Source organism: Shewanella sp. MF05956, from assembly GCF_059758055.1.
On sequence record NZ_JCAYNV010000011.1, the window covers coordinates 57,672 to 115,342 of the forward strand.

At 43.7% G+C, this 57,671-nt stretch carries 44 protein-coding genes (1 of these 44 only partly in view); 23 read left to right on the forward strand and 21 right to left on the reverse strand.

What is annotated here, in order from left to right; genetic code table 11:
• Nucleotides 1-51: 51 nt before the first annotated feature.
• Nucleotides 52-780, forward strand: a complete 729-nt coding sequence (locus AC19MX_RS13330) for an NYN domain-containing protein (protein ID WP_498298664.1) — start codon at nt 52-54, stop codon at nt 778-780.
• Nucleotides 781-1,044: 264 nt separating this feature from the next.
• Here AC19MX_RS13330 and AC19MX_RS13335 read toward each other — a convergent pair whose 3' ends face one another.
• From AC19MX_RS13335 to AC19MX_RS13350, 4 genes are all read right to left on the reverse strand, one after another.
• Complete coding sequence (locus tag AC19MX_RS13335; protein WP_498298666.1) at nt 1,045-1,593, reverse strand: hypothetical protein; 549 nt, start codon at nt 1,591-1,593, stop codon at nt 1,045-1,047.
• Nucleotides 1,594-1,602: 9 nt separating this feature from the next.
• Nucleotides 1,603-2,691, reverse strand: a complete 1,089-nt coding sequence (locus AC19MX_RS13340; RefSeq protein WP_498298668.1) for a hypothetical protein — start codon at nt 2,689-2,691, stop codon at nt 1,603-1,605.
• A 359-nt stretch (nt 2,692-3,050) separates the two neighbouring features.
• Entirely contained in the window at nt 3,051-4,688 is a 1,638-nt protein-coding gene (gene groL, locus AC19MX_RS13345; RefSeq protein WP_498298669.1) for a chaperonin GroEL, read from the reverse strand.
• Nucleotides 4,689-4,745: 57 nt separating this feature from the next.
• A complete protein-coding gene (locus AC19MX_RS13350) occupies nt 4,746-5,036 on the reverse strand; it encodes a co-chaperone GroES (protein WP_011639076.1) in 291 nt (96 codons plus the stop codon).
• A 214-nt stretch (nt 5,037-5,250) separates the two neighbouring features.
• Here AC19MX_RS13350 and AC19MX_RS13355 point away from each other — a divergent pair, with 214 nt between their 5' ends.
• Nucleotides 5,251-6,717: an MATE family efflux transporter gene (locus AC19MX_RS13355; protein ID WP_498298671.1), complete on the forward strand. Its 1,467-nt coding sequence runs from the start codon at nt 5,251-5,253 to the stop codon at nt 6,715-6,717.
• A 93-nt stretch (nt 6,718-6,810) separates the two neighbouring features.
• Nucleotides 6,811-7,176, forward strand: coding sequence for a hypothetical protein (locus tag AC19MX_RS13360; RefSeq protein ID WP_498298673.1), 366 nt, complete (start codon nt 6,811-6,813; stop codon nt 7,174-7,176).
• A gap of 48 nt (nt 7,177-7,224) precedes the next feature.
• Here the strand turns inward: AC19MX_RS13360 and AC19MX_RS13365 are convergent, their stop codons facing one another.
• On the reverse strand, nt 7,225-7,809 hold the full coding sequence (locus AC19MX_RS13365) for an FxsA family protein (RefSeq protein ID WP_498298675.1): 585 nt from the start codon (nt 7,807-7,809) through the stop codon (nt 7,225-7,227).
• Nucleotides 7,810-8,054: 245 nt separating this feature from the next.
• On the opposite strand from AC19MX_RS13365, the gene cutA reads away from it, so the two are divergent.
• The 6 genes from cutA to AC19MX_RS13395 all read left to right on the forward strand — a co-directional run bounded on the left by cutA (nt 8,055) and on the right by AC19MX_RS13395 (nt 14,896).
• Entirely contained in the window at nt 8,055-8,381 is a 327-nt protein-coding gene (gene cutA / locus AC19MX_RS13370; RefSeq protein ID WP_432400987.1) for a divalent-cation tolerance protein CutA, read from the forward strand.
• The gene (locus AC19MX_RS13375; RefSeq protein WP_498298677.1) at nt 8,378-10,237 is read left to right on the forward strand and encodes a protein-disulfide reductase DsbD; all 1,860 of its coding nucleotides are present in this window, start codon (nt 8,378-8,380) and stop codon (nt 10,235-10,237) included. Before cutA ends, AC19MX_RS13375 begins: the two co-directional genes overlap by 4 nt.
• A 155-nt stretch (nt 10,238-10,392) precedes the next feature.
• Nucleotides 10,393-12,111, forward strand: coding sequence for a cation:proton antiporter domain-containing protein (locus AC19MX_RS13380; protein WP_498298679.1), 1,719 nt, complete (start codon nt 10,393-10,395; stop codon nt 12,109-12,111).
• Nucleotides 12,112-12,285: 174 nt separating this feature from the next.
• Nucleotides 12,286-13,428: a galactokinase gene (gene galK, locus AC19MX_RS13385; RefSeq protein WP_498298681.1), complete on the forward strand. Its 1,143-nt coding sequence runs from the start codon at nt 12,286-12,288 to the stop codon at nt 13,426-13,428.
• A 24-nt stretch (nt 13,429-13,452) separates the two neighbouring features.
• Nucleotides 13,453-14,493 carry an aldose epimerase family protein gene (locus tag AC19MX_RS13390; protein ID WP_498298683.1) on the forward strand — a complete coding sequence of 347 codons (1,041 nt, stop codon included), beginning with the start codon at nt 13,453-13,455 and terminating at the stop codon, nt 14,491-14,493.
• Nucleotides 14,483-14,896 carry a DUF2391 family protein gene (locus AC19MX_RS13395; protein WP_432400977.1) on the forward strand — a complete coding sequence of 138 codons (414 nt, stop codon included), beginning with the start codon at nt 14,483-14,485 and terminating at the stop codon, nt 14,894-14,896. The genes AC19MX_RS13390 and AC19MX_RS13395 overlap by 11 nt, the downstream gene beginning before the upstream one ends.
• 176 nt (nt 14,897-15,072) lie before the next feature.
• Here the strand turns inward: AC19MX_RS13395 and AC19MX_RS13400 are convergent, their stop codons facing one another.
• Together AC19MX_RS13400 and AC19MX_RS13405 are read right to left on the reverse strand one after the other, a co-directional pair.
• Nucleotides 15,073-15,513, reverse strand: coding sequence for a hypothetical protein (locus tag AC19MX_RS13400; protein ID WP_498298685.1), 441 nt, complete (start codon nt 15,511-15,513; stop codon nt 15,073-15,075).
• Between the two features lie 508 nt (nt 15,514-16,021).
• Nucleotides 16,022-17,026: an NAD(P)H-quinone oxidoreductase gene (locus AC19MX_RS13405; protein ID WP_498298687.1), complete on the reverse strand. Its 1,005-nt coding sequence runs from the start codon at nt 17,024-17,026 to the stop codon at nt 16,022-16,024.
• 195 nt (nt 17,027-17,221) lie between these two features.
• Between AC19MX_RS13405 and AC19MX_RS13410 the strand changes: the two genes are divergently transcribed.
• The 3 genes from AC19MX_RS13410 to AC19MX_RS13420 all read left to right on the forward strand — a co-directional run bounded on the left by AC19MX_RS13410 (nt 17,222) and on the right by AC19MX_RS13420 (nt 21,157).
• Nucleotides 17,222-18,016 (forward strand): substrate-binding periplasmic protein, encoded by a 795-nt coding sequence (locus AC19MX_RS13410; RefSeq protein WP_432400971.1) that lies wholly within the window; start codon nt 17,222-17,224, stop codon nt 18,014-18,016.
• Nucleotides 18,017-18,185: 169 nt separating this feature from the next.
• The gene (locus AC19MX_RS13415; RefSeq protein ID WP_498298689.1) at nt 18,186-20,642 is read left to right on the forward strand and encodes a M1 family metallopeptidase; all 2,457 of its coding nucleotides are present in this window, start codon (nt 18,186-18,188) and stop codon (nt 20,640-20,642) included.
• Nucleotides 20,639-21,157, forward strand: coding sequence for a DUF6702 family protein (locus AC19MX_RS13420; protein WP_498298691.1), 519 nt, complete (start codon nt 20,639-20,641; stop codon nt 21,155-21,157). The genes AC19MX_RS13415 and AC19MX_RS13420 overlap by 4 nt, the downstream gene beginning before the upstream one ends.
• Before the next feature lie 72 nt (nt 21,158-21,229).
• Here AC19MX_RS13420 and dauA read toward each other — a convergent pair whose 3' ends face one another.
• The 8 genes from dauA to AC19MX_RS13460 form a co-directional block, all read right to left on the reverse strand.
• Nucleotides 21,230-22,954 (reverse strand): C4-dicarboxylic acid transporter DauA, encoded by a 1,725-nt coding sequence (gene dauA, locus AC19MX_RS13425; protein WP_498298693.1) that lies wholly within the window; start codon nt 22,952-22,954, stop codon nt 21,230-21,232.
• 223 nt (nt 22,955-23,177) lie between these two features.
• A complete protein-coding gene (locus AC19MX_RS13430; protein WP_498298695.1) occupies nt 23,178-24,449 on the reverse strand; it encodes a sensor histidine kinase in 1,272 nt (423 codons plus the stop codon).
• Nucleotides 24,449-25,135: a response regulator transcription factor gene (locus tag AC19MX_RS13435; protein WP_498298697.1), complete on the reverse strand. Its 687-nt coding sequence runs from the start codon at nt 25,133-25,135 to the stop codon at nt 24,449-24,451. The genes AC19MX_RS13430 and AC19MX_RS13435 overlap by 1 nt, the downstream gene beginning before the upstream one ends.
• Nucleotides 25,136-25,153: 18 nt before the next feature.
• Entirely contained in the window at nt 25,154-28,327 is a 3,174-nt protein-coding gene (locus tag AC19MX_RS13440) for an efflux RND transporter permease subunit (protein WP_498298698.1), read from the reverse strand.
• A gap of 2 nt (nt 28,328-28,329) precedes the next feature.
• On the reverse strand, nt 28,330-29,535 hold the full coding sequence (locus AC19MX_RS13445) for an efflux RND transporter periplasmic adaptor subunit (RefSeq protein ID WP_498298700.1): 1,206 nt from the start codon (nt 29,533-29,535) through the stop codon (nt 28,330-28,332).
• Entirely contained in the window at nt 29,532-30,938 is a 1,407-nt protein-coding gene (locus AC19MX_RS13450) for a TolC family protein (protein WP_498298702.1), read from the reverse strand. The genes AC19MX_RS13445 and AC19MX_RS13450 overlap by 4 nt, the downstream gene beginning before the upstream one ends.
• 141 nt (nt 30,939-31,079) lie before the next feature.
• Complete coding sequence (locus AC19MX_RS13455) at nt 31,080-32,459, reverse strand: sigma-54-dependent transcriptional regulator (protein WP_498298704.1); 1,380 nt, start codon at nt 32,457-32,459, stop codon at nt 31,080-31,082.
• Between the two features lie 15 nt (nt 32,460-32,474).
• The gene (locus tag AC19MX_RS13460; protein ID WP_498298705.1) at nt 32,475-34,436 is read right to left on the reverse strand and encodes an ATP-binding protein; all 1,962 of its coding nucleotides are present in this window, start codon (nt 34,434-34,436) and stop codon (nt 32,475-32,477) included.
• 504 nt (nt 34,437-34,940) lie between these two features.
• Between AC19MX_RS13460 and AC19MX_RS13465 the strand changes: the two genes are divergently transcribed.
• Nucleotides 34,941-36,731 (forward strand): flavocytochrome c, encoded by a 1,791-nt coding sequence (locus tag AC19MX_RS13465; protein WP_498298707.1) that lies wholly within the window; start codon nt 34,941-34,943, stop codon nt 36,729-36,731.
• Between the two features lie 97 nt (nt 36,732-36,828).
• Here the strand turns inward: AC19MX_RS13465 and AC19MX_RS13470 are convergent, their stop codons facing one another.
• Nucleotides 36,829-37,398 carry a DUF7010 family protein gene (locus AC19MX_RS13470; RefSeq protein WP_498298709.1) on the reverse strand — a complete coding sequence of 190 codons (570 nt, stop codon included), beginning with the start codon at nt 37,396-37,398 and terminating at the stop codon, nt 36,829-36,831.
• Between the two features lie 189 nt (nt 37,399-37,587).
• Complete coding sequence (locus AC19MX_RS13475) at nt 37,588-38,337, reverse strand: DUF1499 domain-containing protein (RefSeq protein ID WP_498298711.1); 750 nt, start codon at nt 38,335-38,337, stop codon at nt 37,588-37,590.
• Between the two features lie 235 nt (nt 38,338-38,572).
• On the opposite strand from AC19MX_RS13475, the gene AC19MX_RS13480 reads away from it, so the two are divergent.
• The 3 genes from AC19MX_RS13480 (at nt 38,573) to AC19MX_RS13490 (ending at nt 40,231) form a co-directional block, all read left to right on the forward strand.
• Nucleotides 38,573-39,094: a type II secretion system protein gene (locus AC19MX_RS13480; RefSeq protein ID WP_432400932.1), complete on the forward strand. Its 522-nt coding sequence runs from the start codon at nt 38,573-38,575 to the stop codon at nt 39,092-39,094.
• Between the two features lie 298 nt (nt 39,095-39,392).
• Nucleotides 39,393-39,884, forward strand: coding sequence for a DUF2798 domain-containing protein (locus AC19MX_RS13485; RefSeq protein ID WP_498298713.1), 492 nt, complete (start codon nt 39,393-39,395; stop codon nt 39,882-39,884).
• 50 nt (nt 39,885-39,934) lie between these two features.
• On the forward strand, nt 39,935-40,231 hold the full coding sequence (locus AC19MX_RS13490) for a DUF3861 domain-containing protein (RefSeq protein WP_432400928.1): 297 nt from the start codon (nt 39,935-39,937) through the stop codon (nt 40,229-40,231).
• Nucleotides 40,232-40,284: 53 nt separating this feature from the next.
• On the opposite strand, the gene norR is transcribed toward AC19MX_RS13490, so the two are convergent.
• Nucleotides 40,285-41,865, reverse strand: a complete 1,581-nt coding sequence (gene norR, locus AC19MX_RS13495) for a nitric oxide reductase transcriptional regulator NorR (RefSeq protein WP_498298715.1) — start codon at nt 41,863-41,865, stop codon at nt 40,285-40,287.
• A gap of 184 nt (nt 41,866-42,049) precedes the next feature.
• Here norR and hmpA point away from each other — a divergent pair, with 184 nt between their 5' ends.
• Complete coding sequence (hmpA, locus tag AC19MX_RS13500; protein ID WP_498298717.1) at nt 42,050-43,231, forward strand: NO-inducible flavohemoprotein; 1,182 nt, start codon at nt 42,050-42,052, stop codon at nt 43,229-43,231.
• Nucleotides 43,232-43,329: 98 nt separating this feature from the next.
• On the opposite strand, the gene AC19MX_RS13505 is transcribed toward hmpA, so the two are convergent.
• Together AC19MX_RS13505 and AC19MX_RS13510 are read right to left on the reverse strand one after the other, a co-directional pair.
• Nucleotides 43,330-44,079: a single-stranded DNA-binding protein gene (locus AC19MX_RS13505; protein ID WP_432400922.1), complete on the reverse strand. Its 750-nt coding sequence runs from the start codon at nt 44,077-44,079 to the stop codon at nt 43,330-43,332.
• A 70-nt stretch (nt 44,080-44,149) separates the two neighbouring features.
• Nucleotides 44,150-45,526, reverse strand: coding sequence for an MFS transporter (locus AC19MX_RS13510; RefSeq protein WP_432400920.1), 1,377 nt, complete (start codon nt 45,524-45,526; stop codon nt 44,150-44,152).
• A gap of 246 nt (nt 45,527-45,772) precedes the next feature.
• On the opposite strand from AC19MX_RS13510, the gene uvrA reads away from it, so the two are divergent.
• The 3 genes from uvrA (at nt 45,773) to AC19MX_RS13525 (ending at nt 51,806) form a co-directional block, all read left to right on the forward strand.
• Nucleotides 45,773-48,637 (forward strand): excinuclease ABC subunit UvrA, encoded by a 2,865-nt coding sequence (gene uvrA, locus AC19MX_RS13515; RefSeq protein WP_498298718.1) that lies wholly within the window; start codon nt 45,773-45,775, stop codon nt 48,635-48,637.
• Nucleotides 48,638-48,687: 50 nt separating this feature from the next.
• Entirely contained in the window at nt 48,688-49,659 is a 972-nt protein-coding gene (locus tag AC19MX_RS13520; RefSeq protein WP_498298720.1) for a M28 family peptidase, read from the forward strand.
• Nucleotides 49,660-49,913: 254 nt separating this feature from the next.
• The gene (locus tag AC19MX_RS13525; RefSeq protein WP_498298722.1) at nt 49,914-51,806 is read left to right on the forward strand and encodes a DEAD/DEAH box helicase; all 1,893 of its coding nucleotides are present in this window, start codon (nt 49,914-49,916) and stop codon (nt 51,804-51,806) included.
• Between the two features lie 524 nt (nt 51,807-52,330).
• On the opposite strand, the gene AC19MX_RS13530 is transcribed toward AC19MX_RS13525, so the two are convergent.
• Nucleotides 52,331-53,299 carry a DMT family transporter gene (locus AC19MX_RS13530; protein WP_498298724.1) on the reverse strand — a complete coding sequence of 323 codons (969 nt, stop codon included), beginning with the start codon at nt 53,297-53,299 and terminating at the stop codon, nt 52,331-52,333.
• A gap of 208 nt (nt 53,300-53,507) precedes the next feature.
• Here AC19MX_RS13530 and AC19MX_RS13535 point away from each other — a divergent pair, with 208 nt between their 5' ends.
• The 3 genes from AC19MX_RS13535 to AC19MX_RS13545 form a co-directional block, all read left to right on the forward strand.
• Nucleotides 53,508-54,611 (forward strand): phosphoribosylaminoimidazolesuccinocarboxamide synthase, encoded by a 1,104-nt coding sequence (locus AC19MX_RS13535; RefSeq protein ID WP_432400910.1) that lies wholly within the window; start codon nt 53,508-53,510, stop codon nt 54,609-54,611.
• A gap of 228 nt (nt 54,612-54,839) precedes the next feature.
• Nucleotides 54,840-56,993 carry a TonB-dependent siderophore receptor gene (locus tag AC19MX_RS13540; protein ID WP_498298726.1) on the forward strand — a complete coding sequence of 718 codons (2,154 nt, stop codon included), beginning with the start codon at nt 54,840-54,842 and terminating at the stop codon, nt 56,991-56,993.
• A 97-nt stretch (nt 56,994-57,090) separates the two neighbouring features.
• Nucleotides 57,091-57,671, forward strand: partial view of a PepSY-associated TM helix domain-containing protein gene (locus tag AC19MX_RS13545; protein ID WP_498298728.1) — the 5' portion only. It continues 541 nt past the right edge of the window; the window shows 581 of its 1,122 coding nt (coding positions 1-581); its start codon is at nt 57,091-57,093; the stop codon falls past the right edge of the window.

Here is a 57,671-nt window from a genome sequence, read left to right on the forward strand (position 1 = left end):
AACTGCGAGTAAAAGCATAACCTGTAATATTTAGACTAGGACGTCAAAAACATGAAAGATAAAGATAGAATTGCTGTATTTATTGATGCCGATAATGCACCAGCAAAGAAAATTGATAAGGTTCTATCCGAGCTTGCTCGCTATGGTGTGGTAAATATACGTAAAGCTTATGGTAATTGGAAAAATACTAACCTCAAAGCCTGGGAAGATGTACTACATGAGTATGCAATTCAACCCATTCAACAATTCGATTTAACAAAAGGTAAAAACGCCACAGATATGGCACTGGTTATTGATGTTATGGACGTTTTATACACAAAGAATGTAGATATTATTTGTTTGGTCTCATCAGATTGCGATTTTACCCCCTTAGTCACTAGAGCGCTTGCCGATGGTAAAACCATCATAGGATTTGGAGAACGCAAAGCCCCGATGCCATTCGTTAATAGCTGTTCTCGCTTTTTATTTCTCGATGATGACCAAAGTGAAGAGGTTCCATTACCTACAGCCACTAAAAGCTTAAACAAAAATACAAAACTCATCAGTTTATTGAGGCAAGCTATTGAAGCTGTAGAGGAAGATGACGGATGGGCAATGTTAGGACCTATAGGTACTCATATTTCTAATCATGCCTCGTTTGATCAACGTAATTATGGCTTCAAGAAGCTGAGTGATTTATTCGCATCTATAGATCTTTTTGATATGAAAAAAACCAACAGCTCAGTCATTTGGGTAAAAGACAAAAAAAGGCATAAAACGGCAAACGGTAAGGGGAAATAACTATTATTGTCTCGAGATAATTTAGTAATAGTTTACAACGATAATTTCGTAAACGAATTGACGACTATGACAGGCTCACCATGACATTCACACACCGACACGCCGTAAACTCATCCATGAGGGCTCGAACATCCCGTCCATGAGATGGACGGTCGTCTCGCAAATATTCTTGGTTCATTTCTCAGCATCAACCTAACCGACTGCCTTTAACACTTATGCCCAAGATTTAACAATGGCTGCATAGTTAATTAAATGCTTTATTTTTCAGTTTTCTTTATCTTTTACTGAATCCATTTTAGGATTTAACCTTTGATTCATTTTTTGCTTTTTTTTCAAATTTCTCAACTTTACTATAAAATCCAGATTTGAAGCAAAAACGATGTACACAGCAAAAAGTTGTACGTAACCAATAATCAAAATTAAGAACAACCCGACACCACGAATTATTGATGGATAAACTTCGTACAAGTAACTGCTCTTTAAAATTGGCACGGCTATGGCTCCTATAATAAGACTGCACATAACCAATGCAGAAAGAGCAACTACGCCAACAATAAGTGTAATTCTAGCCTCATCCTCATTTGAAAACACAACCTCGATTCTGGAAGGCTGAGTAATTTTCATAATAGCATTAGGATAAAGATAAGCGATCCAGATACCCATTATAGTGAAGACCATAGCTGAAGTATTTTGCAGAATAGACAGAAATGGTGAGAGTTCAGTAAAACTCAAATCATCTCTAAACAAAATACTAATAGTCATAACTAACATGAGTACCATTAAATGCCAAAATACAGATTTTATATTATGCATGTCATTCACTTATGAAGCTGTAGCATAACTAACCGGAAGATCCGAAGTACCAAACGGAGCCAACAACCTTTGACGATTCAAATGCATTGCATTATATAATCGCACGGTACTGTAATGCCCTGATTCATCGCTACGACCACCTATATCACTTACAACTAAAACATTCTTTACAACAAACTTGTTTAGCCAACATATTCCGCCAACACCTTCCTTTTTAAATCCTAAGTTAGCCCATTCTTCAAGATCAGGATTATAGTTCTCATGATAAGTCTCCATCATTTCCCCAAGTTGTTCAGGAGTTGGAGACGCATCGACGATTACCTCTATTCGTCTTGTATCCCTATCACTTTCACTAGAGACAAATGGTAGTTGCCCACAAAGACGCCGCCATCCAGAGCTTTGCATTTCTGCCACACTAATCACTTCACGTTTAACAAAATGAGTGATTTCTGAAGCGATACTGGCTAAGTCAGCATTATTTGTAATTTTGGTATACTGTTGACTCGAAATTCTTAACCATAAATTATCCCCCTTAGATGATGGAAAGCATACGGAAGTATACATGCCAAGTTTCCCCTCTTTTTCTTCGGTAACTTTTGGCCTTACTGTACTGTGAAGCAGTACAAAGTCTTTTAAGTACCTATTCATTACTTGTGTATCAGATACCGAGCGAGGAAATTTAATTGAGGCAAAAACATTCATCTCAGGCACAAACCAATAATACAAAGGCTCCCCCCAAATAATACTATCATCAGGATTCACATCATCTGCGTCATATAGATGATCATCATTAAGAGGCGCGTCAGATCGCAGACCATAAACACCGTCACCATTGCCTATTGCTCTCCACAAAATAACTAGATAATCACCAGTTTCTTCATTCCGGTCAATCGACTTTAGATAAACTTTCTTCCTATTAGAATATCCAACCGTTTCATCATCCCACAACAAAGTATCAGCTAGAGATGTCCGAGTTCTATACCAAGTATTTAAATTATCAAGCACATAAGCCATATCTAATGGCTCACTATAGTCAGACCCTACTCGGTGAAAGCCAAATTCCTTGTACTTAAAAAATGTAACTAATCCCTCAGCCATACGACCTCCACGAAAATACAGCAAACAATAAAAATCAATAAGATAAAGTGTATCAGCAATTTTTAGAGTTTTACTAATAGTAAATAAGGCAAATAGCGATCAGAGTAAAAGCTCAAGACAACTAACCTATAAATTCAGAACTACCCTTTTCTAAATAACAGAAAGCCCCGATACCGTTAGGTATCGGGGCTTTCTCAATTCTTTTACAAGAAGTTTAGCTTTAAGCTTTTAGGCTTGAAACAACACTTGATCTAACGCAGGAAAAATCAGCTTAGAGCAAGGCTTTTTGTCACGAAGCGTAGTGTTTTTCTACGTGAGTGGCAAAGTAACGCCGCTATAACTGATTTTAACCAGTTAGATTACATCATGCCGCCCATACCGCCCATACCACCCATTCCGCCCATATCTGGCGCAGAATCTTGTGGTACTTCAGCTATCATCGCTTCAGTAGTAATCATTAAGCCAGCAATAGACGCTGCGAACTGTAATGCACTACGGGTTACTTTAGTTGGGTCTAGGATACCCATTTCTAACATGTCGCCGTAAGTGTCGTTGCCAGCGTTGTAACCGAAGTTACCTTCGCCGTTTTTAACAGTGTTAGCCACAACTGATGCTTCTTGACCTGCGTTAGTTGCGATTTGACGTAAAGGCGCTTCCATAGCACGTAGTGCGATTACCACACCGTGCTTTTGGTCTTCGTTCAATACTTCAACATCTTTAATTTTGCTTGCTACGCGAACAAGGGCTACACCGCCACCTGCTACTACGCCTTCTTCTACCGCAGCGCGGGTTGCATGTAATGCATCTTCTACGCGGGCTTTTTTCTCTTTCATTTCAACTTCAGTTGCTGCGCCAACTTTGATTACTGCAACACCGCCAGCTAGTTTAGCCATACGCTCTTGAAGCTTTTCTTTGTCGTAGTCAGATGTTGACTCTTCAACTTGTTGTTTGATTTGAGAAACGCGTGCTGCAATTTGCACTTGGTCGCCGTTACCATCAATGATGGTGGTGTTATCTTTAGTAATGATAACGCGCTTAGCTGTACCTAAATCTTCTAGTGTGGCTTTTTCAAGTTCTAGGCCGATTTCTTCAGCGATAACAGTACCGCCAGTTAGAATTGCCACGTCTTGTAACATTGCTTTACGACGGTCGCCAAAACCAGGTGCTTTAACAGCAGCCACTTTAACGATGCCGCGCATGTTGTTTACAACTAGCGTTGCTAATGCTTCGCCTTCAACGTCTTCTGCAACCATAAGCAATGGCTTACCTGTTTTCGCTAGACCTTCAAGGATTGGCAATAATTCACGAATGTTAGACACTTTTTTGTCTACTAACAAAATGAATGGGCTGTCTAGTTCAACGCTGCCAGTTTCTGGCTTGTTGATGAAGTATGGTGATAAGTAACCACGGTCAAATTGCATACCTTCAACAACGTCTAATTCGTTTTCAAGCGCTTGGCCTTCTTCAACGGTGATAACGCCTTCTTTACCGACTTTTTCCATTGCGGTAGCAATGATGTCGCCAATTGATTCGTCAGAGTTAGCAGAAATAGTACCCACTTGAGCAATGGCTTTAGTGTCTGAACATTCTTGAGAAAGTAGCTTAAGTTCAGCAACAGCTGCGATAACCGCTTTGTCGATACCGCGCTTAAGATCCATTGGGTTCATACCCGCAGCAACTGCTTTTAGGCCTTCAACAACAATAGCTTGTGCTAATACTGTTGCAGTAGTGGTACCGTCACCGGCTGCATCGTTGGCTTTAGAAGCAACTTCTTTCACCATTTGTGCGCCCATGTTTTCGAACTTATCTGTTAATTCGATTTCTTTTGCCACTGACACACCATCTTTGGTGATCATTGGCGAGCCAAAGCTTTTATCTAAAACAACATTACGACCTTTAGGGCCTAAGGTTACTTTAACTGCGTTGGCTAGGATGTTAACGCCTGCAAGCATTTTTACGCGTGCGTCGTTACCAAATAAGACTTCTTTTGCTGCCATTTTTTGATGTTCCTTTAAATTTAATGATTAATTGGAAAGTCGATTGATGCGTGAGGCTTAGCCTACTACTGCCATCAGGTCAGCTTCTGACAGGATCAAGACTTCTTCACCGTCAATTTTTTCTTTCTTAACGCCGTAACCTTCATTGAAGATCACAACGTCGCCCACTTTAACGTCAAGTGGAGTAACTGTGCCGTTTTCTGAAATGCGACCATTGCCTACAGCAAGGATTTTACCGCGAGTTGATTTTTCTGCTGCGCTGCCTGTAAGCACGATGCCGCCTGCAGATTTTGATTCAACTTCTAAACGTTTAACGATAACGCGGTCATGTAATGGACGAATATTCATCTATGAACTCTCCTAATGATGTGATGCCCAAAAAACGAGGCTATTAACTAACAAAAAAGGGTTTTCCCCTTGATGCATGTGATATGGGGGTGATTGATCACAGATCCAAGGGGAATTTTAAAAAAAACTACACTTTTTTTAAGTCTGTTTTATTAAAGCCCGATTAATCCTGATAGAATTCGACACCTTTAAAATCCCAAACGATAGAGAATAGATGAAAGACAGACACGGGTTGCTCAGCGCACCTATTGGCCGTGTACTATTTAATATGAGCTTGCCTAACCTGATTGGAATTATGACCATTCTGGGAGGCAGTCTTGTAGACATCTTTTTTATCAGCCAGTTGGGGACAGAAGCATTAGCGGCGGTGAGCTTTACCTTTCCGGTTACCTTAGTGATTTCAAGCATTGGCATTGGTATTGGGGCTGGGGTGTCGACTAACCTTGGGCGTTTAATTGGCTCTGGCCATGCGCCCGAATCTAAGGTGTTTTTGTTTGACGCCTTGTGCATGACTTTATTGATTATTTGGGGTTTATCGATACTCGGCTGTGTGTTTATTGAACCCATCTTTAGCCTGCTAGGTGCCAACGAAGCCAGCTTACCGTTAATTAATGACTATATGTGGTACTGGTATTTAGGCGCGCCAGCACTGGTGTTGTTGATGGTGGGTAATCAAGGATTACGTGCCACGGGCGACACTCGCTCCCCTGCAAAAATTATGATGTTGGCTGCAGTAGTGAATTTAATTCTCGACCCTCTGCTTATTTTTGGTATTGGCCCATTTCCGCGCTTAGAAATACAAGGTGCCGCCATTGCCACCACGCTGTCATGGGTTGTGGCAATGTCGTTAGCCGGTTATTTGATTGTGTTCAAACGTAAACTGGTTGAGTTTGTCAGTTTTGATATTGGCCGCTTTATTTTGCACTGGAAAGCCCTTGCGCACATTGCTCGCCCTGCGGCGTTAATGAATGTGATTAACCCTATTGCCAACGGTATCATTATGGCCATGCTAGCGCGCATTGATCATGCTGGTGTCGCTGCATTTGGAGCAGGTATTCGTCTGGAGTCGGTGTTATTGATTGTGGTGATGGCTTTATCATCAAGCTTAATGCCGTTTATCGCGCAAAATTTAGGAGCCGATCAACCAGAGCGTGCCAAAAAAGCCTTATTGATGTCGCTGCAATTTGTGTTTGTGTTTCAAACCCTGTTATTTATTCCGCTGTATTTTAATGCCACAGCCATTGCCCAACTGTTTACTAGCGACCCGTTAGTGATCGATTGGTTGAGTTTTTATGTCATGGTGCTGCCCGCAGCCTATGGCCCGTTAGGCATTGTGATTATTTTTGCGACCAGTTTAAATGCTTATCACAGACCACTGAGTTCACTGGTGATTAACCTATGTCGATTAATGTTAATCATGCTGCCATTAGCGGCGCTAGGCGCTTATATTGGTGGTGTTAAAGGTATTTTACTGGCATTGCCTATCACTAACACCTTAATGGGCATTGCTTGTTATTATCTGGCCACTCAAATTAGCGAACCCGAGCACATTAAGCACAGTGTACCGTGCGGCGATAAAACCAATGGGGCCAATAATGGTCAGCGTTATGATAACGACCACGACAGTAAATCTGAGCGTAATAAAGAACTGTTGCGCACTAATACTAATCCCTCAGATTAATTCGACATTAACCTTATGCCCAACGCTTGCCTTTAGCGGGCGTCAGTGAGTTAATATCATTCATTATTCTCCTTAACATTCAGCCGTATTATCATGAAAAAATCCCTCTATGCCGCATTATTGTCGGCCATTATTTGTCCTGGCAGTGGTCAGGTTTGGTTAGGTAAAAAATGGTTGGGCTGGGGGTTTATTAGCGTCAGTTTGCTGTGCGTGATGGTGTTAATGAAGCACATTATTGGCCGGGCGCAAGTGATTGCCGATCAGATTTTGGCCGGCAATATTGGCAACGATTTAAGTGCCATTTACGCCGAGGTGTCTAAAGCGGCGCTCGACACACAATCGGCTGACTTGTCTGCCATCACCTGGTTGTTTATTGCTAACTGGGTGATCAGTATTGCCAGCGCATTTTGGTTAGGAGCCAAACAAGATAAGCAGCGACAAACAAAAACAGCCGACTAAATCATAGGTAGTCGGCTGTTTTTGTTGATTGGGTACAGACTCATTGAGTTACTTTTTATCGTCTTTTGGATCTATTGGCTCAACATCAATAATGTCGTCGGCAGATTGCTTTTGCTCTATATGATGACTGCGTGGCTGCTCGTCTTTACGCTCAAAATCGCCATCAAACGTATTGCCGTTTTGGTCATCTGGGTTTTGTCCGCCAAATGGACCCGATTGACCAAATGGGTTTTGTCCTGCACTGAATCCACCTTTAAAGCCCCCATTAGCAACCACGCGTAATTGCATACGTTTATATAAAAACGCCGCAATGGGTGCTCGGGTAAATGGGGTTAATAAAATTAAGCCGATAAAGTCAGTCACAAAACCTGGGATAAGTAATAACACCCCTGCTGCGGCTAACATCATGCCTTCTACAATTTCTTGCCCTGGCGCTTCGCCACGCGCAAGCTTTTGCTGCACGCTCATTAAGGTGCTTAACCCCTGGCTACGTACAAGCGACACTCCGACAACGGCAGTAAATAACACTAAGCCCACCGTGGTCCATGAGCCAATGGAGCTTGCCACTTCAATCAACACATTGAGCTCTACAACCGGAATAAGTACAAATACTAACAATAAAATAAAAAACATATTGGCCTCTAATCATCGCTTTTTGTTACAGTTGGCGACGGGGTAAATAATATAGTAGCGACGTATAATTATACGCTAGCGACCTAAAAAATAATGCCGATGAAACTTAAATGGGGGTTATCGGGTCTGTTTTCAAGACAGGTCACGATTATCATCTGTGTTTAGTGAAAATTCCGCGAAATAAGCGTAATGTGATGACGCTTTTAGTATAACGCCTTTAACTTAAGTAAACTTTAAGACTATATATGTATAAACCCAAGCAACTCGTGATTTTAACCACGTGTCCAGATGCCGAAACAGCAAAAACTATTGCCACGGCACTCGTTGAAAACCAATTGGCTGCTTGTGTGCAAATAGGCCAAGCCATAGAGTCTGTTTACTGTTGGAACAATGAAATTTGCCAGTCACAAGAAGTGCCATTGCAGATAAAATGCATGGCAGAACAGTATAATGCCATTGAGCAACTTGTGATCCAAATGCACCCTTATGAAGTACCTGAATTCATTGCCACTCCGATTATCGGTGGTTTTGGCCCTTATCTACAATGGATAAAAGACAACTCATTATCATGAAAAAAATCGTCGTATTCTGCCTTACATCATTGCTATTGATGTCATCAATCATCCTCTCGCCAACGGTACACAGTGCCAATAGCACGAGTAACACATTTAGCTTTTTAAGCAATGAACCCAAGCTGATGCCAGTGAAAGAGGCATTTGCGTTTGATTATGAGCAACAAGGTAATCAACTCAAAATCAGCTTTGTGATTGCCGACGGTTACTACTTATATCGCGATAAGTTGCAGTTTTCTGCGAATGGCGCAGTGATTGGGGATATTGAATTACCTCGCGGTAAAAACCATCACGATGAATATTTTGGCGACCAGGAAGTCTATTACTCGTTTGTAGAGATCCCAGTTGCGCTTAAGCAAGCTGACGCTGACGCGCTATTACAGGTGACGTTTATGGGTTGTGCAGAAGGCACATTATGCTATCCGCCAACCAAAAACGACGTCAAATTAACGGCTGTTGCTGATAACGACGGTTACATCGCCACCAAAAAAGTCATTGGCGCGCCAGAAGCAACGCAATCAGTTGCTGACACCGAAACGACAAAAGCACCTATTACTCAACAAGACACGCTTAACCAGATGCTGCAAAACGACAGCCTACTATGGACCTTAGTGATCTTCTTTGGTTTAGGTATCGGTTTAGCGCTTACACCTTGTGTGTTTCCTATGTACCCTATTTTGTCGGGTATTATTGTTGGCCAAGGTAAAAAGCTGTCTACCGCTAAAGCCTTCACCTTATCAATGGCCTATGTGCAAGGCATGGCAATTACCTATTCTTTATTAGGATTAGTGGTTGCCTCTGCCGGACTTAAGTTTCAAGCGGCACTGCAGCACCCTGCCATTTTGATTTTCTTGGCAGTGATGTTTGTATTATTAAGCTTGTCGATGTTTGGCATGTACGATTTGAAACTGCCATCCAAGTGGCAAGAAAAAATGAATTCGATGTCGAACAACCAAAAAGGGGGCAACCTGATTGGTGTGTTCATGATGGGGGTGATTTCAGGCCTTGTCGCGTCACCTTGTACTACCGCGCCATTGTCAGGCGTACTGATTTATGTGGCGCAGTCTGGCGACTTGCTGCAAGGCTTTTTAGCATTGTACGTTCTCAGTATGGGCATGGGCTTGCCGTTATTAGTGATTGGTACTTCTGGTGGTAAAATCTTACCGCGTGCAGGTGCCTGGATGGACATCATTAAAACCATATTCGGTTTCTTACTGATTTCGGTCTCTATTGTGATGGTGGGTCGTATTTGGCCTGGCCTAGTATCAGACTTATTGTGGTCGATATGGGGCGTGGCGCTAACCGGCTACCTAATGCACCAAAATAAACTCAGTGAATTTAACTGGAAACAAACCACCCGTGGCGTATTACTGTTGCTGACATTGTTAGCCAGTTTCTCGTATGGTTTCCAGGCGCTTATGGCAGGTTTTGGCCATGAGACACCAAGCATTACTCAAGCGGGTATTGAGGGCAAAGGTAAAACCGAAGCGAATCACTTTATTCGCATTAAGTCGCTGGCTGATTTAAACCTCGAGCTCGATAAAGCCAGCATTAGCGGTAAAACCGTGATGTTAGATTTATACGCAGACTGGTGTGTTGCCTGTAAAGAGTTTGAGGCCATTACCTTTAAAGACAAAGAAGTGGCTAAACGTTTGGATCAAATGATTTTACTGCAAGCCGACGTTACCGCCAGTGATGACATTGATATTGAATTACTGGAACATTATGGCGTGCTGGGCTTACCCACGTTATTGATGTTTAACCAAGACGGCGAGCAACGTGAAGACTTACGCGTAACCGGGTTTATGGGCCCAAAAGACTTTGCCGCTCATCTTGATCTGTTATTAGCTAAATAAATTTTAAAATTAGCTAAATAGAATTTAAAAACTAATTAAAAACAGCATCTTTAATGACTAAAGATGCTGTTTTTTGTATTTACGACATTAAAGTCATCGAAAGTTACACTTTTTCTTATACAATGTGGTTTTGTATTCTTCATCCAAGGAGTTTTATGGAACCCGCTATTCTTATTATCACCTTATTGTGCGGCATGTTGGTGAGTCGAGTCGGTTTACCGCCACTCATTGGATATCTTGCCGCGGGCTTCGTATTATTCACTTTCGGCATAGAAGACAGCAGCTTACCTATTTTACAGCAACTCGCTGATTTGGGTGTCACCTTACTATTATTTTCGATTGGTCTTAAGCTCGATCTCAAAAGCCTGTTTAAAGCAGAAGTCTGGGCGGGCTCAAGCCTGCATTTAATCGGTTCTATCCTGTTTTTTGTGCCAATACTCAAACTATTGGGCTTTTTAGGCATAGAACAACTCGACGGATTTTCGATAAATCAACTGATGCTAGTGTCATTCGCACTGAGCTTTTCAAGTACCGTATTTGCGGTAAAAGTGCTTGAGGACAGCGGTGATATGCAGTCGCTTTATGGCCGTGTCGCAATTGGTATCTTGATTATGCAAGATATCTTTGCGGTGATATTTTTGACTATTTCCAAAGGTAATATCCCGTCAGTTTGGGCATTTGGCTTATTGTTATTGCCTCTTGCTCGCCCGTTAATTTATAAAGTTTTCGACCGAGTTGGTCACGGTGAAATGCTGGTGCTCTTTGGCTTAGTCATGGCATTAGTTGTGGGTGCTTGGTTGTTTGAAGCCGTCGGTTTAAAACCCGATTTAGGCGCGCTTATTATCGGTATTTTACTGGCAGGACATGCTAAATCATCAGAGTTAGCCAAGTCGATTTACTTCTTTAAAGAACTATTCTTAGTCGCCTTCTTCTTAACCATTGGTTTAAATGGCCTCCCAACCCTAGCTGATATTGGTTTAGCGGCTATTTTAGTTGCCCTAGTGCCCGTTAAAATTGTGATGTTTTTATACTTACTCACTCGCTTTAAGTTACGTTCGCGCACCTCGTTGCTGGCCTCGTTTAACTTAGGTAACTACAGTGAGTTTGGCTTAATTGTCGCGGCAGTGGCGGCACATAAAGGTTGGTTACCACCAGAATGGCTGATCATTATTGCGGTGGCATTGAGTATTAGCTTTTTATTTGCTGCGCCACTTAATAATAGCGTCAGCAACATTTACCAACGTTATCAAGCCAGACTTAGCAAGCTTGAACGCCACCCATTACACCCAGAAGACCGACAAATCCGCATTGGCAACCCACGTTTTTTGATTTTGGGTATGGGCCGAATTGGTTCGGGTGCATACGATGAGTTACGCGCTAAATATACCGGTGAAATTTTAGGGATTGAGCACAAGCAAGAATTGGTGGATTTTCATCGCAACGAAGGGCGTAACGTAGTGCAAGGCGACGCCAGCGACACCGACTTTTGGGAAAAGCTTGAACGCGCGCCGCATTTAGAATTGGTACTACTGGCAATGCCGCATCATGTGGGTAATTTATTTGCAGTAGAACAACTACAAAAAATGAACTACGAAGGTAAGATTAGCGCCATTGTGCAATATGCTGAAGATGGCAACGCGCTCAAAGAGTTGGGTGTGCACACAGTGTACAATTTATATGAGGCTGCGGGCGCCGGTTTTGTCGACCATGTGATCCATGAGCTATTGGATTCACCGCCAGAAATTGTGCCAGAATATGCCGCGGCTAATGTGGGCGAAAATGCAGTCGAAAATGTAGATGAAAATGTGGCTGAAAATACAGCCGCTATAGATGATGCAGAGATTGAAGCGCAACAGATTAAGTCGCCATCATAAAACTAATCAACCTCAGCTCGGAATAATAAACGCCTACAAATTATTGTAGGCGTTTTTTGTTTGCGACACAGTATTTTCATTTTTGCTTCAGATAAGAAAATCTAAGTTACAGACACCGTAAAGTCATGCTATAACTCAAGGGTTCTTGTCACTTTTTGTTGGATTTTTTGAAGTATGTCAAACCCTGCTCAACGCGCGACTAAATTATTTGTTCAAACATTCGGCACCAAGCCTGACGAGTTATATCAAGCGCCTGGGCGAGTGAATATTATGGGTGAGCATACCGATTATAATGAAGGGCTTGCGCTGCCCGCGGCCATTAACTTTCATACTGTAATTGCGGTTAAACACCGCGACGACAATTTATTCCGCGCCGTCACCACAGCCTTTCCTGGGCAAATTGAACAATGGCATTTTGGTGAAGAAGGCCCTGTTGCTGCCGCGGATGATTGGACACATTACTTAAAAAGTGTCACGGCAGCCATGAATCAATCTGGCTTACAAGCCAAAGGGCTAGACCTAGCCATTGTTGGCGATGTGCCACTTGGCGCTGGGTTGTCATCGTCTGCGGCGTTAGAGATTGCTTTTGGCACTGCCATTAGTTATGCCAGTCAATTGCATTTATCGCCGTTAGCCATTGCCCAATTAGCCCAACGCGGCGAAAGCCAATTTATGTGTTTAGACTGCGGCATGATGGACCAAATGATCAGCGCCCTGGCCGAACCAGACCACGCACTATTAATTGATTGCTTAGAACTTGAGAGCGAGCCGGTGTTATTACCCGAAGAGCTCAGCATGATTATTATCGACCTTAAACAAGGCCGACAAGCATTTGTCCAACAATTTGAACAACGTAAAAAAGAGTGTAGCCACATTACTCAATTGCTAGGGCTCGATTCGTTACGCGACTCTTCATTAAGTTTATTGAGCCAAAATAAAGATCTGCTCAGCGAGGAACAATTCCGCCGAGCGCGTCATATCATTACTGAAAATCAACGCACCAGTAATGCCGCTCGCGCTTTACAACAAAACAATATTGCTCGCTTTAGCCAGTTGATGGCGCAGTCTCAAGCATCAATGCGTGATGACTTTGAGATTATCACTCCCGAAATAGACGCCTTAGTTACCCTGATTTCTACCTTAATAGGTGAGCAAGGCGGTGTGCGCATGAGTGATGGCTGTGTACTGGCATTAGTGAACCATGACTTAAGCGACGATGTGATTAATTTAGTTGAGAATCAATTCTTTACTCAAACAGGAATTGAAGCAACCATTCACTTATGTTCAGCCAGTGGCGGTGCAGGACGCATCCGCTAAATTAACCAAAAGAGAGAGGCGTAAATGGTACGTTTTAGTGTGCTTGAACCTTGGCAAGATCCCCGTGGTGGAGAGATTGAACGGGTTAGAATTGATAATGGCATCATCGCACTTGAAGTATTAAGTCTAGGAGGCATCATTCGATCATTATGGACACCTGATCGCAATGGCGAACGTAAAAATATTGTTTTAGGCTGCGATAGCGCTGAAGACTATTTAGCCCAACAAGTCCATTTAGGCGCTGTTGCCGGGCGTTACAGTAATCGCATTGCTAATGGTGCAATGGAATATCAAGGCCAGCGCTACTCGTTGAGCGTCAATCAAGCCACCAACTGTTTGCACGGTGGCGCTGAAGGCTTTAACCGTAAATTGTGGCAATTAGGCACCTTAAGTGACGGAGTGCGGTTAACCTTAAAAAGCCCAGACGGCGACATGGGGTTCCCGGGCAATTGCACTGTACAGCTAGACTACCGCCTAGTAGGCAATAACTTATACGTAGAAATGCTTGCTAGCACAGACAAAGCTTGCCCTATTAGCTTAACCCAACACAGTTACTTTAATTTAGACGGCAACCGCAGTGACACTAATACCGAGCACACTTTGCAAGTTGATGCTAAAACCTACCTCACCATGAATGATGTTGGTGTGCCGACCGCAATAGAATCTACTCAGGGCAGTGACTTAGACATGACTGTCGCCACGCCGATGTCAGTGCAAACTCAGCGTGCTGCTTTAGCCGCTACAAAAGGGTTTGATCACTGTTATGTTCTCGATAACCCAGGTGCTGATCTGCAACGCTGTGGCTGTTTAGCCAGCCCAAACAGCGGCCGGAGCATGACGGTTTACACTAACCAACCTGGGGTACAAGTGTACGGCGCTAACTTTTTACAAGGCACTGTTGCGAAAAAGCAGCGGGTATTAGCCGATCATCAAGCAGTGTGTATTGAACCACAAATGCTGCCAGACTCGCCTAATCAACCACATTTACCGGGTGCTAGCAATGTGTGGATTACGCCAGAGAGCGTCTATCATCACATTAGTCGTTATCAGTTCGATGCCAAGTAATCCGCCGGCAAAGCCCACCTTTAACACCGAAGATATTGGCCAAATTGCAGTCGGGGCTTTTGCCCTGTCTGTGCCCATTGCATTTTCGGAAGAAGCGTGGCGACTATCGGCGAGTTTACCGACGTTAAACTTAGTGCTTGTGGTGTTTTTGTCGTTGGCGTTTATCACTCTATTTGCTTATCAGAGTGTGTTTCAAGGCAATATCATTACACGCAGGCGGGCTTTCTTTTTACGGGTGGTCGCTGCGTATTTATTGACATTAATCGTGGTCGCGATTGTGCTGTTAGCATTAAATAAACTGCCGCTATTAACAGAGCCTATCTTAGCGTTAAAGCGGATTATTTTAATCGCGATGCCCGCGTCAATGGGCGCGATCATTGTCGACAGTTTTGATAAAGAATAACCTACGCCTAAGTCTTAATGATTTAATGTAAACGCTTAAGTCTAGGGGCTTAGTCCAAAAAGAAACGGCATAAAGAATTAACATTCTTTATGCCGTTTTCATCATTGGGTATCGCAAGCTGATAAATCACTACTACATAATATGCTGCTATCAATAACAGCATATTATCCACGCGATTAATCGTCTACATTATCACCCATGTCATCAAAATCATCACTATCGTCGTCATCAGAGTCATCAAAATCTGGAATATCATCATCTGAATCTGCAACTTCATCTGGCTCAACCACAGGTTTGGCTTTGCGAGGTGGTGCCGTATCTGGCACTTTTGACAAGTCTATCCGTGATTGGTGCTTTAACATAAACTCAGCACGTGCAGCTTTCCAAGCATCCCCAAACTCAGCCATAGCGGCTTTCGCTTGTTCGTCATCTAAGTCGTGTAAGTTAACTTTAACGATGTCTTCTACGAATTCAACAATCGTATTGCGCGTAGTATGAAACATATAAACGCGCCCAGGTGACGCTTGTGGTAGTTGATTATCATGAACCACGACAGTATTACCTTTCGATGTTCTTAATTCACCAAACCAAAGTTGTTTTTTTGCTGTGTTATACATATATGCTAACGCCCTTAAATCAACACATATACTCAAAATGATGCAAGGTAATGAGTTAAAACACCCTCATTCTGCACCACGATTATCTCTTCTGTATTTACGTGGGTATTTAAACAGAATATTTCTGAGAATCAATGCCTAAAACGATGAATTTTTCGCGCAACCGCATAAAAATGCCAATATTGGAAAAATTTGCCCAGATAAAGACCATTACCATTACTAAAAAAATGGTCTTTAAGCTACCTAACGATACGATTGAATTGCTACCGTTAGTTCACAACCCCAATTGAATTTTGCTCAACTGACTCACTACAATGTGACGTTGTGGGCTGCATTAGACCCTCTTAATAAACATCGATAACAGGACAATAGCTGAAATCAAACAGCCTTCAAGTTTTTTATCTAAAAAACCTTGTCAATATCGCATTATCTTTATCACGCTTTTATTCATCTCAATTCAGCACTTGCCCTAAGATATTACGACCTGGCCAAATTGAGATACGTAAATTTACGCCAGTAAATCTAACACTATCTTACCTTTATGTTTACCCGACTCCATTAACTCATGTGCTTTTACTACCTGCGAAAACGGAAATACACTGTCGATTGGAATGTTCATTTTGCCGGCGTTTAATAACGGCCATACATGTTCTGCTAAGCCTTGGGCAATTTGTGCTTTATTTTCTACGCTTTGCGGGCGTAATGTCGACCCAGTCCACACCACTCGTTTAGCCATAATACGAAAAATATCTACAGTTGCCTGTGGGCCACGTTGCATGGCAACTGACACCATACGGCCGTCTGTCGCAATGGCTTTGAGGTTTTCATTGATAAAGTCACCTCCGGCAATGTCCATAATGACATTAACGCCAACCCCCTCTGTAGCAGCTAATATCGGCTCAACAAATTGTTGTTCATTATAATTAATCGCAACACTGGCACCTTGATCTAAACAGTATTGGCATTTTTCATCGCTACCAGAAGTTGCAAAGACTTTTGCGCCTAAACGACTTGCCATTTGAATTGCAGTAGTACCGATACCGCCAGAACCGCCGTGGATCAATACCGTTTCACCCGCTTTAAGTCCGCCGCGAATAAACAAGTTACCCCACACAGTAAAAAAGGTTTCTGGTAATGCAGCTGCCTGCACATAACTGTAACCCGTCGGAATAGGTAAACAATGTGCTGCGTATGTATTCACTAACTCGGCATAGCCGCCACCCGGCACTAACGCACACACTTTGTCGCCCACTTGCCATTGCGTCACATTGTCTGCCACCGCGACGATTTCACCCGCGACCTCTAAACCAATAATGGGGCTAGCACCTGCTGGCGGGGGATAAGCGCCAACGCGTTGCTTAATATCAGGGCCATTGACACCTGCGGCATACGCCTTAATCGTCACCTGGCCTTCAGCAGGCATGGCTAATTTTGATTGAGTCATGGTCATCACACTGGGTGTACCGGGTTGCTCAACATGCACATGGGTAAATTCTCTGTTTACTGTTGCCATAAAATATTATCTCGATTTATTGTTATCAAAAAGTAATCAGCATTAAAAGCCTGTTATTGCTCCGCGGTGATTGTTCACAAAGCGAGCTAGAATGTTAGCGAAAACTAAAGTAGTTTCTTTTTTAATCAAAAAAGTATTGCCTATAATAAGTAAACAATTACTATACCCGCCCGTTCAAGTCATGGAGCACAATAGTTGTTTAAGTACCTGTTGATACTACTGTCGTTAATCAGTATTCACGCCCATGCAACGCCAATCCGTATTGCGTCGGATATTTGGTGCCCTTATATCTGTGAAAATGAAACGGGTTATGTTGTTGAGCTAACAAAACGCGCCTTTGAAATTCAAGGACAAACAACTGTATTTGTGACTATTCCTTATAAACGTGCCCTTATTGAGCTGCAACGACACAATATTGATGCGGTACTGGCATTAACGCCTAGTGCCATTGCCAACAATCAACTCATCGACGCGAATGTTATTATCGGCTATAACAGCAATGACTTTTATACCCTCATTGGTAAAGACGAGTCGTTTGAAACCATTGCCGATCTAAACCAAACTTCACAAGCAGCGGCAGTCAGTGGCTACGACTATGGCGTTGAACTTGATGCCTGGCTAAACGCTCATCCAAATACCTACTTTGCCTCGGGTAACGATCCGTTAGCGATGAATATTATTCGATTAGTAAAGGGTCGGCACTCGGTTATTGTCGACAACAAAAATGTCATTGAGTACACCGCAAGTCAATTAAACTTAAGTCAACACTTGCGCTATGCTGGCACCATTGGCCAGCCAGTGCCGTTACATGTGGGCTTTAGTCAGCAAAACCAGGCCAATGCGACCCTTTTTGCTAACGGCATTGAAATGCTAAAAGCAAATGGTGAGTATCAAGAGATCATTAACAAATACAAAATCTTACCTGGTATTACAGCGAATAAAGCGCGACATAAGCGCTTACGAAAATTTCTGCCTGCCATAAATCAGTGATACTCCCTGTTTATTGGGCACACAAAAATCCGCTTTAAAAGTGCAAACTTTCGTAACATTATTTCTCTGTATATTCACTTCAACTTAGTTACACTCTGGCCACAAAAAATACAATAAATCATCATTTTGGCAATATTGGCACTGGCTCGCTGGCGTCAAAGGAGTGTTTATGCGCGTGTATCGTCAACTGCTAGTCTTGGCACTGACCAGTTCAGCAATGTTTACCAGTTCGGCTTCAGAAATCGTCCAAAGTAAGGGCCACTTTGTCGATAAATTTCGCCAACTTGAAGAAAGCCTCCCTACCCCAAATGATTACCGCAATGCAGCAGGCGAACCAGGTAAAGAGTATTGGCAACAGCAAGTTGACTACAAAATTAATGTCACATTAGATGAAGAAAAGCGTCGTATTGAAGGTGAGCAAGTGATTACTTATCACAATAACTCTCCGTATACGCTTAAATATCTATGGTTACAGCTAGAGCAAAACCGCTTTAAATCAGATTCAATTGCGGAGCGAAGCAGTGCTTTTTATGGGGTTGATGGTAGCGTAAGTGCCACCAACACTTATGGTGATAATGCATTTGCAAAAATCAGCCTGCAAGACTTACGGCGCCAACAATTTTTAGCCGATAACAACTTGGGCTATCAGATTGCTGCAGTGACCGACGCCAACAAAAAACCGCTCAAGTACACCATCGTCGGTGCTCAAATGCGAGTCGACTTACCCACAGCATTACGTCAAAACCAATCAACTCAATTGCGCATTAACTACGGCTACAATATTTTAGAAGAAGACGCTGTTGGGGCTCGTTCGGGTTATGAACACTTTCCTGACGATGACCGCAAAGGTGGCAACGACATTTTCTTGTTAGCACAGTGGTTTCCGCGAGTAGCCAGTTATTCAGATTACGAAGCGTGGCACAACAAAGAGTTTTTAGGCAGCGGTGAATTTACTCTCGAGTTTGGTAATTACGATGTGAGTATGACCGTGCCGAGTGACCATATCGTCACAGCCACAGGCGTTTTACAAAATAGCAAAAAAGTGTTGTCTTCAGAGCAACTTAAACGTTTAGAAAAAGCTAAAACCGCTGAAAAGCCAGTGTTTATAGTATCGGCAGATGAAGCTCTCGCCAATGAGTCGAGTACGGCTACAGGCAGTAAAACCTGGCACTTTACAGCCGACAATGTCCGTGATTTTGCTTGGGCATCATCGCGTAAATTTATATGGGACGCTCAAGGTTATCAGCAAAAAGACAGTAATAATCCGCACGTAATGGCAATGTCGTTTTACCCAAAAGAAGGTGGCGAACTGTGGCAGCGCTATTCAACAGCGTCAGTTATTCACACCCTTAAGGTCTATTCGCGCTTTACCTTCGACTATCCCTACCCTGCAGCCATTAGCGTTAATGGTCCTGTCGGCGGCATGGAATACCCAATGATCAGCTTTAATGGTCCTCGTACCATTTGGCACGACGATGACAGCCGTACTTATACCTTGTCGGAAAAACAATTCTTAATCGGCGTGGTGATCCACGAAGTCGGTCATAACTATTTCCCGATGATTGTGAATTCAGACGAGCGCCAATGGACCTGGATGGATGAAGGCATCAACAGCTTTTTAGACGGTATTGCGACTCGCGAGTGGGACCCTAAACTGTCTTGGGGACGTGAGCCAAGTGATGTGATTGAATACATGAAGTCTAACGTGCAAGTGCCGATTATGACGCAGTCAGACAGTGTGTTGCAGCTTGGCCCCAATGCCTATATTAAACCTGCTGTTGCGCTCAATATTTTGCGTGAAGTGATATTAGGCCGTGAATTATTTGATTTCGCCTTTCAAGAATACAGCCAGCGTTGGATGAACAAACGCCCAACACCAAGCGACTTTTTCCGTACCATGGAAGAAGCCTCTGGGGTTGATTTAGATTGGTTCTTCCGAGGTTGGTTTTACAGCACCGATCATGTTGATATTTCGTTAGACCGCATTTATAAACTGCGCTTAGACAGCAACAATCCAGACATTGATTTTGAGCGCCGCCGCCAAGATTATCAAGATAAACCCATGCCTTATTCGGTGGAACGTAATCAACAAAGTGGTCAAAAAAGCTGGGTTGAACTGAACTCAGACAATCTTGATTATCATGACCAAAATGATCAATTTAGCGTCACCAATAAAGAACGCAACAAGTACAACAAAAAACACGCCGAACTCGACGAATGGGAACAACAAGTACTCGCTCGAGCCATTAAAGAAGATAAAAACTATTACGTCTTTAACTTTGCTAATCTCGGCGGCCTCGTGATGCCCATTTTACTCGAGCTAACCTTTGAGAATGGCAACACAGAATCATTGGTTTTACCTGCTGAAATTTGGCGCCGCTCCCCCTTTGAAGTCAGTAAACTCATTGTGACCGACAAAGACAATATTTTAGTGTCGGCGGTGGTCGATCGTCGCGGTGAAACGGCCGATGTCGATATTGAAAATAACTATTATCCACGCCAAATTATCCCTTCACGTATCGAAGCCTTTAAAGAAGAAGAGCGTAAGGGCAATCAGTATCGCGATATTATGCATGACAACAAAGAAGCGCTTAAAGAACCCGAGATTAAGGTGAAAAAGAAGTGATACGTCAATTAACCTTACTATTAATCAGTATTGTGAGTTTGGGTTTCTTTACAGGAGAAGCTCTTGCCCACCAGCAAAAAGAAGCTTACACCAGTATTGTGTTCAATCAGCGCAGTGGCATGCTTGAAATCCAACATCGATTTTATTTACACGATGCTGAGCATGCCGCCCAGCAAGTGATCGATAAAAACACGGATTTGATCAGCGATCCGGTTGGTCGTGATGCCTTTGCTTATTACGCTATTTCGACCTTTTCAATGCAAGACCAAAAACAGCAACCGCTCACGCTGACTTATGTTGGCACCGAGTTAGAAGGTCAGTATTTGTGGGTGTATCAAGAAACCCCGATAACTGTAGATATGGATGGGTTTTACCTAAAAATGACTGCGCTACAAGAACTGTGGTCAGAACAAACTAACCACATTAATGTAGAGCGCAATAAACGTGTCACTTCAGCAAGGCTGCATATTGCTGATTCGTGGCATTATATTGAAGTCGCTAAACCTGCCAAATAACTAAATCTATTCAATAGATAGCACTTCTGCGCTGTGGATCGTTATAACGGCCCCTGTAATTTTACTTGGCCGTTAAATTTTCACTACATCATCGAGTGCATCGGTGAGTGTTGAATACGTCACACAATGTACGCCATCGGGTTTAAAGCCGGCTTTTGCCAAGGTTTTAAGTGGCTGAAATTGAAAATCAGCTAACAATACCCGGGTATTATCGTGCTTACATTTAGCGATATATTTGTATAACGCCGCTACGCCACCCGAATCTAAAATAGACACCCCGTCAAAATACAACACCACACCATCTTGTTCAGCACTTAAATGGGCAAGCTCACCAAATACCCCATCAGCAGCGGCAAAAAATAATGGTCCGTTGATTTTAAATACTTTCCAGCGCGGCGGTAGTTCTACATGAACATGCTTTTTCTGCTCGCTAATGTCTTGTACCTTGGTCATGTCGGCCACTTGTTTCATAAACAATAACGATGCCAAAATAATCCCAGCGCTGATCGCTATCACCATGTCGAAAAAGATGGTCAATAATAAACACACCATTAATACCAGCACTTCACTGGCAGGGGCTTTTTTGATTAAGTGAATAATCTTGGGCGCTTCGCTCATGTTCCACGCCACCATGATAAGCAATGCAGACATCCCCGCCATTGGGATATACGCCAAAATGGTACTCAAGGATAATAAAGACACCAATACCACCAGCGCGTGGATCATTGCGGCAATGGGGCTCACTGCACCGGATTTATAATTGGCTGCCGACCGAGCGATCGCCGCAGTGGCCGTAATCCCACCAAAAAATGGGGCAATAATATTGCCGATACCCTGGCCCAATAACTCACTATTGGCACTGTGCTTTTTACCTGACATACCATCTAGCACCACAGCGCACAGTAACGATTCAATGGCCCCTAACATGGCAATAGCAAATGCGGCAGACAATAAATCACTGACCAGTTGCCAAGTGAATACCAGCGGCGTTTCGCCCATTTGTGCCCGCAGCCAAGGCCACTCAAAATCGGGCAGCATTGACGGTATACCTGCACCGATAGAGCCGTCGGCTAAGGTAAAACTGAAGGTTGAGCCTATCGTCGACACATGAAACCCTAACAGGTTTAACATCAAAGCCACCACACTCGCCGCCACCACTGCGGGCAAATGAGCGGGTATGTTTATCTTGAGTTTAGGCCACAAAATAAACACCACTAAGGTGCTTATCCCCACCAGCATCGTCGGCCCGGAAAACCCAGGAATTTCTTGTATTAACGTGGCAACTTTACCCACAAAGCTCTCTGGCATGTCAGTAATGTTTAAACCAAAGAAGTCTTTAACTTGCAATACCGCGATAACCACCGCTATACCACCAGTAAAACCTAACGTGACTGACTCCGGAATATATTGAATAAAGCGTCCTAAGCGAAATAACGCCATAACGATTAACATCAACCCTGACAAAATGCTGGCAAGCAGTAATCCAGACAAACCATATTGATGCACGATAGGATAGAGGATCACCACAAATGCGGCTGTCGGCCCAGACACGCTATAACGCGAGCCACCGGTGAGCGGAATAACAAACCCGGCAATAATGGCGGTATATAAGCCGTACTGCGGTGCCACGCCAATAGCGATCGCCAGCGCCATTGCTAAGGGGATAGCAATAATACCGACGGTAAGGCCAGCTAATAAATCTTTAGACAATGCAGTAACACTGTAGGGATTGTCTTTTAGTGATTCTCGGAGCGCGTGCCCGATACGGAGAGAAAATAGATGTGTGCGGTATTTCATTGCGGCGATCCCATAACCTAGTACGGCGTCAAGATACCCCTCATTATAGACCGATTGTTTCACAGCACAATCGAATTAAGTTAACACTTGATGATAATTTAATTATCATCACATTATAATAAAAAACCCTATAATCCGATGTACTCGTCCTCCGCATAGAGACAATAAAAAAGCCACTGAAGTGGCTTTAGGAAATCATGCTGTAAAACAAGTGGCGACCAACTTAATAACGGCCACTTTTATGACAAAAATCAACGGATACTTTACGGCCCCGATTGGTTTCAATGTTTTGATATGGCCAATCATATTGAGTGATCAAACGCGTGGTGAGCTCAAGCCCTAAACCAAAGCCTAAATCTTCACTGCTGTTGGCGTGCGATTCACACTGATTGACAATACTCACCGATGCAGCTGACTGCTCAATAGTGACCGCCCCTTCTAACGTATGTTGAAACGCATTACGAATAAGATTGGTCATGATAATCCGGCATAACGTGCTTGGGAGTTGTTGCGCTGACTCATCTGTATTGATGTGAATTTCAATATTTTTGCCATGGGTTAAATACGTTAAATCTTGCACTAATTGACGGATCAGTAGCCCTAGGTGAACCTCATTTAGCGGTAAGCTTTTACCTTCACGCCGATTTAGCCACAATAACGTTTCAGTTAAATCTGTCATTGTGATGCCAGCACGTTCAATCCGCTCAACGACCAGTGCTTGTTTTTCAGCACTCGCGCCTTTGCTTATTAATTTTTGCAGTAGCTCGGTATTGGTACGAATAACCGCTATAGGCGTGCGCAACTCATGACTGGCATAACTTAAAAACTGTTGCTCGCGCGCTAAGCTGTCTTGCACTGTGCTTAAACTGGTTTTAATGATGGAGGCTAAGGTATTAAGCTCGCTGTAGTGAAAGTCTGGCGTAGACAACTCAAGCTGCTGAGTATTGAGGCCTTTGGCCCAATTTTTGAGCCTTTCTATTGGCAACGTAACACGGCGCATCACCAAAATCAGCACTACAGCAAAGGCAATAATGCCTAATATTGCCGTTAGCAAAATGATTAAAAAATATGGCGGACCATTTCGCTTAAAGGCACCTATTTTACTGCGTTCAAATACCGTTGACACAAAACGTATTTCATTATCGTGTTGAACTTTCATTACAAAATAACCGGCATCTGGTGGGGTGATTAAGTTACCGCCGACAATAGCCTTATTCAGTACATTTAATTCTGTTGGTGGCTCAAGCATAATTTGGCGCACTTTTTCGGGTAGATCTTGCCAACGACTTGCGACTGTAAATGATTCAAACTGATAGGGCTTTGCGTCTGATACATTTTGTTGCTGGCCCTGGGCATACATTGATACTCGCAAAGACGCATCCATGCCCGAGATAAAATAATGCAGGCTTAATGCAGACAAAATCAAAATGGTACTGATACCCGTAATCAACATTGCCAATAATATATAAAGCCGAATGCTAGGGATTATTTTCATTATGAATGGCTTTCCTTTATCGCAAAACCGTAACCGCTGATGGTGTGCAATAACTTGTGCTCATGCTCGGCATCGACTTGCTTACGCAAATTAAAAATGTGTACTTTTAAGCTGTTACTGTCGGGTTGTTCATCGCCCCATACCGTTTGCATTAACTTTTCCCGCGACACAGGATTCGGGCTGGCTCGCATGAGCACAGTTAAAATTTTCAATGCGGTTGGCGACAGTTTTAATTCGATATTGTTACGAAAAGCCTGTTTTTGCTGTACATCAACGGTTAAATCGGCCAGCGCTAAACGCTGCACCTGGCCACTGCGCCGACGGGCTAATACCTTAACTCTGACAATGAGCTCTTCCATGGCAAAGGGTTTCACTAAGTAATCATCTGTACCATTGGCAAAACCGCTGAGTTTATCGTCTAGCGTGTCACGCGCCGTTAGCATTAATACCGGAACATCAATACCTTGAGCGCGTAATGACTCACACACCTGTAAACCATTCATTTTGGGTAAATTTAAATCCAGAATCACCGCGTCATAATGATTCTGTTGAATTAAATGAAGTCCTGCCAGGCCATTTGCACTGTGATCACACAAAATGTCTTCTAGTTCAAAATACTCAATAACCGCTGTAGCGAGGTCAAGATCGTCTTCGACCAGTAACAATTGCAACTTATCCGTTGTCATCAAGCGGGCTCCTTAGTGTTATGCAGGTGCAGTTGCGTCATTATTAGGGCGTAACTTATTCATTATACGAGTAATAAAGTCTTTTGTTTCACACTGAATTAACAACAGTGACGGGGTTAAAATCAAGGTGATCACTGTGGCAAACAAAATACCATAACCCAGCGCCGCTGCCGCAGGAATTAAGAACTGCGCTTGCAATGAGGTTTCACCTAATAATGGTGCTAACCCCGCAAACGTGGTAACCGATGTTAGCAACACGGCACGAAGTCGTCCGGTGCATGACTCAACAATGGCATCGTGTACCGACAAGCCTTCTTCTTTAATCAATTCATTAAAGCGTGACACCAATAATAGGCTATCGTTGACCACCACACCACTGAGCGCCAATATACCATTTAACGATAAAATACTGATGGTTAAGTCGTTCCACCAATGACCTAAAATCGCCCCGACAATACCAAATGGAATCGCGGTCATGATAATAACAGGTTGCACATATGACCTAAGCGGCACGGCCAGCAAAGCATAGATAGCGATTAACGCGAGCACAAACATAGACTCAATAGAGCTCGTGGTTTCTGCCTGTTGTTCTGCTTCACCAGCAAAGTTAAAGCTTACCCCTGGATATTGCACTTCAAGCTGCGGGACTAACGACTGCTTTAATTGACTCACTAACTCATTGGAAGCAATTTTATCTTTGTCTAACACCGCACTGATATACACGGCGCGTTGGCTGTCTATTCGGGTAATATTCGAGGGTTGATAATCATTAATGATTGTTGCCACATTGCTTAATGGCACTATGGTTCCGTCGCTGGTGCGCACATTAGCAAGCTTAATATCACCGATGGTTTGGCGGTCTTCATCAGGATAACGAACACGGACTTTAACCTCGTCCTTACCACGTTGAAAACGCTGAACGACACCACCGCCAAACGACTGCAGTATTTGAGCCGATAAGCTTTCGGTATCAAATCCTAGGGCGCGACCTTGTGCAGTTAATTCAAAACGATATTGTGGCTCACCCAGGTCTAGGTTGTTATCAATACCACTGACGCCGTCCATGGTTTCAATTGCCGCTTTTAACGCTTGGCCGGCAGCAAAAACTGACTCGGTATCGCTGGCCTTAATCTCAACTTTAAAGTTATCGAGCATTTCTTTTTTCGCTAATACTTTAAGCTTTTTGACTCCTTCCATTTGGCCAACGGCCTCAGTCCATTTAAGGGTAAATGCTTTTAGCGTATATGGGCTATTAGGGGCTAACTCAACTTGCACCTGGCCTGAGCTACTGCTGCTGGCCAACACATGTAGGCTTGTTAAATAACTGTCCTTACCCTCACTATCACTCGATTCGGTAGATGATTGCGCTGAAAGCTGTGCATCAACATCTTTTGCCGCGCGCTCTAAGGTGGTTAAATTTTTATAGGTTTGACCAAAACTGGCATCATTTTGCATTGAAAAATCAGCCACAGCAGTATCACCGGTAATATCAGGGAAGAATGCCACTCTCACGCTGCCAGTTATCGGCATGCCGGCTACCATAATAAACATCGCGATAAATACCATAAGAACGGCATAGCGAAAACGCAGGGCAAACTCAATTAATGGCTGGTAAATCACTCGGCTAAACCACTTTAAACTGCTGTCTGCTGCATGTTGAAGATGATTAAACCATGATTTCTTGGCGCGCTTTTTAGTATCGATATGAGCTAAATGTGACGGCAGAATAAACTTAGACTCTACCAGCGATAACATTAAACAAATCGCCACTACCGTACCAAACTGGGCATAAATCTGCCCTAAACGCCCTTCCACATTGGCTAATGCCACAAACGCCACCACTGTGGTTAACACACCAAAAATAGTTGGCGTCGCGACTTTTAACGTACCTTTAATGGTGTTATCGATGTTGTCGCCGTATTTTTGTCTGGTGCTAAACACGCTCTCACCGACCACTACCGCGTCATCCACCACGATCCCCAGAGCCATAATAAAACCAAAGGTGGTCATTTCGTTCAGGGTTAAGCCGGCAAAATTGTTGGTCATGAAAAACAAGGTGCCAAAGAACACAAACGGCAAACCTGCAGCGACCCAAAATGCCACGCGAAGGTTTAAAAATAACGCCAAAATAATAAACACTAACGCAATACCGCTTAGGGCGTTTTTTACCAGTAAACTTAAACGTTCGGTAATCATGGTGCTTTTGTCATACCACGAGGCAATACTGACATTCTCAGGCAATGCACTCGAGTTACGCCACTTTTCAACCACCTGTTTAGCTTGCTCAACAATATCAACGATGTCGCCGCTCTCATCCATAACAATCTGAATCGCGCTTGAGTTGGCATTGTTATATCGCGACAACACAAAGGTGTCGTCGGCAAAACCGTCTTTTACCGTAGCGATATCGCCTAAGGTTATTAACGAACCCTGGCTGTTTGTAATGATTGGCAAAGCCATAAAGTCTTGTTGTTGATACGCCTGATCTGACACTTTTAAACGCACGGTTTTATCGTCGTTGTATAAGCTGGTCGAAATGGATGTCGCCGATTCAGCATTAATCGCGCTGGCCACTGTGGCAAGCGTTAACCCATAGGCTTGTAACTTAGCTTCATCAACTTCAATCGAAATCATGGGCTCAGCTTTGGCTTTAATCTCAAGGTCATGAATCGCATCCTGGCTGAGTAAATCTGACTTTAATTGCTCGGCTAATGCCTGCAATGTTGCGCGGTCAGCATCGCCATAAATCTCAATCCACAAGGCATGGTCTTGCATGCGCATTTTATCGATAACGGGATTTTCAGCTTCGCTTGGAAAGTTATAAATTGCGTCGACATTGGTTTTAATGTCGGTGAGTAAGGTGTCTAAATCATACGAGCTGGTTTTCTCAATCATCACACTACTGCCATTGGCATTAGAGGTTGAGGTGATGCGCTTAATGCCTGGTACTGTTTCTAGGGCATCTTCAATTTTGATTGCGATACCTTCTTCGGCTAATACCGGATCGCCACTGTCGTATGTGACAGACACGGTGACACGATCTGGCTCTAAACTCGGAAAAGCCTCTTTACGCAGGCTATTAAGCGAGAACAAACCCACGATAATCATGCTAATAAGCAATAAGTTAGCGGCCACTGAATTTCTGGCAAACCAGGCAATTGCCCCTGTGTGTGTTGATTGAGGAACAGACATGACTATACCTCTTCCTTAGCAAGCACTTTGGTGCCGACTTTAAAGTGACTTAACGGGCGTTTTACAATTTGCATTGTGGCTGGCATACCCTGTTTCGTGGTTAAAGGCATCACGTATACGAAACCGGCTTTTTCAAAGGCAATCGTGACAGCTGACTTAGCGAGTAGGCTATGTTCGTCAACAAACCAAATGTCGCCTTGTTGCGAAATAGCCGATGAAGGTAATTGCCATAAATTCTCTAATGACTTGCCGTTTATCTGCGTTTTAACAAAGGTACCTGGATACAAATCAGTTTGCTGTGCCAGCGGGTTGTCGACCACCACCACTAATGAACGTTGACGACTCGTTTGGGTTAAATGCTGCTCTACCCGCTCAATATAACCTTGCCATTGATTTAGGCCATCGGTGCTTTGTAACGTCACACTCCAGGGGGTTTTGGCTAACTGGTCGTTATCAAATGCAGGTAAATTTTTCCATTGCTGCTCAGATAAAGGGACGTTGATTTCAACTTCAGCCACACTGTATAAGGTGCCAAGTTGGGTGCCCGTTTGCACATAACTGCCAGGTTGAATATCACGGCTAATAATCAGCGCATCAAATGGGGCGGTAATTTGGGTATAAGCCACATCTTGTTGGGCTTTTTTGAGTCCAAGTTTGGCATTATCCAATGCGGCTTTGGCCTGGGTTAATTGCGGGGTACGCAATACCAGCGGTGATGCTGGCTCGCCAGATAAACCTGAGCGCAACCACTCCGCCTTAGCTTGCTCGCCTTGGCGTTGCTCTTCTAATAAATCGAGTTCAGCTTGCGCTAGGTCGGTTTGCGCTTGAGTTAATGCTTGCTGATAACTGGTGTCATTGATTTGGCCCAGTACCGTGCCTTTTTTGATCACCTGGCCTGATTCAAATTGACGATTTAGCTCAATCACCTTACCGTTCACTTCAGCACTTAAGGTGAGCTCAAAGCGTGGTCTTGCTTCACCAAAACCTATCACTTCTGCCTGGTATTCCTGGCCATTAACGGCCACGACTCCTACTTGAGGTAATAGCGTTGCTGGTGCACTTTTTTCAAGGGGCTTAGCCGGAGTTTCCACTGTGGGTGCTTTTTGATTAGGCCCTGGCGGCATTTTAGAGGCGGTATAACCTAATGCTGCAAAAATGCTGCCCACAGATAAAACAGTGACAATAACGTTCATACGATTAAGTTTCATGCGGATACCCCTAGACCTAATGCCAGGCCTAAATCAATGCGATTAACAAGACGGTTATAAATAGTGGTGGCAAGCTGCGCTTCAATATCATAGGTTTGCTGCTGCACTGTGAGTAGGTCAAAAATATCAACCAAACCCTGACGATACTTTTCTTCGTAACTCACAAAACTACGCTGAGCACTCATTTGTGCCTCGGTTAAATATTGTTGTTGTTTGGCAAGGGAATACTCTTGACCAACGGTGTTTTCAACTTCGTTTACGGCATTGAGTAAGGTGTCTTGATAAACCCAGTAACGCTGCTCAGTGGTTAAGCGAGCCAATTCGGCTTGCGACTTCAATTTTCCACCTTGAAATAACGGTGCAGATAACTGCCCAAGCACACTCCATAGCGGGCCGGTGAGTAATGCATCACTTGGCGACTCTGCCATGTCGGTTAAGCTGGCAGATAAACTGATCGACGGTAACATCGCTTTATAAGCAGCGTCGGTGCGTAATGATTCTGCTTCAATATTATAAAATGCCGTTTTAATGTCTGGGCGGCGGCCAAGATTTTGCTCACCAAGTACACTAATTGGATTGATCACTGCCGGAAATTTCGCTGCGATATCTGCCGCTAAATCCTTGCCAGTCCACTGCCCGGTTAATAAGCTTAAATCACGTTTACTTTGCGCAAGTTGCTCCTGGTAGCTCACCAATGTTGCTCGAGTGCTAGCAGCGCTGGTGTTGGCGTTATCAAGGTCTTCTAAACTGCCTAAGCCCACCCGATAGCGCGCCATAATCAGTGCCTGATTGTTTTCGAGTACCGCTAAACGTTGCGTTTCAATCGCCACTAATTGTTGCTGTAGGCTAATGTCTAACCAACTGCGCATCACATTGGCAACCACTAAATCTTTGGCACTTTGTAAACTGGCTTGTGAACTGGCAATGTCTTTTAGCGCGGCATGACTGCTGTCGGCGATTTTTTGCCATAAATCCAATTCCCAACTGACGGTAATGTCAGTGGTGTAGCTGTCGTCACTGTCTTCTGTTTTTGAGCCGCTAAAGCTCGCATCTACCGATGGTAAACGGCTTGCCGAGGTAATCCCGTGCTGGGCATACGCCATATTTAACGCCACAACGCTTTGTTGCAAACTGGGATTATTTTGCAGTGCTGCCGTGATAAAACGCTGTAATTCAGGCACATTGACCAGATCGGTCAAATTCGCCACTGCAACGACTGAGGATGTAGAGGTATCATCAGCCTTTGATTCAGCCAATAACTGCGCCAATAAACGTTGGCTAACATCGGCCTCCGTTTTGCTCGCTTGGTCACTATAATTGGCATAGTCAACGCTGCTGCAACCCAAAAGGCTCGACACCATCAGCGCAAGCATGACATTACGTACCGCAGGTTTTACCATCATCGACCGCCTCTCCAAAACATGTGTATGACACAATAATGGAACAAGTGTACTGATGGGCTGGTTAAGGAGGGGTTAAGATGGAAAGCAAAGATAAAAAACACACCTAACTAGGTGTGTTTTAGCCACTAAACCAACTTATACTTAATGCCCTTTTAGTCGCCGGCTCAAAGCACTTTGGCTGATCCCCAGTATTTGCGCTGCGGCGGTTTGATTATTCGCAGTGCGACTCATGGCTTCATCGAGTAATGCTTGGTTCATTTGGGCGATGGTCGGCAATGACTTCGGGAAGATAATTCTATCCGCTGGCACTGCTGTTAATGACTTATGTTCATTTATAGCCTCCATAAACGGACTGGTATTAAGGGCTATACCGTCACTTCTGCTTACGGCATCAAATACCATTCCCTTCAGCTCATGTAAATTACCGGGAAAATCATAACTTGCTAACTGAGAGGCCAATTCTGCGGGTTGTATAGGTGCGGGTAAATTCATTTCAGTTGCGGCTAGGGTGATAAAATGATTGATCAACATCGAGATATCTAACTGACGCTCAACCAGTGGCGGTAGTTTAATTTTATGCGCGCGCAATCGATATAAAAGATCGCTTCTAAACTCGCCAGCGTGATGAAGCTTAAGTAAATCATCTTGAGTCGATACCACGAATTTACATTTTACTGGGTATGCGGTGTCACTGCCTAAAGGATAATATTGTTTGTTTTCAAGCAAGGCTAATAATTTCACTTGTGCATCAAGTGGCAGTGCGCCAATTTCGTTAAGATAAAGTACGCCGCTGCCGACTTGATGCAATAAGCCTGCAACCGCTTCAAGTTCACCATTATGGTGATGATACAACTGGCCACACATTTTTTGTTCAAAGTATTCACTGCTAATGCCCGCAAGATTAATGCAGATAAAAGGTTCATTTGGGCTATAAAGCGCATGGCAAGATTTTGCGAACTCACTCTTACCGGTACCGCTCGCACCAGAGATTAACAGCGGTTCAGGGCTACACGATACCGCTTCAAGGTAGCGAAATTGATCTAATAACAACGGCTCACAGGTTAAAATATTATTAAATGCTTGTGGGTTATCTAAGGTGCGACTTAAAAACCTCTCTTTAATGTATAAATAGTTACGCTCAAGCCCAACCACTTCAAGTGCTCGTCGCACTGTCCGTGCGAGGTCGTCGACATTATCTGTTTTAATAAAATAGTCATAAGCGCCATTTTTAATACACCGTACTGCAGTATCCACTTCATTTACCCCAGTAACAATAATGACCCGAGTATTAGGAAAGTCACTGCGGATCATCGCTAAAATGTCTTCACCTGAGTGAAACGGCATCGTAAGATCGACCAATACCAGTGCATAGTCACCCACCTGCAAGCGACTTTGAACCTGGCGACTGTCAATACAGGTGTCAATAACAGCCTCGGGAACCAGGCGGTTTAATGTCACGGCCAGTGTACGTAACCATGCGGCTTCATCGTCGATTAACAGAATATTTCGAGCTAACTTCATTGGTTAAATCCTAGTTTAATGCGCTAAAGCAAACGTTAAGCAAATCCGAGTACCTTGGCCTAACGTTGATAATATTTGCATTTCGCCTTGGTGCTCTTTAATGATTTTACTGCATACCGACAACCCTAGCCCACTGCCACCTTCGTTGCGTCTGGTGGTAAAAAAAGGTTCGGTAATTCTTTTTAATGTTGCGCTATTCATGCCGCAGCCATTATCTACAATACTTAACATTGCCTTATCGTCTTGTACGCTGGTTTCTATGACTATCTCAGCTTGTTGAGCAGTGCAGGCGTTACAGGCATTTTGAATAAGGTTAATTAATACTTGATGCAGTTGCTGAGCATCACCGTTAATACAAGGTGAAAGCTCAGATAATATGATACTAACTTGATGCGTTTTAGTTTGATTTGCCGTTAACCGCTGCGCGACTTGAACAACATCATTTAAACACACGCGGGTATATTCATCGGCTATATGCGGCATGGCATAACGTTTTAAATCATTGACGATTCGGCTAATACGTTTAGCGCCCTCTTCAATGGCGCCGCAACTGTATTGCAACTCGTTGATGGCGACATCGGGATTAAGCCCCGCAATAAGCCAGAAAGGATTTTGTTTTTGATAATGGCTAGCCGCAGGCGCTAAGTCTTTCATCGCCGCACTAAATAACGACACGGCATGGACAATTAATCCAGTGGGGTTATTAATTTCATGGGCTATACCGGCAGATAACTCACCAAGTGACGCTAAGCGACTGGCTTCCTCGTTTGCTTGACGTAACCTGTGCTGCTCGGTTGACTCTTCAAGTAAAATAACCACCTGGTCTTGAGCTATGGGGTGGATTTGTAACTGCCAAAACTGTTGTTGGTAATGCATATCTGCGATAAGCGATTTTTGACTGGATAACACATTAAGCACCGCGGTCTTAAGCACAAAAACGTCGTTGTCTATGTAGTAAAATGCATCTGAGTCTAACAAATGAATATTGTTATCGTTACTCCATAAATGCTGTAAGGCGTGATTAACGATGGTCACGCCATTGGGAATGCCATCGAGCACAGATTGAAACTGTTGTGACAGTTCGGATATCTCGGCTTCAATCAGTTTACGTTGCATCAATTGGGCATTTAGCGCTTTAGCGTGACGGCGTAAACTCGCACTAATAAATCCGGTGTAGACCAACCCTGCTGCAGAAATGAAGGCAACCACAATCGCAAGTGCGAATAGGCGCTTTTCGGTAAAGGTTAAATCGACTTTTTCGCGGCCGGTGCCAAACCATTTATTGACCAGTAAATCATATTCACCCGACAGCTTTAATTGCCTTAATGCATCATTAATTTGCTTCATCTGCCTGGCTTTAGTGGCATTAGCCACAAAATTAAACGCGCCGTAAATTAATGCATCACTAGAGCTTCGTACCGACGGATACAAGGGCTGTAGACGCCGAGCAACAAAGCTTTCGGCAATCACCACGTCGACCTGATTTTTAATCAGCAACTGAAAGCCTGTTTCATAAAGATCAACATCAACCCGATCAAACTTTTGCAGTTTGTCAGACAAAAACACATCAACAAAAGCGCCTTTTTTAATGGCGACACGTTTACCGACTAAATCAGCCCAGTTATTGATTAGCGCCTTACCTTGTAAGGTGTAGGCTTTGGCATGAGTGGCATAAATAGGGTCTGATTGCGCTAACTGACGGTCCATATTTATTGGGCTCACTACCGCAATCACATCAATGTCGCTATTAGGGTTATGCACATCGTTTAACAGTTGCTGAAAACTTTTGCGCCGAACAACAATCCGCGTGCTGGTTAACTGGCCAATTCGGTTCATCAGCTCAACATTGAAGCCTTGATCGACACCATTATTACGCCATTCAAGCGGCGCTGTATTTGAGTGCACGCCAAAAACAATGCTGTCTTGCGCCAGCACTGGCAGAGTCATACAAATAAGGCAAAGCAATATCAATCTCATCCGCTAATGTTACTCATTTAGCCTATTTGAAACTGTGCAGCATTCCGCATATGAGTAAATCATTATGTACTCCGCAATCATTTAACCCACACTGATTTAATCCACGAGTATCTGATCTGCATAAATGTCATCAACGTTAAGCAAATCAGCATTTATCGAAACCAAAATTACTGAAAATCCAACTAAATGTGATCTCGCTCAACATCCGCTATGCAAAATTGCATATACCTCTTTGTAGCTATGCATGTTTGCATAGTGAGTTTTAGAGCTTGTGATTAAGCAGTCATTTATCTCTACATAATCACCTATCACATTGCAGATTTTACGATCATGGGTAAAACTAAATGTGAGCAAATAAATAACCAGGTCGGGATAATCAATTCGACCCACATTTAGCCGTATTTGTAGCGTGGAGTGATGATCACTTCTGCCTTGATAAAACAAAAATAAGACTTCTATCATTAATTGGCTTATCGCCGTTAAGGCATAGAAGGGGGAATCAACATGAAAAAGATGAAAATTGCAGTCTGTCTAGCCACGTTAATGGGTACCGCAGGCCTAATGGGTAATGCCGTAGCCGCTGACAACTTAGCCGACTTCCATGTACAAAACCAAGAATGTGATAGCTGCCATACAGCAGATGGTGAACTCTCAAATGACAGCTTAACTTATGAAAATGCGCAATGTGTATCGTGCCACGGCACATTAGCAGAAGTGGCAGAAACTACAAAACATGAACACTACAATGCCCACGCCTCTCACTTTCCTGGCGAAGTGGCTTGTACTTCATGTCACAGCGCTCACGAAAAATCGATGGTCTATTGTGACTCTTGCCACAGCTTCGACTTTAACATGCCATATGCTAAAAAATGGCAACGTGACGAACCAACTATTGCAGAATTAGCCAAAGACAAAGCAGAACGCCAAGCAGCACTAGCAAGTGCACCACGCGACACAGTTGATGTGGTTATTGTCGGTTCTGGTGGTGCTGGTTTCTCTGCTGCGGTAGCAGCACATGACAGCGGCGCTAAAGTAATTTTGATTGAAAAAGAACCCGTGATTGGTGGTAATGCTAAGTTAGCAGCCGGCGGCATGAATGCAGCCTGGACTGACCAACAAAAAGCCAAAAACATAACTGACAGCCCAGAGTTAATGTACAAAGACACCATGAAAGGTGGCCAAAACATTAACGACCCAGCTTTAGTTAAGATTCTAAGCTCACATTCTAAAGACTCTGTTGATTGGATGACAAAAATGGGTGCCGACTTAACCGACGTTGGCATGATGGGCGGCGCATCAGTTAACCGTTCACACCGTCCAACCGGTGGTGCTGGTGTAGGTGCTCATGTGGTACAGGTACTTTACGATAATGCGGTTAAACGTAACATTGACTTACGCATGAACACTCGCGGCATTGAAGTACTTAAAGATGATAAAGGCAGTGTAAAAGGTATCCTCGTTAAAGGGATGTATAAAGGTTACTACTGGGTTAAAGCTGACGCGGTTATTTTAGCAACGGGTGGTTTCGCTAAAAATAATGAACGTGTTGCTAAGCTAGATCCTTCGTTAAAAGGCTTTATTTCTACTAACCAACCTGGTGCTGTAGGTGATGGTTTAGATGTCGCTGAAAATGCAGGTGCAGCGTTAAAAGATATGCAATATATCCAGGCGCATCCAACACTGTCTGTTAAAGGTGGTGTGATGATTACCGAAGCGGTACGTGGTAATGGTGCGATTTTGGTTAACCGTGAAGGGAAGCGTTTCGTTAACGAAATCACGACTCGTGATAAAGCCTCTGCAGCCATCTTAGAACAAACAGGTAAAACAGCTTATTTGATTTTTGATGACTCTGTACGTAAGTCTCTGTCTAAAATTAACCAATATGTCGGTTTAGGTGTGGCTCCATCGGCTGACAGCTTAGCGAAATTGGGCAAAATGGAAGGTATTGACGGTAAAGCATTAACTGAAACTGTCGCCCGCTACAACAGTTTAGTCACCAGCGGTAAAGACACTGATTTTGAACGTGCAGACTTACCACGCGCACTAAACGAAGGTAACTACTACGCTATCGAAATCACACCCGGTGTACACCACACTATGGGTGGCGTGATGATCGACACTAAAGCCGAAGTGATGGATGCTAAAAAACAGGTTATTCCTGGTTTATACGGCGCGGGTGAAGTAACCGGTGGTGTTCATGGCGCTAACCGCTTAGGAGGCAATGCGATTTCAGACATCATTACCTTCGGTCGCTTAGCAGGTGAAGAAGCAGCAAAATACGCTAAAAAGAACTAAGCAATATCGAATTAACTGATTTGCTAGTATCAGTGAAGCCACAGCTCAATGCTGTGGCTTTTTTTATGTTTATACCTATTCCATTGGTCGTATAGAGCTAAACACTCATGCTTAGTTTTTGTTGCTGGCGCCAATGAGACTGCATGATGGGTATGGTAAAGCCATAGCATAAGACCACGATTAATGGCTGAATTTGGAAGCTTAATTCTGGCCAAAGTTGAAAGGCTACAACACAGGCAATAGTGCGAACAATAGCGTGAACTATGGCCACTTTTTGCGCGGCAATCACGCCATGAACTAGCCACATCAATCCCGTCTGAATCGCTAATACAAAAGGTAATGCGAGATAATTTTCCATAAAAAATGGAATGCTGATGCCAAAGGTTAAAAAGCTCATCCCTACCGCAGCCAGAAATACATTTTCAAACCAATTACGGTTAGCTTTTTTCTTAAACGAGATATTCTCACCTGTTAGTCGAGACACTCCCATAGCCAAATACACAATAGAACCGGTGCCAATAAAAACCGCTAACACTAACTGCGATGGCGGTAATATAAAACTGAGCACAAACAATACACTCCAAACAATCATGCCAGATAACGGCATCGCTAACGCGCGTAGTTGACGGTACTCAATTAACTGCTGGTCCAATGATTTATGTTGCATGATAAAGCCTCCTTGTTGGTATGGATTTATTATCAGCAAAACACTCATCGAGCAGTAGTGTGCTTTGTCAGCAATACGCCATGACAAATGTCATCTGTTGCAACTGTCTTAAAGGCAGGATTTTTAGCCATAAAAAAGAGCACCTAGGTGCTCTTTCGATAAACTTACCGCGTTCATTCCCTGTTACGGTTATAACTGCTCAGTAAATCGTTGGCTAAACTCTTGAATACGCTTTGCATTTACACCCGCATCGCCAATGCCGATACGTGACACACTGCGTAAATCAATGCGACTACCCTGCTCTGAACTCGTCACAACGACAACAATATCGTCAGCAAAATTGAAAAATGGCGTTCTCGCTGTAGCTTCAAAACGCAGTGTTTGCGGTTGTTGCTCCACAATAATCCAGTCCATTTCGTTGGCGATACTGAGTGCTTTTTTAAACGCCGCATCGGAACTTAACTCCGACATAATAGGCTTGATATAAGGAAAGGCTTTTAGCTGCTGCGCAGCAATTTCAGCCCCGCCGTAAACTAAAGTATTTTTAGCGCCTATTCGGCTGTCGGTTAAAAACACAAATTGCGGCGGTGCATCAGTATTTGTCGTAATATCATGAATAGGAGGGTACTTTACTGGCTCGATAATAAGCCCCTTCAACATGGGCGACAACATCGCAATCCCCAATACCAATGCTACGACTGACTTTGCAGTGCCTCGCGCTTTAGGGCTGTCAGTCTTAATCATCATACCGCTGACTAAACTGATTAGCGCCAATGCCACCACTATATATCCGAGCACATTGTGATATTTACGGCTCGCAATAAAGCCCGTTATTGGGTCCCATAGTCCCATCGACGAACCAAAAATCATCACACCAGCCGCGATGACCGCAACCAATGCAACTACCAACGCAATATGACTAATAACATTTTTTTGCATTACATCCATCCTGTAAAAGAAACTTATGATTTATAACTATATTGACCTGCATTTTTGAGAAATAATTTCTGCTCTCACATAAAAAGGTAAAAAATGGTACTGTTACGACTCTATATAACAAATATCAGCACATTGATTATTCAGTAATACTTATATGCTATTCAAATTTGTATCCACCGTATTGTTAGCGTTATCTTAAATTTTTCTTATTTTTTCATACAAATAGGTACCAACGATGATAAAGCAGGCTTCTAAACAATCTGGCTTCACACTCATTGAACTCGTCGTAGTCATTATTATTTTAGGCATTCTTGCTGTCACTGCGGCACCTCGCTTTCTAAGTTTAAGCTCCGATGCAAATAAGGCGGCACTTCAATCAATGGGAGGTGCTATCAAATCAGCAGCCAATTTAGTGTACGCTAAATCTGTCATTCAAGGATTACAAAACAATGCTAAAACAACGATAGATATCGATGCAGATGGGATTGATGATTTAGAAATTTCATACGGATACCCAAGTGCTAATAGAAATAATAGTATTTCAAAAATTATGGGAAGTGGCTTCGACAATGATTGGACTTGGTCAACAACCTACGGTGATACTCGTTTTTGGTTAACCACTGCATCATTAGGTGGACGTTCTGGCGTTTACGTAAATCAAACAGCGGTATTAAACAGTGGATGCTACATACTTTATGATCCGGTGACCACAATAGGTTCAAGTCCAAAAATATCTTACGTTACAACTGATTGCTAATAAAATAATATGACTAATTTAAACCTCAATATCTTTGTTTTCGATATTGAGGTTATCTGCTGCAAAGTAAAAACGCCTCCTACCAACCAGAAATAAATACATATCAAAACCTTACAAAAAAAGTAAGATTTACCTACAAAAAACACCTCTCTATATACCTACTTCAACGCCATCCCAAACAAGCATAAAATTAATATATTCAACACAACAACCAAACTAGTTGACATAATCAACAACATTGAATATAGTTGACTAAATCAACCTAATTCATTTCCATTTTAATCACTTGAGAAACAAAATGCATGCACAACCCGTTATGCCATTAACCCAAGTAGGCCCAACGAAAACCCCGATCATTTATAAAGTGCTAGTGGTGTTTGCCATGATGACCTTCATGGGCGGTTCACTCATTGGTTTAATGACCTATATCAACATCGGATATAGCGAGATGTTTTTCAATGATTGGTTAACATCATTCCTATTTGCGGCAGTAACCGTGATGCCTGCGGGATTTATCTTAATGGCTTTGTTAACTCAAATTGTTGAAAAGTGGCTACCTGATACCAGCGAGAAAAAGCGCAACATTATTGTCGGGCTGTTTATGGCACTGACGATGGAGTCTGCAATGGCCTTATCGACTTCGATTAATAATATTGGCTTTAACAGTTATTCTGCACTGTTTAGCCACTGGCTTGATGCGCTACTCGCCGCGCTGCCATTAGGCTTAACGTTAATGGTGATTACATCATTAACCATCAAACCTAAAATTGAACGATTTTTAAAAAGTTAACTTATTTACCCATAAACTTATTTACCCATAAACTTATTGAGGAATTCAGCATGAGCAAAGAAAACCAATATCGAATTACCGTCGAGCAAATTAATCCAGATAACGAAGCCGCTCAACCATTACAGTTTGAATTCCAAGACCGAGAAGATCTGTTTAAACTCGTTGAGAACCTTAAAAAAGGCAGTGGACTCCCGGAGTCAGAAGCCACTATCTTAAGTGTTGGTTTACGTTTGTTAGGCCCATTAATGATGCAAAACCGTAAACACCCGCTGTTTATCGATTTTATGCCGCACTTTAAAACATTTATGCAAAACTTAAAAACCACCATTAAAAGTGCACTGAGTTAATCGTTCATTATTTATGGCTAAATACCCAGTATTGAACACTATACCCCACGGGTTTATAACAACATAAACCCTGCATTGGGGTCTATATCCAAACGGCGCATGGTACGAATAAGGTTGCTTCGGTCAAGTTTTAACGTTCTGGCTACCGCAGCCAAATTACCGCGCTCTTTAACTAATATCGCTTGAATAATTTGGCGCTGATACTCATCGGTTGCATCGCGTAGCCCGTAAATTTCTGCATCTGCTAATGCAATTGATGAAGGATTATCAACGCTGTGCGTTATAACTAACTCTGATGTAACTTCTGGTTGATGTGCAGCAAACTCCATTCCAAGATGCGCACAATTAATGCTAATAATGCTGGCAAGACGACCTTGCTCGCTTATTGCCCTTAATGCTGCCCGACTCAACAGATGCTCTAACTCACGTACATTTCCAGGCCAATCATATTGCATAAGCTGTTCGATTGCCGTTTGCTGTAATCTCAGTTTGGCTACGCCCAATTGATGCTGACTTTTTTCTAAGAAATATCCAGCCAGTAAAATAACGTCTTTACCGCGTTCGCGTAAGGGCGGCACAGGCAAAGGATAAACACTCAAACGATGATACAAATCAGCCCTAAAACGTCCTTCTTTCACTTCTTGCTGTAAATGGCGATTAGTTGCCGCCACAATCCGAACATCGACGACAATGATCTTGTCACTACCGACGCGTTGAATTTCACCATTTTGCAGTGCCCGCAATAACTTAGCCTGTACAGCTAATGGCAGCTCGCCCACTTCATCTAAAAATAACGTGCCACCATCAGCCAGTTCAAAACGACCACAGCGATCGTTCACCGCCCCAGAAAAAGCCCCTTTAACATGACCAAACAATTCACTTTCTACAATGCTTTCAGGTAATGCTGCGCAATTGATTTGTACCAGGGGTTGTAGATTACGCCGTGATTGTTGATGAATACTCTTCGCGACTAACTCTTTACCCACGCCGGTTTCACCGGTAATCAACACCGACAAATCACTGCTGGCGACTGTATCTATATCGGCTTGTAATGCGTTTATAGCCGCACTCTTACCAATAATCGTTGAGGGGCCAAGGGTTGCCTGAGCAACTTGATGGCTTTGCTCAATTTTGGCCTCAAGTGCTTCAATATATTCGCTGGTTTTAATCGCCGCGGCCACCCCAGCAATATACGCTCGGGTTTCTGTAGGATTAAGTGCATCAAAACTGCCCGCCTGCATCGCATCGAGGGTGAGTACGCCCCACACTTTGCCATCAACATAAATAGTGCTACCCATACAGTCATGTACGTGTAACTGCTCACTGCCGTCGTCCACCAAACCGTCATAAGGATCGGCTAGGCTGGAGTCGGCATCAAAACGCGTAATGTGTGGGCTGGCGAGTATTTGTTGTAATCGCGGATGATGATGAATAGAAAACTGCCGAGCAAGCGCTTCTTGTTTGAGCCCAACCACCGCGACAGGCACCAAATAATCTTGCTTGAGTTTTAATAACGCCACGGCATCACAAGGAATAGCACGTTGAATCGCTTTAATAAGTCGTAAATAACGTTCCGATTTAGCCAGATCGCGATTTAAATCTTCTACAATATCAATGAAAGGAGAAATATTCATAGCAAGTCAAATTAACCTAATTTAGGTTAATTTGACACACTTAATGATCTAGGTCAATTTAACCTTTAACTATATTACCGTATATAAAACAATTAGATAAATATTGGCACGTTATGTGTAATACGAGAGTATCGCAGATAAATAATTGAAGTTTATCGCAATTTAATCCCAGAAGGACTCATCAATGTTAGACACTGCAACCGTACAAATTATTAAAGCCACAGTGCCAGCACTGCAAATTTACGCTAATGACATCACTAGCCATTTTTATCCTTTATTGTTTGCTCAGCACCCTGAAGTGCTGCCGTTTTTTAATCAAACTAACCAAGGTAAAGGCACCCAGCCTAAAGCATTAGCGAACGCAGTAATTGCCTATGGCGCCAATATTGATGAACTCGGTAACTTAAGCGACGCTGTGAGCAAAATTGTACAAAAACATGTTGCATTAGGTATTTTACCTGAGCAATACGACGCAGTGGGCAGCTGCTTATTACAAGCCATTAAAGCCGTATTAGGTGATGCCGCCACAGATGAAGTGATTGATGCATGGGCCAAAGCATACGGCCAATTAGCCAATATCTTGATTGCTGCAGAAGAGTCTATTTACACGGCCAACGAGCAAAAAGAAGGTAGCTGGCGCGGCGAGCGTGAGTTTATTTTAGTGAAACGTGAAGATGAAAGTTCACTGATCACCTCATTTTACTTTCAGCCTTTTGATAACCAAGGCTTACCCGATTTTGAAGCTGGACAATTTTTAACCATCGTGTTTGACGACATTGATGGTATTTCAATGCGTCGTAATTACAGCTTGTCTGATGCAGCAGGCAAAGATTACCTCAGAATTAGCGTGAAACGAGAGCCAAATGGCATAGTATCCAGCCATTTACATAATAATATTCAACTTGGTGATAAAGTGAAGTTACGCGCACCGAGCGGTGACTTTACCTTACGTAAAAATGCAAAACCATTAGTGTTGCTCACTGGGGGCGTCGGTATTACGCCCGCCATCAGCATGCTCAATACAGCAGCAGGTTCTGGCCGTGATATTCGCTTTATTCATGCCGCGATTAACAGCGACGTGCACGCCTTTAAGCAGCATGTAGATACTCTTGCCGCTACCAATAGCAACATTACACCACTATACATTTACAGCCAGCCACAAGCGCATTGCCAACCGCATGCCACTGGGTTTATTGACGCCTCAATCATTGAAGCGCAATTACCGGCAGACCGCGATGTTGAGTTTTATTTACTCGGCCCTGTTGGGTTTATGAAAGCCGCTTTAGCTATCGCCACTAGCCTAGGTGTACCAGCAAGCCAAATTCATTATGAATTCTTTGGCCCAGCGGAATCATTAACCGCTTAACAGAGCCACAGCATCACCCTTGAGCTGAGCGATGAGAGATCAAAAAAGCCCTGACATGACTGTCAGGGCTTTTTGTTAATTCGTTGTTCTAAATCGAATTAGAATGGAATATCGTCATCCCAACCTTCATCCAAATCTGGAGTAAAGTTTTGTGCAGGCTGTGGCGCTGGGCGTTGAGCCGGTGCATTTTGTGGTTGGAAGTTACCTTGTGGAGCAGCTGCAGGCTTAGGCGCATAAGCAGGCGCTTGTTGCGCTGGAGCTGGCTGCTGATATCCACCTTGTTGGCCCGCATTTGACTGGCCCTGGTAAGTGTTGGTATTGCCAGCCGGTGCAGCTTGGTTATACTGCGGACGTGGAGCAGGTGCTGCGCCTGGAGCTGCTGGAGCTGGACGAGACTGCTGACCCATGCTTTGCTGACCTTGGCTTGGGTTTTGGTTGTACTGACTTTGACCTTGACCCTGGCTTTGATTGTACTGACCTTGACCACCAGCGTTATCGCCACCCGCATTGCGACCGTCTAGCATTTGCATTTCCATCGCATTGATTTCGGTTTTGTAACGGTCTTGACCGGTTGCTTGGTCTTGCCACTTACTGGTCTGCAATTTACCTTCTAGGTAAACCTTAGAGCCTTTCTTTAAATACTCACCCGCAATTTCAGCAAGACGACGGTACATAACAATATTGTGCCATTCAGTGCGCTCTTGCACTTGACCTTGTTGGTCTTTCCACGACTCACTTGTCGCTATTGTAAAGTTGGCTACGGCATTGCCGTTTGGCATGTAACGAACCTCAGGATCTTTACCTAAGTTACCGACCAAAATCACTTTATTCACACCACGACTAGCCATCGAAATCTCCTGAGATTTTTATCTGTTTACTTTATCTGAATTTATTTTATCTGAATTCTAACGAAATGATCTACACGACCTGTTGCACAGAGCCTAACACAGCTCGGGCTTCGCTTAAATTGAATTTATCATCGGCCTTTAAATAAGCGACCTTCTCTTCAAGCACCACAATGGCTTCAACTACACCTGCCAATTGCGATAATTCGGTGGCCATAATTTGAGCATCATTTTTATCTTTTATATTGGCTTCAAGGGTATAGCTTTTTAATAACACCGGTTTTTGCATACCAATCGTTAATAACAGCCACACAAACATCAGCCCTAATGCGACAAAAAACACACCAGAAGCACCCACTAATTGATAAGCTCCACCGCCTAACATACCACCACAAAATGCACCTAAAAATTGGCTGGTTGAATACACGCCCATCGCGGAACCTTTTTCACCGACAGGGCAAAATTTTGCAATTAAACTCGGTAACGAGGCTTCTAGATAATTGAAGCCAGTAAAAAACAACACAATTGCCGCACTTAACATCCAAATGTTATCAGCAAAAACACCCATAATGGCCAATGAAAGCATCATAATCACTAATGATAACTGGAACATCGTTTTAGTGTTGTTACGCTTAACGCCAATGATGATTAACGGCACCATTAAAAAGAATGCGCCGACAAATGCAGGGAAATACAGCATCCAATGTTTTTCTTTGACCAAACCGGCATCCACTAAATCTAGCGGTAACGCAACAAACACCGCGGTTAATACCAAATGCAGAATGAAAATACCGGCGTCTAAACGAAACAGCTGCGGGTCTAGCAACATACGTTTTAATTTAGTTGGGGTGGCAACAGTGTCACCTTTTGGCGCTTGAGTAATTGGGTTAGGTACAAAAAACTGCACGATTAACATGCCTAATACTGCCAACACGGCGGTTAGAAAAAACAACCCCGTTAAACCCATATATTGCGCCACAATTGGCCCAACTAATAACGACAGCGCAAACGAGAATCCGATACACATGCCTATTACGGCCATGACTTTCGTGCGTTGTTCATCGCGGGTTAAGTCGGCGGCTAAGGCTAATACGGCGGCGGCAATCGCGCCCATACCTTGTACTGCGCGGCCAAATACCACACCGTAAATATGATCTGATGAGGCAGCAATCAAACTACCAATGGCAAATAACACCAAACCGCCTAAAATAATCGGTTTGCGGCCATACTTGTCTGACAAAATCCCCATTGGAATTTGCAACACTGCCTGAGTCAGTCCATAAGCACCAATAGCAATACCCACCCATAACGGTGAAAAGCCCTCTAGGTGCTGACCATACAAGGCGAAGACAGGCATGATCATAAACAGCCCCATCATTCGTAAACCAAACACACTGGCTAACGAAAAAGCGACCTTTTTTTCCATACCCGACAGTCCATTACTGGCCATGCAATTGCCCTTCGAAAAATGATTCAATAAAATGATTAGCTGCGCATATTATCACAGCGCCATAAATTAGCTCAAAAGGAAATCGTAGTTTGCGACCTATGCTTCATTTAGTTCATCATTTACTAATCTTAATCTTCGTTTACTGCGTATTTAAAACATCATTCATAACAAAATTGATCAACAGCCACTTAGTAATGTATGCGATACTGATCATCGTTTTGTTTACACCAGTCATAGAGCGAATAGATGGATAAAATTGAAATACGCGGTGCCCGAACCCACAATCTAAAAAACATCAATCTAACAATTCCACGTGACAAACTTATTGTTATTACTGGATTATCTGGTTCTGGAAAATCATCATTAGCCTTCGATACCTTGTATGCAGAAGGCCAGCGTCGTTACGTAGAATCCTTGTCGGCTTATGCGCGTCAGTTCTTGAGTATGATGGAAAAACCCGATGTCGATCATATCGAAGGGTTAAGTCCTGCGATTTCAATTGAGCAAAAATCGACTTCGCACAATCCACGTTCTACCGTGGGCACGATTACCGAAATCTACGATTATTTACGCCTATTATTTGCCCGCGTGGGTGAGCCTCGCTGTCCAACGCATAATTTACCCTTGTCGGCACAAACGGTCAGCCAGATGGTCGATAAAGTCTTAGCCATGCCGCAAGACAGTCGTCAAATGTTACTGGCGCCAGTAGTCAACGACCGTAAAGGTGAGCACGTTAAACTGCTTGAAAGTTTGTCGGCCCAAGGTTACATCCGCGCCCGAATTGACGGCGAAGTGTGTGACTTAACCGATCCACCAACCTTAGATTTACACATAAAACACACGATTGAAGTGGTTGTTGACCGCTTTAAAGTGCGTGATGACATTAAACAGCGTTTAGCTGAGTCGTTCGAAACCGCATTAGAACTCTCTGGCGGCATTGCCAAAATCGCTAGCATGGAAGACTCAAGTACCGAAGAGTTAGTCTTTTCAGCTAACTTTGCTTGCCCGCACTGTGGCTATTCAATGGCCGAGCTTGAACCACGCATTTTCTCGTTCAACAATCCAGCTGGTGCGTGCCAAACCTGTGATGGCCTAGGCGTACAACAATTTTTTGACCCAGACCGCGTAATCACTAACGATGAATTATCATTAGCTGGCGGTGCCGTTAGAGGCTGGGACAGACGCAATTTCTACTATTTCCAAATGCTCAGTTCATTGGCAGAACATTACAAGTTTGATGTTGAAAAGCCGTTTGCCGAACTCAGTGATAAAGTGAAAAAGATTATCTTGTACGGCTCAGGCAAACAGAATATCGCCTTTAAGTACATTAACGATCGCGGTGATGTGGTGGTGCGTAACCACCCATTTGAAGGCATTTTAAATAACATGGACCGCCGCTACCGTGAAACCGAAAGTAATTCGGTACGCGACGAGTTGTCTAAGTTTATTAATATGCAGCCTTGTAATAGCTGTGGCGGATCACGCCTTCGTGAAGAAGCACGCAACGTATTTATTGGCGAACTTAATTTACCGCAATTAACCACCTGGTCGATTGGCCAAACTAAAGAGTATTTTGATACTGTTGAATTTGAAGGCCAACGCGCACAAATTGCTGAAAAAATCTTAAAAGAAATCAGTCAACGCCTGGGCTTCTTAGTCAATGTCGGACTTAACTATTTAAGCTTGTCACGTTCTGCCGAAACCCTGTCTGGTGGTGAAGCTCAGCGTATTCGCTTAGCCAGCCAAATTGGTGCAGGGCTTGTGGGCGTGATGTACGTGTTAGATGAACCTTCTATTGGTTTACATCAACGCGACAACGAACGCTTACTGCAAACCCTTATCCACCTAAGAGATTTAGGCAATACCGTCATTGTGGTCGAACACGATGAAGATGCTATTCGCCTCGCCGACCATGTTATCGATATCGGTCCTGGTGCTGGCGTGCATGGCGGCGAAGTGATTTGTGACGGCACATTGGAAGACATTCTTAACTGTGAAGAGTCAGTGACGGGTCAATATATTTCCGGCAAAAAGCAAATTCACATCAGTGACGAACGCACCCCAATCGACCCTAAAAAAGTTATTGAACTATTTGGTGCCTCAGGCAACAACTTAAGAGATGTCGACTTAACCATTCCGATTGGTCTATTTACGTGTGTTACTGGCGTATCAGGCTCAGGCAAATCGACCTTAATTAACGACACCTTCTTTAAAATTGCCCATCGCATGCTCAACGGCGCCACGGTCGATGAACCCGCACCGTATAAAAGCATTAAAGGCATGGAACAATGTGACAAAGTTGTCGACATCGACCAAAGCCCTATCGGCCGCACCCCACGCTCAAACCCTGCCACTTATACTGGCATTTTTACACCTATACGTGAGTTATTTGCCGGCACGCAAGAATCACGCACTCGTGGCTACCTTGTGGGACGTTTCTCGTTTAACGTTAAAGGCGGTCGTTGTGAAGCTTGCCAAGGTGATGGCTTAATTAAAGTGGAAATGCACTTTTTACCTGACGTGTATGTCCCTTGTGATTCATGTAAAGGAAAGCGCTATAACCGCGAAACCTTAGAAGTGAAATACAAAGGTAAAAACATTCACGAAGTGCTGCAAATGACGGTTGAAGATGCGCGTAGTTATTTTGATGCCATCCCCTCCATCGCACGTAAGTTACAAACCTTAATCGACGTGGGTTTGTCTTATATTCGTTTGGGACAAAGCGCGACCACCTTATCTGGCGGTGAAGCGCAGCGGGTTAAACTGGCTAAAGAGTTATCTAAACGCGACACGGGTAAAACCTTGTACATTTTAGATGAACCGACCACAGGCCTTCACTTTGCAGACATTCAGCTATTGTTAGATGTATTGCATCGCTTAAAGTCGCATGGCAATACCGTTGTGGTGATTGAGCATAATTTAGATGTGATTAAAACCGCAGACTGGATTATCGACCTAGGCCCAGAAGGCGGCGCTGGCGGCGGTATGATTTTAGCGGCTGGCAGCCCTGAAGATGTCGCCGAGCACCCAGAGTCGCATACCGCTCGATTCTTAAAGCCAATGCTTGCTATTCATAAGCAGCGTGCAAAAAAAGCCCAAGCGAAAAAGTAACGCCATAAACGGCAACCTAGCCACTTAATCACCCAGAGGAGAATACAAATATGTTGCAATCTCTTATGTGTTATCGAGTGGCGGGGTTACTGTTATTAACCAGTTTTATAGGCGGCTGCAGCGCAAGCTTGCCCGAATGTTCATCTGAGCTAATCTCTTCATGGCCTGAAGCAAAACAACAAATCAACCAAGATATAATCCAGCTGACCTCAGCCGAATTTCAAGGGCGCAAAACGGCCACCGCAGGCTCAAAAGTCGCGCAAACATTTTTGATATCACGCTTTAATCAACTTGGGCTTAAGCCTTGGCAAGCCGAGTTTGCGATACCTTTTACTTTTGATTATCAATTCTCAACCATGACCGGCACTAATTTAGTCGCCACCATTCCCGCAAAAGTACCATCACGTCGCTGGCGCATCATTACCGCCCATTACGATCATTTAGGCCAAAAAGGCGGTGAGTTTTTTCCGGGTGCAGATGATAACGCTTCAGGGGTAGCGGGTATGCTCGCAATTGCCCAACGCTGGCAACAATATGCACCAGTAGATGATATTAACTTGATGTTGGTCGCAACCGATGCTGAAGAACCCGGATTGTTTGGCAGTGATGCGTTAGTGAAGTTATTGCAACACGACCCCACTATAGAAGTGGAGTTAAGCGTTAATCTTGACATGATTGGCCACCCAGACCGGCGTAGAGCCATATACATGGAAGGCGAAAAGAATCTCGCTCAGTTTTCACAAGTCCAACAGCAATTAATGCAACAAACACAATTGTGCATTCGTACACATCGCAGAAATTTACTCAGCGGGCGGTTAAATAAAACAGATTGGTTACGAGCCTCAGATCATTATCCGTTTCACAAAGCAGGCTATAAATGGGTGTATTTTGGCGTGCCACCACATGTGCAATACCACACCATAAATGACACGGCTGATACCCTTGATATCGACTTTATTGTTGCCGTGGCCGAAACCGTGTATCAGATGTTAAGCATTGATAAATTGACTGTGATCCCATAAAACATATCATAAACCGCAACAAGTGTTCACTTTTCAATCGATTAGCAAGTGCCATAAATCAAGAATCAGGCCAATCTTGACTATTAATAGCCAAATTAAGGTTTATTTTCAGTTTTTACGTGGTCAAATCGCATACTTGCTGCTATAATACGCCCCCTTATCGGCGCGGGAAATCGACACGGGGTTGATTTTCTGTCTGTGAAACTTTAGCACGAGCTTCCGAACTTCGTGCGCATCCACAAGGCTACAACTCAATGTCATCCAATGAAAGAACTTTCCGCGAACTCGGCCTGTCTGAGTATTTGTTGCGTTCACTTGACGAGCTTGGTTATGAAAAACCAACGCCAATTCAGTCTGCTAGTATCGACCCGCTTATGGCTGGTAAAGATATTATCGGTCAAGCGCAAACCGGTACCGGTAAAACAGGTGCTTTTGCCCTGCCTTTACTAAACAAAATCGACATGAAAATCAATGCTCCACAGATTTTAGTGTTGGCTCCAACTCGTGAACTAGCCGTTCAGGTTGCTGAAGCTTTTGGTAGCTATGCAAAACACATGAAAGGCTTCCACGTACTGCCGATTTACGGTGGTCAAAGCATGCAACAACAGTTAAACGCCCTTAAGCGTGGCCCACAAGTGATTGTTGGTACACCAGGTCGTGTAATGGATCACATGCGTCGTGGCACACTTAAATTAGACTCATTAAAAGCATTAGTGCTTGATGAAGCTGATGAAATGTTAAAAATGGGCTTCATCGACGATATCGAATGGGTATTAGAGCACAAGCCTGCTGACAGCCAACTTGCATTATTCTCGGCAACGATGCCAGAGCAAATCAAGCGTGTAGCAGCTAAGCATTTGAACGACCCTATTAACATCAGCATTGCTGCCAGCCACACAACGGTAGAGTCAATTGACCAACGTTATGTGCAAGTATCACAACACAACAAACTTGAAGCGTTAGTTCGCGTATTAGAAGTTGAAAATACTGAAGGTATTATCATTTTCGTACGTACACGTAATAGCTGTGTTGAATTAGCAGAAAAATTAGAAGCACGCGGTTATGCATCATCACCACTACACGGTGACATGAACCAGCAAGCACGTGAACGTGCTGTTGATCAACTAAAACGCGGCAAGCTAGACATTTTAATCGCGACTGACGTTGCGGCACGTGGTTTGGACGTTGAGCGTATTGGCCACGTTGTAAACTACGATATTCCTTATGATTCAGAAGCGTATGTACACCGTATCGGTCGTACAGGTCGTGCTGGTCGTACTGGTATGGCAATTTTGTTTGTAACCAACCGTGAAATGCGTATGTTACGCACTATCGAACGCGCTACAAACAGCCGTATTTCGCCAATGAAAGTGCCTAGCCCTGAATCAGTTGCAGAGCGTCGTTTATCTCGTTTAGGCGAGCAAATCCAAGAAACCATCAATGGCGACTTAGATTTCATGAAAAACGCAGTTGCTGAATTATGTCAACAGCTTGAAGTTGATACAGACTTACTTGCAGCGGCATTGTTACAACAAGTACAGCAAGAGCGTCCATTACAGTTACCAACCATTACTGAACGTCAACGTGATTCACGTGACGAGCGCAGTGATCGTGGTAGCGACCGCGGTGACCGTAACAGCGATCGTGGCGACCGTCCACGTCGTGAACGTAGCGAACGCGGCGATCGTAGCAGCCGTCCAGCACCAACCAGCTTTGGTAGTGCAGACACCCTAAAAGATAACCCAGACGTTAAAATGAACCGTTATGTTATCGATGTGGGTCGTGAAAATGGCGTTGGAGTAGGTAACATTGTTGGTGCTATTGCTAACGAAGCTAACATCGACAGCCGTTTCATTGGTCAAATCCAATTATTCGACCAAGTGACGACAGTTGACTTACCAGACGGAATGCCAAAAGACATCCTTGCTCACCTAAGAAAGGTGCGTGTATGTGGTCGTCCTTTGAACATCCGTGAAGCTGGCGATGAAGTATTTGCAGACTCAGGCCGTGGTGCTCCACGTAAACCTCGCAGTGACCGTCCTCGTGGTGATCGTCCACGTGGTGACCGTCCTGCTGGTGACCGCCCAGCCGGCGATCGTCCTGCAAGTGTTGAACGTCGTCCACGTAAGCCACGTGACAACGGTTAATCATTCAGCTGAATGACACAAAAAATGGAGCCTAACGGCTCCATTTTTGTTTTCAGTTTTTAATAGTAAAGACTCTAGAGCGCTACGCTGCTAGGTTCTAGAATATTAGAGCGCTTGTTATCATTTCTAGCAGGACGCAGTCCGCCCTAGTAGCAAAGCGACCCTAGCAGGACGCAGTCCGTCCTAGTAGCAAAGCGACCCTAGCAGGACGCAGTCCGTCCTAGTAGCAAAGCGACCCTAGCAGGACGCAGTCCGTCCTAGTAGCAAAGCGACCCTAGCAGGACGCAGTCCGCCCTAGCAGCGAAGCGACCCTAGCAGGACATAGTCCGTCCTAGCAGCGAAGCGACCCTAGCAGGACGCAGTCCGTCCTAGTAGCAAAGCGACCCTAGCAGGACGAAGTCCGTCCTAGCAGCGAAGCGACCCTAGCAGGACGCAGTCCGTTCTAGCAGCGAAGCGACCCTAGCAGGACGCAGTCCGTTCTAGCAGCGAAGCGACCCTAGTGATAATCCTTTTGTACCAAAATGTTACAGCACCGTCCTGAATGCTTTAGCCTGCTTGCGCTTTTGATACATAGGAACGATTTGCACCAAAAAGACTGCACACACAATCAGCACTATTCCCATAAATGACAAGCCATCGATATTGGCACTGGTAAATACTCCACTCCACCAGCCTAAACTGACGACTATTTCTGTGGCGGTAAAACTCAATACCGGCGTTAACGACAACATTGCACTGACTTGTGCGGTTGGCCAATAATGTAAAGCCTGCCCAAAACAACCATACGCTATCAAAGTATTGGCGCCGCAAAATAGCACTATCCACCATTGATCGAGTGTCATGGTTTCAAACTGACTAAAATCACTGAATGGCGCCATAAGCACAATGCCTAATGCATAGATAAATAACAGCACATTACTGGGCGATAAACGTTGGCTCACCGACTTTTGTAATAAGGCATAACTGGTCCACGACATCACTGAAAATTGCACAATCATAATGCCGATAAGCACTTGCTCATCACGAGCTTGGTCCATATCAAGTTGCGGATGGAAAAACATCAGCATCCCCAATCCAAGCGTGGCAAAACAACTTAATTGAAACGCATTAAAACGTTCTTTAAAGAACAACACCCCGCCAAATGCCAAGAAAAATGGCGCGGTTTGAAAGTTAAGCTGCGCAGTGCCTGGGGCTAAATATCCCAACGAATACACAAACGACACGTAATTGCACATCAGCAATACACCAGCCAATGTGAGTTTGAGCCATATTGCCCGAGGTAAATCCACAAATTGGCGTAGCGCCCCGATTTTCCATTGAATTAACAACGTCACAACGAGAGCCATAACAAACCGAAACCAGGTCAACGTCACTGGTGTAATAAATCCACCAGACAACTTTAATGCTATAGGCAAAATACCCCAGAAAAATACGGCTATAGAAACAAATATCAATCCTAAACGGGCATTCGCGCTTTGTTGTTCACTGTTCACGTTGGTTTATCCATTACATCATTAAGGCGTGAATTTTGCCTGATTACCCCGATAAAGTCTTTATCAAGAATGGCTAACCTTATGCTTGATTGTTCGCATAACAAAAAAGCCTATTTCAACCACTCCTTTTATCGTGCAAACACGTTGAATGCAGGTAAAATAGCCGCCATAAAAAACCTATGTGCCCTACTACCTAAGGAACACTCGCATGAGTCTTGCTGATTCCGTTCTTGCCGTGAACAATGATTTACCTATCCGTACCGATAAGCCTGTCCACAGTGGCAAAGTTCGCAGCGTTTACTGGTTAACAGACGCTGATAGCCGCCGACTTATTCAGGACAAAGGTTACGATGTCCCAGAAGATACTCCACTCGCGATTATGGTGATCAGCGACCGAATCTCGGCATTTGATTGTATTTTCCATGGCGAAGGTAACTTGCAAGGCATTCCTGGTAAAGGCGCTGCATTAAATGCGATTTCTAACCACTGGTTTGGTTTATTCGCTGAGAACAAGTTAGCCGACAGTCACATTCTTGATATTCCGCACCCATTTGTGTGGATAGTCCAAAAAGCCCGTCCCATAAAAGTAGAAGCCATTTGTCGTCAGTACATTACTGGTTCGATGTGGCGCGCCTACTCAAAAGGCGAACGAGTCTTTTGTGGCATTACCCTGCCTGAAGGCTTAACTAAAGATCAAAAACTGCCAGAGTTGCTAATAACGCCATCAACAAAAGGGATTTTAACCGGGATACCTGGCGTACCAGCACAAGACGATGTCAACATCAGTCGCAGCGACATAGAAGCCAACTACCAGGCATTTGGTTTTGAAAAGCCACAAGATATCGACCTATACGAAACCCTGCTCAAGCAAGGCTTCAAGGTCATTTCAGACGCACTGGCTAAACTGGATCAGGTGTTTGTCGATACTAAGTTTGAATTTGGCTACGTGAATGACAAAAACGGCCAGTCAAAATTGATTTACATGGATGAAGTCGGTACTCCTGACTCATCACGTATTTGGGACGGAGCCGCATATCGCGACGGTAAGATTGTTGAAAACTCAAAAGAAGGCTTCCGCCAGTTCTTATTGAACTATTTTGACGATGCCGACATTCTATTAAACAAAGACAGAATGCCAGAACGTGAAGCCCTTGCACGTGATAACGACCTACCACTAGACGCGATGATGAACGTGTCGCGCACCTACACAGGCGTAGCTGAAAAAGTGACCGGGTCAAGTATTCCATTACCCGCAAACCCTAAAGCGGACATCATCAAAGTGCTGCGCGAGCAATATGATTTAATTGACTAATCACGCTCGTGCTATATACATTAAGGCGCCTTATGGCGCCTTAATTCTATTCGTTATCATGATGTTCAATCCCTAGCCAATTCTCCCCTTCAAAGACCATAAATTTACAAAACACCAAAATGTAAATGATAATGATTTACGTTTGCAATAAGTGTATTATCCCGGCAATAACATAATGACTCATAACAGAACAAGGATTCGTTCGTAGCCGTTGAAGATGATAACACCATGAAACTAAACAAAATTAGCCTAGCTGTTCTTTGCGCTATCAGCTTATCGCAACACGCCATTGCTGCCGATGAAACCATCGCAAGTCAAAACGAACCCGTAAACACTGATAATATTGAAAAAATTGAAGTCACCGGCAGTTATATTGCAGGTTACAACGCCCACTCAGTCAGTGGTGCGTCACGGTTAGACTTAGCCATCATTGATATCCCCCAGTCAGTTTCTGTTATCACTGAAGCGCAAATGCAAGACTTTCAATTACACGACATCAATGCCGCATTAGACTCAGCAACTGGGGTGAACGTTGAGCGGATTGAAACGGATCGAACTTACTATACCGCCCGTGGTTTTGATATTACTAACTTCCAAATTGACGGTATTGGTTTACCGCTTACTTCAGGGAATAACCACGCCGATGAAGATACTGCCATTTACGATCGCATCGAGGTTATCCGCGGTGCTAACGGCTTAATGACAGGTGTGGGTAATCCATCTGCCACCATCAACTTTATTCGTAAACGCCCTACCGCAGACAATCAACTAACCGTTAGCGGTACTTACGGCAGCTTTAATAACACCCGTATCGAAGCCGATGGTTCTGTCAGACTCAATGACACCTTTGCTGCCAGAGCTGTAGCGGTAACTCAAAGTAAAGATTCGTATTTAGACCGCTATGAAACCGATAAAAATGTCTTTTATGTATTTTTAGAAGCCAACTTAACAGACGACACTAGCTTATCACTAAGCCACAGCTACATTAATAATGACGCCACAGGCAATAACTGGGGCGCCCTGCCGCTGTTTTACACTGACGGCAGCGCCACCCATTACGACAGTTCGACCAATACCTCTGCTGACTGGTCTAACTGGCAAGTGATTAAAAATAATACGGTGTTAGAGCTTAGCCATCATTTTAATGATGACTGGCGTTTACGGGCGACTTACTCACATAAAACAACCGACGAAGACACAGAGTTATTTTATGTGTTTGGCACACCAGATAAGGATACCGAGCTTGGTTTAACCGGTTATGGCAGTGAGTATGATTTAGATGACCAAAGTGATTTAGTGGATATTTATGTTGATGGTAACTTCAGCCTGTTTGGCCGCGAGCATCAACTTGTTGCAGGGGTTAACTATTCTAAAATGAGCTACACCGACAGTTCACTTTATGATTACACCACTGACTATGGCTTCCCCGAAATGCCAGATCTCAACACCTGGGACGGCAACACCCCAAAACCGACCTTTACTGATGGCTTACGCGGCAGCGATGTGACCCGTAAACAACAAGCAGCCTACTTTACCGGTCGCTTTAGTATTGTGGATGATTTACACGTGATCATCGGCGGACGTTATAACGATTGGCAAGCCGAAGGCGAGTCGTACGAAATTGACCAACAAGCTGATTATGACAAGTTTATTCCGTACATTGGCGCTGTTTATAGCTTCACCCCTGAACAGGTCGCTTACGCCAGCTACACCGAAAACTTTGTCGCACAAACTGAAACCAACAGTGTCGGCGTGTTTCTTGACCCCATTACCGGAGAAAGCCGCGAAGTGGGCGTTAAAAGCGAATTGTTTAACGGTCGTTTAATTGCCAGCCTAGCCTACTTTGACGTAGAGCAAACCAATATTGCAGTACTTGATCCTGAAACAGCAGGGTTACCTATCGACATGCAAACTTACTATGGTGCTGACGGGATTAGCAGCACAGGTTTTGAGTTTGAAATTGCGGGTGAAATTTACCCTGGTTTGAATGCCAGCATCGGTTACACAGATTTTGACATTGAAGGTGACGATACGGTTGCTGCTTACACTCCCAGCAAATTATTAAAATTTGCCGCAACCTATGATTTTGAAACCATAGAAGGGCTCTCTATCGGGATGAACATGCGCTGGCAAGACGATATCTCGCGTAATCAAGGTGTCGTAGCAACAGGTTTTGACAACGCAGGCGCCGAGATTATCACCAAACAAGATGCGTATGCGGTGATTGATTTAATGGCCAAATATCAAATTACCGACAATTTAGGTTTGGCACTAAATGCTAATAATGTGGCCGATGAAAAGTACATCAATAGCTTATATTGGGCCCAAGGTTACTACGGTGCACCAGCAAACTACAGTGCAACACTGAGCTGGAAAATGTAATTACTCGTTCAATCTGTTTCAGTGAGATAACCCTTGCGCAAATCCACACGCGTTAGGTTATCTCGCTGAGCTCATCCAATAATGAAATGACATTCTTATGAGAAAAACCTTATTTAAATGGCACTCCTACGGTGCCCTCATCGCCATGCTGCCGTTATTGATTATTTCAATCACTGGCAGCATTTTAGTTTTTAAAGTCGAAATAGACAGCTTATTACGTCCTGCGCACATGCTAGTTGACGCTTCTGCCTCTAGCCCCAGAGTCAGTTTAGACACTCTGATGAATACTATGCTAAGCGCCAATAGCGATTATGAATTAGGTGGTTGGGAAATTTTTGATGATAAATCGCGATCTGACGCTGGCTATTTAATTAAACGCGGCACTGAAGATTGGTTTAAAGTCTATGTAAATCAATACAGTGGACAGCTTTTATCTGAACCACAAACGTTAACGCATTACATAACCGACTGGATACTTGAACTGCACTATAGCTTTTTATTCCACGTAGCTGGAACTAGCGTTGCCTTAATTGTCGGCTGTATCATGCTGTTTTTAGGGATCAGCGGGATCATATTATATCGCCGCTTTTGGCAAAAATTATTTACCTTACGATTTAACGCCGTCAGGCGAATATTGTTTAGCGACATTCATAAATTTATCGGTATTTTAAGCTCGCC

Bases quoted from the DNA above. Each gene is read 5' to 3' on its own strand.
- AC19MX_RS13540 (WP_498298726.1), top strand. From the start codon at position 54,840: ATGAAACTAAACAAAATTAGCCTAGCTGTTCTTTGCGCTATCAGCTTA.
- norR (WP_498298715.1), bottom strand. From the start codon at position 41,865: ATGAATATTTCTCCTTTCATTGATATTGTAGAAGATTTAAATCGCGAT.
- AC19MX_RS13435 (WP_498298697.1), bottom strand. From the start codon at position 25,135: ATGACAACGGATAAGTTGCAATTGTTACTGGTCGAAGACGATCTTGAC.
- hmpA (WP_498298717.1), top strand. From the start codon at position 42,050: ATGTTAGACACTGCAACCGTACAAATTATTAAAGCCACAGTGCCAGCA.
- AC19MX_RS13430 (WP_498298695.1), bottom strand. From the start codon at position 24,449: ATGAAAATAATCCCTAGCATTCGGCTTTATATATTATTGGCAATGTTG.
- AC19MX_RS13470 (WP_498298709.1), bottom strand. From the start codon at position 37,398: ATGCAACATAAATCATTGGACCAGCAGTTAATTGAGTACCGTCAACTA.
- AC19MX_RS13505 (WP_432400922.1), bottom strand. From the start codon at position 44,079: ATGGCTAGTCGTGGTGTGAATAAAGTGATTTTGGTCGGTAACTTAGGT.
- AC19MX_RS13340 (WP_498298668.1), bottom strand. From the start codon at position 2,691: ATGGCTGAGGGATTAGTTACATTTTTTAAGTACAAGGAATTTGGCTTT.
- AC19MX_RS13480 (WP_432400932.1), top strand. From the start codon at position 38,573: ATGATAAAGCAGGCTTCTAAACAATCTGGCTTCACACTCATTGAACTC.
- AC19MX_RS13405 (WP_498298687.1), bottom strand. From the start codon at position 17,026: ATGGCAACAGTAAACAGAGAATTTACCCATGTGCATGTTGAGCAACCC.
- AC19MX_RS13450 (WP_498298702.1), bottom strand. From the start codon at position 30,938: ATGATGGTAAAACCTGCGGTACGTAATGTCATGCTTGCGCTGATGGTG.
- AC19MX_RS13445 (WP_498298700.1), bottom strand. From the start codon at position 29,535: ATGAAACTTAATCGTATGAACGTTATTGTCACTGTTTTATCTGTGGGC.
- AC19MX_RS13415 (WP_498298689.1), top strand. From the start codon at position 18,186: ATGCGCGTGTATCGTCAACTGCTAGTCTTGGCACTGACCAGTTCAGCA.
- AC19MX_RS13535 (WP_432400910.1), top strand. From the start codon at position 53,508: ATGAGTCTTGCTGATTCCGTTCTTGCCGTGAACAATGATTTACCTATC.
- galK (WP_498298681.1), top strand. From the start codon at position 12,286: ATGTCAAACCCTGCTCAACGCGCGACTAAATTATTTGTTCAAACATTC.
- AC19MX_RS13440 (WP_498298698.1), bottom strand. From the start codon at position 28,327: ATGTCTGTTCCTCAATCAACACACACAGGGGCAATTGCCTGGTTTGCC.
- AC19MX_RS13375 (WP_498298677.1), top strand. From the start codon at position 8,378: ATGAAAAAAATCGTCGTATTCTGCCTTACATCATTGCTATTGATGTCA.
- AC19MX_RS13465 (WP_498298707.1), top strand. From the start codon at position 34,941: ATGAAAAAGATGAAAATTGCAGTCTGTCTAGCCACGTTAATGGGTACC.
- AC19MX_RS13475 (WP_498298711.1), bottom strand. From the start codon at position 38,337: ATGCAAAAAAATGTTATTAGTCATATTGCGTTGGTAGTTGCATTGGTT.
- AC19MX_RS13455 (WP_498298704.1), bottom strand. From the start codon at position 32,459: ATGAAGTTAGCTCGAAATATTCTGTTAATCGACGATGAAGCCGCATGG.
- groL (WP_498298669.1), bottom strand. From the start codon at position 4,688: ATGGCAGCAAAAGAAGTCTTATTTGGTAACGACGCACGCGTAAAAATG.
- AC19MX_RS13400 (WP_498298685.1), bottom strand. From the start codon at position 15,513: ATGTATAACACAGCAAAAAAACAACTTTGGTTTGGTGAATTAAGAACA.
- AC19MX_RS13330 (WP_498298664.1), top strand. From the start codon at position 52: ATGAAAGATAAAGATAGAATTGCTGTATTTATTGATGCCGATAATGCA.
- AC19MX_RS13520 (WP_498298720.1), top strand. From the start codon at position 48,688: ATGTTGCAATCTCTTATGTGTTATCGAGTGGCGGGGTTACTGTTATTA.
- AC19MX_RS13490 (WP_432400928.1), top strand. From the start codon at position 39,935: ATGAGCAAAGAAAACCAATATCGAATTACCGTCGAGCAAATTAATCCA.
- AC19MX_RS13365 (WP_498298675.1), bottom strand. From the start codon at position 7,809: ATGTTTTTTATTTTATTGTTAGTATTTGTACTTATTCCGGTTGTAGAG.
- AC19MX_RS13355 (WP_498298671.1), top strand. From the start codon at position 5,251: ATGAAAGACAGACACGGGTTGCTCAGCGCACCTATTGGCCGTGTACTA.
- AC19MX_RS13350 (WP_011639076.1), bottom strand. From the start codon at position 5,036: ATGAATATTCGTCCATTACATGACCGCGTTATCGTTAAACGTTTAGAA.
- AC19MX_RS13460 (WP_498298705.1), bottom strand. From the start codon at position 34,436: ATGAGATTGATATTGCTTTGCCTTATTTGTATGACTCTGCCAGTGCTG.
- AC19MX_RS13380 (WP_498298679.1), top strand. From the start codon at position 10,393: ATGGAACCCGCTATTCTTATTATCACCTTATTGTGCGGCATGTTGGTG.
- AC19MX_RS13335 (WP_498298666.1), bottom strand. From the start codon at position 1,593: ATGCATAATATAAAATCTGTATTTTGGCATTTAATGGTACTCATGTTA.
- AC19MX_RS13360 (WP_498298673.1), top strand. From the start codon at position 6,811: ATGAAAAAATCCCTCTATGCCGCATTATTGTCGGCCATTATTTGTCCT.
- AC19MX_RS13485 (WP_498298713.1), top strand. From the start codon at position 39,393: ATGCATGCACAACCCGTTATGCCATTAACCCAAGTAGGCCCAACGAAA.
- AC19MX_RS13390 (WP_498298683.1), top strand. From the start codon at position 13,453: ATGGTACGTTTTAGTGTGCTTGAACCTTGGCAAGATCCCCGTGGTGGA.
- AC19MX_RS13525 (WP_498298722.1), top strand. From the start codon at position 49,914: ATGTCATCCAATGAAAGAACTTTCCGCGAACTCGGCCTGTCTGAGTAT.
- uvrA (WP_498298718.1), top strand. From the start codon at position 45,773: ATGGATAAAATTGAAATACGCGGTGCCCGAACCCACAATCTAAAAAAC.
- dauA (WP_498298693.1), bottom strand. From the start codon at position 22,954: ATGAAATACCGCACACATCTATTTTCTCTCCGTATCGGGCACGCGCTC.
- AC19MX_RS13395 (WP_432400977.1), top strand. From the start codon at position 14,483: ATGCCAAGTAATCCGCCGGCAAAGCCCACCTTTAACACCGAAGATATT.
- cutA (WP_432400987.1), top strand. From the start codon at position 8,055: ATGTATAAACCCAAGCAACTCGTGATTTTAACCACGTGTCCAGATGCC.
- AC19MX_RS13510 (WP_432400920.1), bottom strand. From the start codon at position 45,526: ATGGCCAGTAATGGACTGTCGGGTATGGAAAAAAAGGTCGCTTTTTCG.